Origin of the sequence: Pseudarthrobacter sp. B907, assembly GCF_040137805.1 — a bacterium.
Classification (GTDB): domain Bacteria; phylum Actinomycetota; class Actinomycetes; order Actinomycetales; family Micrococcaceae; genus Arthrobacter.
In genome coordinates this window covers 1-56028 of record NZ_JBEEQE010000017.1, presented here as the reverse complement: position 1 = coordinate 56028, position 56028 = coordinate 1, and the positions used below count along the sequence as shown (strand labels likewise).

General features: G+C 67.0%; 55 protein-coding genes. 37 read left to right on the top strand and 18 right to left on the bottom strand.

Annotated features, from left to right (window positions below):
• Window positions 1–115: 115 nt before the first annotated feature.
• Window positions 116–469 (top strand): Rv2175c family DNA-binding protein, encoded by a 354-nt coding sequence (locus ABLI39_RS14160; RefSeq protein WP_349414084.1) that lies wholly within the window; start codon window positions 116–118, stop codon window positions 467–469.
• 72 nt (window positions 470–541) lie between these two features.
• Here ABLI39_RS14160 and ABLI39_RS14155 read toward each other — a convergent pair whose 3' ends face one another.
• Together ABLI39_RS14155 and ABLI39_RS14150 are read right to left on the bottom strand one after the other, a co-directional pair.
• The gene (locus ABLI39_RS14155) at window positions 542–1636 is read right to left on the bottom strand and encodes a polyprenyl synthetase family protein (protein WP_349414083.1); all 1095 of its coding nucleotides are present in this window, start codon (window positions 1634–1636) and stop codon (window positions 542–544) included.
• On the bottom strand, window positions 1633–2163 hold the full coding sequence (locus tag ABLI39_RS14150; RefSeq protein WP_349414082.1) for a hypothetical protein: 531 nt from the start codon (window positions 2161–2163) through the stop codon (window positions 1633–1635). The genes ABLI39_RS14155 and ABLI39_RS14150 overlap by 4 nt, the downstream gene beginning before the upstream one ends.
• Window positions 2164–2275: 112 nt before the next feature.
• Between ABLI39_RS14150 and dinB the strand changes: the two genes are divergently transcribed.
• From dinB to dnaE, 23 genes are all read left to right on the top strand, one after another.
• Window positions 2276–3487 carry a DNA polymerase IV gene (gene dinB, locus ABLI39_RS14145; RefSeq protein ID WP_349414081.1) on the top strand — a complete coding sequence of 404 codons (1212 nt, stop codon included), beginning with the start codon at window positions 2276–2278 and terminating at the stop codon, window positions 3485–3487.
• A 247-nt stretch (window positions 3488–3734) separates the two neighbouring features.
• Window positions 3735–4103 carry an SCO2097 family morphological protein gene (locus ABLI39_RS14140; RefSeq protein WP_349414080.1) on the top strand — a complete coding sequence of 123 codons (369 nt, stop codon included), beginning with the start codon at window positions 3735–3737 and terminating at the stop codon, window positions 4101–4103.
• Between the two features lie 441 nt (window positions 4104–4544).
• Window positions 4545–4973, top strand: coding sequence for a division/cell wall cluster transcriptional repressor MraZ (gene mraZ, locus ABLI39_RS14135; protein ID WP_138769645.1), 429 nt, complete (start codon window positions 4545–4547; stop codon window positions 4971–4973).
• 178 nt (window positions 4974–5151) lie between these two features.
• Window positions 5152–6153, top strand: a complete 1002-nt coding sequence (rsmH, locus tag ABLI39_RS14130; protein ID WP_349414079.1) for a 16S rRNA (cytosine(1402)-N(4))-methyltransferase RsmH — start codon at window positions 5152–5154, stop codon at window positions 6151–6153.
• Window positions 6150–6845, top strand: a complete 696-nt coding sequence (gene ftsL, locus ABLI39_RS14125; RefSeq protein ID WP_349414078.1) for a cell division protein FtsL — start codon at window positions 6150–6152, stop codon at window positions 6843–6845. Before rsmH ends, ftsL begins: the two co-directional genes overlap by 4 nt.
• A gap of 44 nt (window positions 6846–6889) precedes the next feature.
• Entirely contained in the window at window positions 6890–8692 is a 1803-nt protein-coding gene (locus tag ABLI39_RS14120) for a peptidoglycan D,D-transpeptidase FtsI family protein (protein ID WP_349414077.1), read from the top strand.
• Window positions 8693–8802: 110 nt separating this feature from the next.
• Window positions 8803–10464: a UDP-N-acetylmuramoyl-L-alanyl-D-glutamate--2,6-diaminopimelate ligase gene (locus ABLI39_RS14115; RefSeq protein WP_349414076.1), complete on the top strand. Its 1662-nt coding sequence runs from the start codon at window positions 8803–8805 to the stop codon at window positions 10462–10464.
• A gap of 6 nt (window positions 10465–10470) precedes the next feature.
• The gene (locus ABLI39_RS14110; RefSeq protein ID WP_349414075.1) at window positions 10471–11934 is read left to right on the top strand and encodes a UDP-N-acetylmuramoyl-tripeptide--D-alanyl-D-alanine ligase; all 1464 of its coding nucleotides are present in this window, start codon (window positions 10471–10473) and stop codon (window positions 11932–11934) included.
• Window positions 11931–13040 (top strand): phospho-N-acetylmuramoyl-pentapeptide-transferase, encoded by a 1110-nt coding sequence (gene mraY / locus ABLI39_RS14105; RefSeq protein WP_349414074.1) that lies wholly within the window; start codon window positions 11931–11933, stop codon window positions 13038–13040. The genes ABLI39_RS14110 and mraY overlap by 4 nt, the downstream gene beginning before the upstream one ends.
• Window positions 13022–14623: a UDP-N-acetylmuramoyl-L-alanine--D-glutamate ligase gene (murD, locus tag ABLI39_RS14100; RefSeq protein WP_349414073.1), complete on the top strand. Its 1602-nt coding sequence runs from the start codon at window positions 13022–13024 to the stop codon at window positions 14621–14623. The genes mraY and murD overlap by 19 nt, the downstream gene beginning before the upstream one ends.
• Before the next feature lie 2 nt (window positions 14624–14625).
• Window positions 14626–16170, top strand: coding sequence for a putative lipid II flippase FtsW (gene ftsW / locus ABLI39_RS14095; RefSeq protein ID WP_349414072.1), 1545 nt, complete (start codon window positions 14626–14628; stop codon window positions 16168–16170).
• 4 nt (window positions 16171–16174) lie between these two features.
• Window positions 16175–17308: an undecaprenyldiphospho-muramoylpentapeptide beta-N-acetylglucosaminyltransferase gene (murG, locus tag ABLI39_RS14090; protein WP_349414071.1), complete on the top strand. Its 1134-nt coding sequence runs from the start codon at window positions 16175–16177 to the stop codon at window positions 17306–17308.
• Window positions 17309–17371: 63 nt separating this feature from the next.
• On the top strand, window positions 17372–18784 hold the full coding sequence (murC, locus tag ABLI39_RS14085) for a UDP-N-acetylmuramate--L-alanine ligase (RefSeq protein WP_349414120.1): 1413 nt from the start codon (window positions 17372–17374) through the stop codon (window positions 18782–18784).
• Complete coding sequence (locus ABLI39_RS14080) at window positions 18777–19643, top strand: cell division protein FtsQ/DivIB (RefSeq protein ID WP_349414070.1); 867 nt, start codon at window positions 18777–18779, stop codon at window positions 19641–19643. The genes murC and ABLI39_RS14080 overlap by 8 nt, the downstream gene beginning before the upstream one ends.
• 286 nt (window positions 19644–19929) lie before the next feature.
• Entirely contained in the window at window positions 19930–21150 is a 1221-nt protein-coding gene (ftsZ, locus tag ABLI39_RS14075) for a cell division protein FtsZ (protein ID WP_349414069.1), read from the top strand.
• A gap of 129 nt (window positions 21151–21279) precedes the next feature.
• On the top strand, window positions 21280–22011 hold the full coding sequence (locus ABLI39_RS14070) for a purine nucleoside phosphorylase YfiH/LACC1 family protein (protein ID WP_349414068.1): 732 nt from the start codon (window positions 21280–21282) through the stop codon (window positions 22009–22011).
• Window positions 22008–22754: a YggS family pyridoxal phosphate-dependent enzyme gene (locus tag ABLI39_RS14065; protein WP_349414067.1), complete on the top strand. Its 747-nt coding sequence runs from the start codon at window positions 22008–22010 to the stop codon at window positions 22752–22754. Before ABLI39_RS14070 ends, ABLI39_RS14065 begins: the two co-directional genes overlap by 4 nt.
• 117 nt (window positions 22755–22871) lie before the next feature.
• The gene (locus ABLI39_RS14060) at window positions 22872–23402 is read left to right on the top strand and encodes a cell division protein SepF (protein WP_349414066.1); all 531 of its coding nucleotides are present in this window, start codon (window positions 22872–22874) and stop codon (window positions 23400–23402) included.
• Window positions 23403–23552: 150 nt separating this feature from the next.
• The gene (locus tag ABLI39_RS14055) at window positions 23553–23861 is read left to right on the top strand and encodes a YggT family protein (protein ID WP_146337845.1); all 309 of its coding nucleotides are present in this window, start codon (window positions 23553–23555) and stop codon (window positions 23859–23861) included.
• Between the two features lie 150 nt (window positions 23862–24011).
• The gene (locus ABLI39_RS14050; RefSeq protein WP_349414065.1) at window positions 24012–24689 is read left to right on the top strand and encodes a DivIVA domain-containing protein; all 678 of its coding nucleotides are present in this window, start codon (window positions 24012–24014) and stop codon (window positions 24687–24689) included.
• A gap of 95 nt (window positions 24690–24784) precedes the next feature.
• Window positions 24785–25483, top strand: a complete 699-nt coding sequence (gene lspA / locus ABLI39_RS14045) for a signal peptidase II (RefSeq protein WP_349414064.1) — start codon at window positions 24785–24787, stop codon at window positions 25481–25483.
• Complete coding sequence (locus ABLI39_RS14040; RefSeq protein ID WP_349414063.1) at window positions 25476–26438, top strand: RluA family pseudouridine synthase; 963 nt, start codon at window positions 25476–25478, stop codon at window positions 26436–26438. Before lspA ends, ABLI39_RS14040 begins: the two co-directional genes overlap by 8 nt.
• 63 nt (window positions 26439–26501) lie before the next feature.
• Window positions 26502–30059, top strand: a complete 3558-nt coding sequence (gene dnaE / locus ABLI39_RS14035; protein ID WP_349414062.1) for a DNA polymerase III subunit alpha — start codon at window positions 26502–26504, stop codon at window positions 30057–30059.
• A 2-nt stretch (window positions 30060–30061) separates the two neighbouring features.
• Here the strand turns inward: dnaE and ABLI39_RS14030 are convergent, their stop codons facing one another.
• On the bottom strand, window positions 30062–30520 hold the full coding sequence (locus tag ABLI39_RS14030; protein ID WP_349414119.1) for a flavin reductase family protein: 459 nt from the start codon (window positions 30518–30520) through the stop codon (window positions 30062–30064).
• A gap of 204 nt (window positions 30521–30724) precedes the next feature.
• On the opposite strand from ABLI39_RS14030, the gene ABLI39_RS14025 reads away from it, so the two are divergent.
• The 3 genes from ABLI39_RS14025 to nrdR all read left to right on the top strand — a co-directional run bounded on the left by ABLI39_RS14025 (window position 30725) and on the right by nrdR (window position 33442).
• A complete protein-coding gene (locus ABLI39_RS14025; protein ID WP_349414061.1) occupies window positions 30725–31348 on the top strand; it encodes a hypothetical protein in 624 nt (207 codons plus the stop codon).
• 59 nt (window positions 31349–31407) lie between these two features.
• Window positions 31408–32802: a histidinol dehydrogenase gene (hisD, locus tag ABLI39_RS14020; protein ID WP_349414060.1), complete on the top strand. Its 1395-nt coding sequence runs from the start codon at window positions 31408–31410 to the stop codon at window positions 32800–32802.
• Between the two features lie 148 nt (window positions 32803–32950).
• The gene (gene nrdR, locus ABLI39_RS14015) at window positions 32951–33442 is read left to right on the top strand and encodes a transcriptional regulator NrdR (RefSeq protein WP_138769622.1); all 492 of its coding nucleotides are present in this window, start codon (window positions 32951–32953) and stop codon (window positions 33440–33442) included.
• Between the two features lie 140 nt (window positions 33443–33582).
• Here nrdR and ppgK read toward each other — a convergent pair whose 3' ends face one another.
• A complete protein-coding gene (ppgK, locus tag ABLI39_RS14010) occupies window positions 33583–34386 on the bottom strand; it encodes a polyphosphate--glucose phosphotransferase (protein WP_349414059.1) in 804 nt (267 codons plus the stop codon).
• Between the two features lie 49 nt (window positions 34387–34435).
• Window positions 34436–35314 carry a type I methionyl aminopeptidase gene (gene map, locus ABLI39_RS14005; RefSeq protein WP_349414058.1) on the bottom strand — a complete coding sequence of 293 codons (879 nt, stop codon included), beginning with the start codon at window positions 35312–35314 and terminating at the stop codon, window positions 34436–34438.
• A 55-nt stretch (window positions 35315–35369) separates the two neighbouring features.
• Here map and ABLI39_RS14000 point away from each other — a divergent pair, with 55 nt between their 5' ends.
• Window positions 35370–35534, top strand: a complete 165-nt coding sequence (locus ABLI39_RS14000) for an SPOR domain-containing protein (RefSeq protein WP_349414057.1) — start codon at window positions 35370–35372, stop codon at window positions 35532–35534.
• Between the two features lie 87 nt (window positions 35535–35621).
• Window positions 35622–36191 (top strand): YceI family protein, encoded by a 570-nt coding sequence (locus ABLI39_RS13995; protein WP_349414055.1) that lies wholly within the window; start codon window positions 35622–35624, stop codon window positions 36189–36191.
• 35 nt (window positions 36192–36226) lie between these two features.
• Here the strand turns inward: ABLI39_RS13995 and panB are convergent, their stop codons facing one another.
• Window positions 36227–37162 carry a 3-methyl-2-oxobutanoate hydroxymethyltransferase gene (gene panB / locus ABLI39_RS13990; RefSeq protein ID WP_349414054.1) on the bottom strand — a complete coding sequence of 312 codons (936 nt, stop codon included), beginning with the start codon at window positions 37160–37162 and terminating at the stop codon, window positions 36227–36229.
• Window positions 37163–37448: 286 nt separating this feature from the next.
• Between panB and glnA (ABLI39_RS13985) the strand changes: the two genes are divergently transcribed.
• The 4 genes from glnA (ABLI39_RS13985) (at window position 37449) to ABLI39_RS13970 (ending at window position 42882) form a co-directional block, all read left to right on the top strand.
• A complete protein-coding gene (gene glnA / locus ABLI39_RS13985; RefSeq protein ID WP_138769615.1) occupies window positions 37449–38789 on the top strand; it encodes a type I glutamate--ammonia ligase in 1341 nt (446 codons plus the stop codon).
• 9 nt (window positions 38790–38798) lie between these two features.
• Window positions 38799–41810, top strand: coding sequence for a bifunctional [glutamine synthetase] adenylyltransferase/[glutamine synthetase]-adenylyl-L-tyrosine phosphorylase (locus tag ABLI39_RS13980; RefSeq protein ID WP_349414052.1), 3012 nt, complete (start codon window positions 38799–38801; stop codon window positions 41808–41810).
• Window positions 41811–41911: 101 nt separating this feature from the next.
• Entirely contained in the window at window positions 41912–42328 is a 417-nt protein-coding gene (locus ABLI39_RS13975) for a VOC family protein (RefSeq protein WP_349414051.1), read from the top strand.
• 38 nt (window positions 42329–42366) lie between these two features.
• Window positions 42367–42882, top strand: a complete 516-nt coding sequence (locus tag ABLI39_RS13970) for a GNAT family N-acetyltransferase (protein ID WP_349414049.1) — start codon at window positions 42367–42369, stop codon at window positions 42880–42882.
• 685 nt (window positions 42883–43567) lie between these two features.
• Here the strand turns inward: ABLI39_RS13970 and ABLI39_RS13965 are convergent.
• A complete protein-coding gene (locus tag ABLI39_RS13965) occupies window positions 43568–43765 on the bottom strand; it encodes a hypothetical protein (protein ID WP_349414047.1) in 198 nt (65 codons plus the stop codon).
• A gap of 44 nt (window positions 43766–43809) precedes the next feature.
• Entirely contained in the window at window positions 43810–44166 is a 357-nt protein-coding gene (locus ABLI39_RS13960) for a hypothetical protein (RefSeq protein ID WP_349414046.1), read from the bottom strand.
• A gap of 309 nt (window positions 44167–44475) precedes the next feature.
• Here ABLI39_RS13960 and ABLI39_RS13955 point away from each other — a divergent pair, with 309 nt between their 5' ends.
• The gene (locus ABLI39_RS13955; RefSeq protein WP_349414044.1) at window positions 44476–44883 is read left to right on the top strand and encodes a hypothetical protein; all 408 of its coding nucleotides are present in this window, start codon (window positions 44476–44478) and stop codon (window positions 44881–44883) included.
• A 157-nt stretch (window positions 44884–45040) separates the two neighbouring features.
• On the opposite strand, the gene ABLI39_RS13950 is transcribed toward ABLI39_RS13955, so the two are convergent.
• From ABLI39_RS13950 to ABLI39_RS13925, 7 genes are all read right to left on the bottom strand, one after another.
• A complete protein-coding gene (locus ABLI39_RS13950) occupies window positions 45041–45298 on the bottom strand; it encodes a hypothetical protein (protein WP_349414043.1) in 258 nt (85 codons plus the stop codon).
• A 182-nt stretch (window positions 45299–45480) separates the two neighbouring features.
• Window positions 45481–46986, bottom strand: coding sequence for a phage major capsid protein (locus ABLI39_RS13945; RefSeq protein WP_349414041.1), 1506 nt, complete (start codon window positions 46984–46986; stop codon window positions 45481–45483).
• Window positions 46987–47775: 789 nt separating this feature from the next.
• Window positions 47776–47964 carry a DUF6907 domain-containing protein gene (locus ABLI39_RS17455; protein WP_502935232.1) on the bottom strand — a complete coding sequence of 63 codons (189 nt, stop codon included), beginning with the start codon at window positions 47962–47964 and terminating at the stop codon, window positions 47776–47778.
• Window positions 47961–48566: a hypothetical protein gene (locus ABLI39_RS13940; RefSeq protein ID WP_349414039.1), complete on the bottom strand. Its 606-nt coding sequence runs from the start codon at window positions 48564–48566 to the stop codon at window positions 47961–47963. The genes ABLI39_RS17455 and ABLI39_RS13940 overlap by 4 nt, the downstream gene beginning before the upstream one ends.
• Before the next feature lie 209 nt (window positions 48567–48775).
• The gene (locus tag ABLI39_RS13935) at window positions 48776–49315 is read right to left on the bottom strand and encodes a helix-turn-helix domain-containing protein (RefSeq protein ID WP_349414037.1); all 540 of its coding nucleotides are present in this window, start codon (window positions 49313–49315) and stop codon (window positions 48776–48778) included.
• A gap of 254 nt (window positions 49316–49569) precedes the next feature.
• The gene (locus ABLI39_RS13930) at window positions 49570–49785 is read right to left on the bottom strand and encodes a hypothetical protein (RefSeq protein ID WP_349414036.1); all 216 of its coding nucleotides are present in this window, start codon (window positions 49783–49785) and stop codon (window positions 49570–49572) included.
• 212 nt (window positions 49786–49997) lie between these two features.
• Complete coding sequence (locus ABLI39_RS13925; protein WP_349414034.1) at window positions 49998–50189, bottom strand: helix-turn-helix transcriptional regulator; 192 nt, start codon at window positions 50187–50189, stop codon at window positions 49998–50000.
• A 107-nt stretch (window positions 50190–50296) separates the two neighbouring features.
• Between ABLI39_RS13925 and ABLI39_RS13920 the strand changes: the two genes are divergently transcribed.
• Entirely contained in the window at window positions 50297–50845 is a 549-nt protein-coding gene (locus ABLI39_RS13920) for a helix-turn-helix domain-containing protein (protein ID WP_349414032.1), read from the top strand.
• A complete protein-coding gene (locus ABLI39_RS13915; RefSeq protein ID WP_349414031.1) occupies window positions 50820–51890 on the top strand; it encodes a tyrosine-type recombinase/integrase in 1071 nt (356 codons plus the stop codon). Before ABLI39_RS13920 ends, ABLI39_RS13915 begins: the two co-directional genes overlap by 26 nt.
• A gap of 120 nt (window positions 51891–52010) precedes the next feature.
• On the opposite strand, the gene glnA (ABLI39_RS13910) is transcribed toward ABLI39_RS13915, so the two are convergent.
• A complete protein-coding gene (gene glnA / locus ABLI39_RS13910; protein ID WP_138769611.1) occupies window positions 52011–53435 on the bottom strand; it encodes a type I glutamate--ammonia ligase in 1425 nt (474 codons plus the stop codon).
• Window positions 53436–53731: 296 nt separating this feature from the next.
• Between glnA (ABLI39_RS13910) and ABLI39_RS13905 the strand changes: the two genes are divergently transcribed.
• Window positions 53732–54169 carry an RDD family protein gene (locus tag ABLI39_RS13905; RefSeq protein ID WP_349414029.1) on the top strand — a complete coding sequence of 146 codons (438 nt, stop codon included), beginning with the start codon at window positions 53732–53734 and terminating at the stop codon, window positions 54167–54169.
• Window positions 54170–54584: 415 nt separating this feature from the next.
• Here ABLI39_RS13905 and ABLI39_RS13900 read toward each other — a convergent pair whose 3' ends face one another.
• Entirely contained in the window at window positions 54585–54947 is a 363-nt protein-coding gene (locus ABLI39_RS13900; protein WP_349414028.1) for a DUF3817 domain-containing protein, read from the bottom strand.
• A gap of 182 nt (window positions 54948–55129) precedes the next feature.
• Window positions 55130–55891 (bottom strand): DUF4191 domain-containing protein, encoded by a 762-nt coding sequence (locus ABLI39_RS13895; protein ID WP_349414026.1) that lies wholly within the window; start codon window positions 55889–55891, stop codon window positions 55130–55132.
• Between the last annotated feature and the right edge of the window lie 137 nt (window positions 55892–56028).

Below are 56028 nucleotides of genomic sequence, written 5' to 3'. Positions count from 1 at the left end.
TGGCGGCGGGGGAGACGGCGCCGTTGCGGGGCCCTGGGCGGGTTGCATTAAGAGGTCGGATTATTCGATCGTGGCTGACTAGGCGCAATCCGGTCCGGCATGGCAATCTTGATCCGTGAGTACTGTAGAAAGCCTTGTAGGCGAATGGCTGCCCCTGCCCGACGTAGCTAAGCTGCTGGACGTCTCCATCACCAAGGTTCATGCCTTGCTTGACGAGCGTGCCCTCGCGGCCGTGAGGATCGGCGACCGGCGGATTCGCTCCGTGCCGGCGGCGTTTATCCAGGACGGGCACGCCGTTGAGAGCCTTAAGGGCACGATTATCGTGCTCTCCGACGCAGGCTATTCGGACGAGGAACTCATCACCTGGCTCTTTACCCCGGACGACTCCCTCCGCGGCCGACCGATCGACGCCCTCCGCGAAGGACGCAAGACCGAAATCCGGCGCCGGGCCCAGACCATGGCCTGGTAGGAACCGTGCGGCCCAGGCCGTGCGCGGCGCCCCGGCGTTGTGCACGGCCTTTTGCGTGCCCTGCGGCCGGGGCTAGGCGGTGCGGCTGACCGCGGCTTCGGCGAGCTTGCGGAGCGCCGTCTTGGGCAGTTCCTCCAGCGGCAGCAGCTCCAGGGCATCGAACGCTGCCCGGCCGAATTCCTCGATCAGGACTTCGGTGGCCTGGAGTGCCCCGCAGTCGACGATGATGCGGCGGATTTCCTCCACATCGCCGGTGCTCAGGTCAGGGCTGCCGAGCTTGGCGTCGATGAAACCCGACTCGGCCGGAGCGGCCTGGTCCAGGGCAAAAGCCACGAGCACCGTGCGCTTGCCCTCACGGAGGTCATCGCCGGCCGGTTTCCCGGTGGTGACCGGGTCGCCGAAGACGCCCAGCACGTCGTCGCGGAGCTGGAACGCCTCGCCCAGCGGGAGGGCAAAGGCCGAATAGCCGCGGAGCAGCTCGTCCGGCGCCCCGGCCAGCGCCCCGCCGAGGGCCAACGGGTGCTCCGTGGAGTACTTGGCCGATTTGAACCGGATGATGGACTGGGCGCGGCTGACGGCGCCGGCGCGGTCCCGGTGCGGACCGGCCACCTCTTCAAGGATGTCCAGGTACTGGCCGGCCATCACCTCGGCACGCATCAGATTAAAGATGAGCCGGGCCCGGCTGCCGGAGGCCGCCCGGTCGCCGATCTCGGTGAAGGATTCCTCGCTGAAGGACAGGCATAGGTCACCGGTCAGGATCGCCGCGGCGTGGCCGAAGCGCTCCGCATCCAGGGCCCACCCCTGGCTCGCATGGAGCTCACTGAAGCGGCGGTGCACGCTCGGACCGCCGCGGCGGGTGTCGGAGCGGTCGATGATGTCGTCATGGATCAGTGCCGCGGCCTGGAACAGCTCGAGCGCCGAACCGGCGGTGACCACCTCCGGCGCGCCCGGATCGCCGCCAGCCCCGCGCCAGCCCCAGTAACACATCAGGGCGCGGAGCCGCTTGCCGCCCGTGACGAGGTTGGAGATCGAACCCATCAGCGGGTCGATGTCCGGGGAAATGGCGGACATCACCGTGGTGCGATCGACCAGGAAGTCCGTCAGCTTCCCGGCCACGGCAGCGACGAAATCCGCCTGCTCAACCCGCAGTTGTTCGGCCAGGCTCACTTGACGGACTCTGCGGCGACGTTGGCGCCGATCGTGAACGTGGAAACCCCCGCGGCCTCCACCACGGCGAGGTTTACGGTTTCGTTCTCGCCGCGCAGGAAGTCCTTGGACGCCACCGTCCCGACGGTTTCGCCGGGCACGGCCTTAAAGCCCTGGTTCTCCAGTTCCTTGCTGTAGAAGGCCACGACTCCGGCGGACGGCGAGGTGATCTTTCCCACCAGGGCCACCGTTGCCGGGCTTGCGGTTTTATCGAAGCTGCTTGATTCCACCTTGGCCCCGGGCATCACCGGCAGCAGCTTCTCCGGGAAGCCCGAGACCAGGGCGCCCACTGTCGCGGAGGTGCCCGGTGCGGCGGACGGGCTGGGAGGCGCCGTGGTAGTGGCCTGCGTGGTGGATGCCGCCGACGTCGACGCCGAGGGTGACGACGCGGCCGGGGCCTGGCCGGGGGTGCAGGCGGCCAGGGCCAGCAAGGCGCCGGCGGCGGCCACGGCCCCCACGGCGCGATTGAGCGCTCCAAAAACCTTCACGCGGACTTTCCTCCTGGTGTTGATGCCGGATTCAGCCTCCAGTTTAGTCAGTCCCTGCGCATAGGATTGATGTGTGGGGCCGGAGAGCGAGAATCACCTTGAAATCAACAGCGTGAAACAGTACAGCGAAGCGGGTCTTCGCGAGCTCCGGCGCAGCAGCATCCTGCACGTGGACATGGATGCTTTCTTCGTCTCCGTGGAACTGCGGAGCCGGCCGGAACTCAAGGGCCGGCCGGTGATCGTAGGCTATCCCGCGGACCGCTCGGTGGTGCTGTCGGCCTCCTACGAGGCGCGCAAGTTCGGCGTCAAATCCGCGATGCCCATGGCGGTCGCGGCCCGGATGTGCCCCTCGGCCGTCATCATCGAGCCGCGCCACAAGCTCTACTACGAGGTGTCAGGCCAGATCATGGCCATCTTCGGGTCGGTCACCGATCTGGTGGAGCCGCTGAGCGTCGACGAGGCCTTCCTCGACGTCGGCGGCGCCATCCGGCGGCTCGGGCCGCCCCGGGACATCGGCGAGCTGATCCGCCGTCGGGTGGCCGGAGAGCTGGGCATCACGGCGTCGGTAGGCATCGCGGCCAGCAAGTTCGTCGCGAAGATCGCTTCGACACGGTGCAAGCCGGACGGCCTGCTTCTGATCGGCCCGGAGGAGACCGTGCCCTACCTGCACACCCTGCCGGTCGGCGCGCTCTGGGGGGTCGGTGCCAAGACGGTCGAGGTTCTCGCCCGGATGGGGATCCGGACGGTGGCCGACGTCGCGGCGACGCCGCTGCCGTCGCTGCGGAAGATCCTGGGGGCCACGGGGGAACACGTCCACCGGCTGTCGTGGGGGATCGACCCCCGTCCGGTGACGCCCGTCCGGCTGGAAAAAAGCATCGGCGCGGAGGAGACCTTTGCGGTGGACACGGCCGACGACGCCCTGCTGCACCGCGAACTGCTGCGGCTCGCGCACCGCACGGCCGAACGGCTGCGGAGCGCCGGCATGCACGCCCGGACCGTGGCCTTGAAACTGCGCTACGCGGATTTCTCCACCATCACCCGCAGCCGCACCGTCAGCACCCCGATCGACAGTGCACAGCTGCTCTATGGCGTCGCCCTGCAATTGCTTGAATCCGTCGGCGAGAGGCCGATGACGGTCCGGCTCATCGGGATCCGGGCGGAGCAGCTCGAGGAAGCCGCCCAGGCGCCCCTGCAGCTCAGTCTGGACCGCCGGGACGACAACTGGCGCGCCGCCGAACAGGCCCTGGACCGGGTCACCCGGAAGTTCGGCAACAAGTCCGTGCTCCCGGCCCGTTTACTGGACCCCGGACCCGGCACCGACTGAGCGCGAAGCTGCCGGGTGCGTCTTTCAGAACAGGGCGCAACAAACTATCCTAGATATACGTAGATTTCGAACGACTGGATCGAACGTTCGGGCTGCCGGCCATGCCAACTGAACACCTTTCAGGGAACCGTGAATCCACATTCATCCAATGGCGGGGAATGGGAACCAGGCGGGAATCCCGAACGTTAGGGGTTTAGGGACAAGGGCCGCGTCAAGTCTGGACGTTGGCCGACTTAAGGAGGTCGTGATGCCGCTCTCGGAGCACGAACAGAAGTTGCTGGAGCAACTTGAGAAGCAGCTGCATGAGGACGATCCCAAGTTTGCCAGCTCCATGGGCTCGGATCCGGGTCGCTCCTGGTCCACCCGTCACCTGGTCATTGGGGTCCTCGGCGCCCTCGCCGGCATTCTCTTGCTGTTGTTGGGCGTCTCGATGCAACTCATCGTCGTCGGGGTGCTTGGATTCGTGGTGATGGGTGCCGGCGTGTACTTCGCGACCATGCGCAACTCCGGCGGCAGGCCCACCGCCGCCGGCGGCCGCAAATCGGGCAAGCCGCGCAGTTCCTTTATGAGCAACCTTGAGGAGCGGTGGGAGGAACGGCACCGCGGGGACTCCTGACCGGGTTTCCCTTTGGCCGTCCTACCGGCCCTCCATTTCGCACCACCCAGGCCTCCACCAGGCAACTCAAGACCCGCTTCGGCGGGTCTTTTGCCGTTTAACCGGCATCGAATGCTCCGTTGGTGCCGTTTTGGAGCGCCGAAAGGGCAATTACGGAGCAACCGCTGCGGAGCCGGCCCGACGCCGGCCCGACGCCGGCGCGCGTGGGCGCCTTGGAGGCTGCCCGACCGGCGCCGGGAGGTGGAATTCCCTCCACTGCGAACCACTTTTAGTGCTTGCCTTTATTCGCAAGGAACTTTTGCGTCAAAAACGCCCCAAATTTGCTCAAAAATATGCCGAATGTCGTTGACGGGGGAGCGAAGTGGAGTAATGTGGAGGACGTAAGAGGGTAGTGGCAGCACAGGGGACGTTGGACTTCCTACAACAGACAGGCGGTGGGCCGTGTTTCTCGGCACTCATTCGCCGCGTCTGGACGAAAAGGGTCGAATCATCCTCCCAGCGAAGTTCCGCGAGGAACTTGCCAGCGGACTGGTTCTCACAAGGGGCCAGGAACGTTGCATCTACGTCTTCAGTGAGGCGGAATTCGGCCGGGTTCACGAACAGATGCGGGAGGCACCAATCTCCTCCAAGCAGGCTCGTGACTACATCCGCGTTTTCCTCTCTGGAGCCTCCGACGAGGTACCTGACAAGCAGGGGCGCGTGACGATTCCGCCGGCGCTCCGGGAATACGCAGGTCTCGGCAGGGAGCTGGCCGTCATTGGCGCCGGCACCCGGGCGGAGATCTGGGACGCCCAGGCCTGGAACGAGTACCTGGCCGAAAAGGAAACCGCCTTCTCGGAAACCGACGACGCCATCCCGGGGATCCTCTGAAACCCGCCGGCATCCCAGCACCAACCGTTTCTTGATCAAGATCTCCAGCCGCCCATCCGGCAGTTCACCTGGCTCACTTCCCCGGAGCCAGGCGGGCCGCAGGGTAGGCGCGGATGGGGATCTGGACCAAGAAGCACAGCACCCCGACAGTCACTCCACCCCACGAAAGGACGCAGGCATGAGCGAAGACTCCAACCAGGCGAAGCCTACGTCCGAACGCCATGTACCGGTCCTCAAGGACCGGTGCATCAATTTGTTGGCACCGGGTTTCGAGGAAGCCCGACGCCGGGGGCAGACGCCGGTGGTCGTCGATGCGACGCTTGGCATGGGCGGACACTCCGAAGCCATGCTGCAGCGGTTCCCGGACCTGCACCTGATCGGCATCGACCGCGACGAGGAAGCCCTCGCCCTGGCGGGGGAGCGGCTGAAGCCGTTCGCCTCCCGGATCGACCTGGTCCACGCGGTGTACGACGAAATCCCCGAGGTCCTCGAGGACCTGGGCTTCACCGAGGTCCACGGCATCCTGATGGACCTGGGCGTCTCCTCGCTGCAGCTGGACGAGCGCGAACGCGGTTTCGCCTACTCGTTCGACGCACCCCTCGACATGCGCATGGACACCAGCCGGGGCCAGACCGCCGCCGACGTCGTGAACAACTACAGCGAAGAGAACCTCGTCCGGATCATCCGCAAATGGGGCGAAGAGAAGTTCGCCGGCCGGATCGCCAACCGGATCGTCGCGGACCGGGCCGAGAAGCCCTTCGCCACCACCGGAGAACTGGTCGAGACCATCCGCGCCGTGGTCCCCGCCGGCGCCGCCAAGACCGGCGGACATCCGGCCAAACGGACCTTCCAGGCACTCCGGATCGAGGTCAACGAGGAACTCGACGTGCTGGAGCGCGCAATCCCGGCAGCAGTGGCCTCCATCGCCGTCGGCGGCCGGGTCGTCGTGATGTCCTACCACTCGCTCGAGGACAAAATCGTCAAGGCCGTTTTCCAGGCTGGATCCAAATCCTCGGCCCCGCTCGGCTTCCCGGTGGAGCTCGAGGAACACAAAGCCGAACTCAAGACCTTGACCAAGGGCACCGAGGTGCCCACCGCCGAAGAAATCGCAGAAAACCCACGGGCCGCCTCCGCCAGGCTCCGCGCCGTGGAACGCATCAAAGCCAGGAGAGTCGCATGAGCACCGCCGCCGTCAACAGGTTCCCCGTTGCCACCGCCGCCACCGCCCGTGCCTTTCCGGAGCTGCAGCCGGGTGCGCCGGCCCGCAAGACCCGCACCCCGCTCTCCATCGTCCGCAGCGCCCCGCGTAAACGCCGGGCGCCGTTCGTGGTGATGTGCTTCGGGATCCTGGCGCTGGCGCTGATGGCGGTGCTGGTCCTGAACATCTCCGTGTCCTCCGCGCAGTACCAGCTGGTGGAACTGCGGGCCAAGCAGTCTTCCCTGACCAAGCAAAACCAGGACCTCACCCAGCAGGTCCAGAACTTCGACGCCCCGCAGAACCTGGCCGCGAAAGCCACGGAGCTGGGCATGGTGGCCTCCACGAGCAAGGGCCAGATCGACCTGTCCACCCTGACAGTGACCGGCAAGGCCAAGCCTGCGGTCAAGGGTGACGCCCCCGGCGCGGTCATCGCCGCCCCGGCGGTAGCGGGCCAGGTCAACGTGGTCCCGTCCGCCTCGGGGAAGGAACCGCTCGCCAACCGCAAACCGGCCGAGGGCATTCCGGCCGCTGCGGCGCCGGCCGTCCCCGCTCCCGCGGCAGCTGCACCGGCCGGCCAGGCCCCTGCTGTGCCCGCGCCCCCGGCCCCCGCGCCGGCCGTGGACCTGCACGGCGGGTCCATCCCGGCCCCCGCGCAGAAGGCCCCCGGAAAATAACCGACGGGACCCAGAACCAGCCAGGCAAGCAGCAAGGAAACATCGTGGCGCAGAACACCGGCAAGGCACGCGCTGGCAAGACGCCCAGCGCCACGCGGCGGTTGCGGCTGGGGCTGGGCATCATGCTCTCGCTCCTGCTGGTCGTCGGTGGAAAGTTGTTCCTGGTCCAGGGCCTCGACGCCGGCGGCATGGCCGAGGCGGCACTCCAGAACCGGCTCAAACCCATGGAGCTTCCCGCGGAGCGGGGCAGCATCCTCGACGCCCACGGTGCCGTCCTGGCCAGCAGCGTGATCCGTTACAACGTCGTTGTGGACCAGACCGTCAACACCAAGACCGACTCCTTCCCGCGGCTCGAACAGGTCGACGGCAAGGACACGGTCGTCAAGATCCCCCGGGACCAGGGCATCGAAGAGCTCGCGAATGTCCTCGGCATGAAAAAGGACGACCTCAAAGCAGCCTTGACCGGCAAGCAGCGCTACTACATCGTGGCGAAAGACATCCGGCCGGACGTCGAGGACCGCATCTCCAAACTCCAGATCCCCGGCATTGTCACCGAGGGCACCAGCAAGCGGGTCTACCCCAACGGTTCGGTGGCCGGCGGAATCGTCGGTTTCCTCAAGGACGGCACCACCGGCCAGTCCGGGCTCGAACAAACCCAGGACGAGGTGCTCAAGGGCACATCCGGCAAACGGCTCTTCGAAATCGGTGCCGACGGGCTGCGGATCCCGGTGGGCGTGGACCAGTTCACACCTGCAGTTAACGGCAAGGACATCAAGCTCACCCTGAACTCCGACCTGCAGTACTTCGCCCAGCAGGCCATCCAGAGCCAGGCCAGCAAGCTCAGCGCCGAATGGGGCGTCATCATCGTCTCCGACGCCAAGACCGGCAATATCATCGCCATGGCGGATACCAACGCCCCGGATCCCAACGACCCCGGCAAGGTCGCCGCCAAGGACCGGGGCGTCCGCGCGGTGACGGCGGCCTACGAGCCGGGTTCGGTGGAGAAGATGATCACGGCCGCCGCTCTCATCGAGGAAGGCAAGTCCAGCCCGCTGGACAAGTTCACCATCCCGCCGTCGTACACCGTGGACGGCCAGAATTTCACCGACTCTTTTGAGCATGGCACCGAGGAACGGACCCTGGCCGGCATCCTGGGGTACTCCATGAATACCGGCACCGTCATGGCGGGCCAGCGGTTGAGCAAGGACCAGCGGCACGGCTGGCTGCAGAAGTTTGGGATCGGCGAGGCCCCGGACATCGGCCTGCCCGCCGAGGCCGCGGGCATCCTGACGCCCGCAGACCAGTGGGACGGCCGGCAGGAATACACGGTGCTCTTTGGCCAGGGTGTTGCCCAGTCGACGCTGCAGACGGTCCGCGCCTACCAGAGCATCGCCAACGACGGCGTGATGCTCCAGCCCCGCCTGATCGACAGCTACATCAACGCCGACGGCAGCGAAGAAAAGGTGCCCGCCAAAGACAGCCGGCAGGTCGTCTCCAAGGACACCGCCAAGCAGGTGCGCGACATCCTGGAAAGTGCCGTCACCGAGGGCGAGATCAAGGAAGCGGCCATCGACGGCTATCGGGTCGGGGCTAAAACGGGAACGTCCCAGTCGCCGTGTGATGACGGGAAGTCCGGGTTCTGCGGCTTCACCGCCTCGATGGTGGGGATGGCGCCGATGGACGATCCGCGGTTTATTGTTGAAGTGGTCCTGCAACGGCCCAAAGGCAATATCTACGGCATCACCAACGGACCGGTGTTCCGCTCGGTGATGAGCCAGACGCTGCGCACCTACAACGTCCAGCCGTCCACGGGGGAGCCGGCCAGGCTGCCACAGTACGCCAAGTAGCACCCAACACCACGAGTCAGCAGCACCAACAGTTTCACGCGGCCGGGCCGCGTGCGGGCCATGCTCCGCGCGCCGCGTCCGCCGCCCCGGCACCACACGACGGAGACCTCTTGTCAGACTTCAATGCCCAGGCTGCGGCCGCCGCGCCGTCCGGCCAGGAATCCAGCGCGGCATTCCGGCCCGCAAAGGTCACCGCGGTACCGCTGGAAACCATCGGCGGGTGGATCGGCGTCGTCGTTCCCGGCGCCTCCGCGGCTGTCCCCGTTACCGGGATCTCGCTGAACTCCCGCGCCGTCCTGCCCGGGGACCTGTACGTCGCACTTCCCGGCGCGACCCGGCACGGCGCCGACTTCGTCTCCCAGGCCGTCGACGCCGGCGCCGTCGCGGTGCTGACCGACGACGCCGGCGCCCGCCTGCTGGCCCTCTCCAACGACATCTCCGTCCCGGTACTGCTGGCCGACGAGCCGCGCAGCCTGGTCGGCCGCCTTGCCGCGCAGATTTACCGGAGCCGCCCGGACGACGCAGCCGCCCCGGCGCTGTTCGGTGTCACCGGGACCAACGGGAAGACCACCACCACCTACTTCATCAACTCCCTGCTGCAGGCCCTCGGCCGCACGACCGGGCTGATCGGCACCATCGAGATCCTGGCCGGCGGCGACCCGATCCCGAGCCTGCTCACAACGCCCGAATCGACGGACGTGCACGCCCTGCTGGCGCTGATGCGCGAACGCCGCCTCGACGCCGCCTCGATGGAGGTGTCCTCGCACGCCATTTCGTTCCACCGGGTCGACGGCGTGGTGTTCGACGTCGCCGGCTTCACCAACCTGACCCAGGACCACCTGGACCTGCACGGGAGCATGGAAGAGTACTTCGAGACCAAGGCCCGGCTCTTCACCCCCGGGCGTGCCCGGACCGCCGTGGTGACCGTGGACGACGAATGGGGCCAGAAGCTCGCCGCCGCCGCCGACATCCCGGTCAGCACCCTCACGACCGGCACACCCGGTCCGGACGTCGTTGCCGGCCGGACTGCCGCCGACTGGACTGTCGTCAATCCCCGTCCGCGCGGCCTCGGCACCGAGTTCGGGCTCCGGCACCGGGACGGCACGGAACTGCGGGTGCACACCGGGCTGCCCGGCAGCTTCAACGTCGCCAACGCCGCCCTGGCCACCGTCATGGTCCTCGCCGGAGGCACGGCCGCGGCCGAGGTGCAGGCCGCACTGGACAGCGCGGATCCGTTCACCGTGGCCGTGCCCGGGCGGATGCAGCTTGTCGCGACGGCTCCTGCCGCCGTCGTCGACTTCGCCCACAACCCGGACGCCCTCGAACGCGCGCTGGAAGCCGTGCGCTCCCCGGAACCGGGATCCAAAGTCATCATCGTCTTCGGCGCCACCGGCCAGCGGGACCAAAGCAAACGGCCCGCGATGGGAGCCATCGCCGCCCGGCTCGCGGACATCGTGATCGTCAGCGACGACGACCCGCACGACGAGGACGCCGCTGCCATCCGCGCCGATGTGATGGCGGGTGCCCGGCAGGCCAAGGAACACGACGGACTGGGCTGCACCATCCTCGAGGTCTTTCCCCGCGACGCCGCCATCCGCAAAGCGGTGGAGCTCTCGGGTCCGCAGGACACCATCCTGGTGGCCGGCCGCGGCCACGAGGTCTGGCAGGAGGTCAAAGGCGTCAACCTGGCGCTCGATGACCGGGTGGAGCTGCGGTCAGCCTTGACAGCACGAGGATTCACCATTCTCGATGAGCAGCGGATAGAGTCCTAAACCGAGATGATTGCATTTACCGCGGCGGAAATCGCCGAAATAACCCATGGCCGGCTGGCCGCCGATCCGGGCCTCACGCCCGGCTCCGTGGTGACCGACTCCCGCGAAGCCACGGCGGGTTCCCTTTACGTGGCCAAACCCGGGGAAGCCGCCGACGGGCACGATTTCGTCGCCGCCGCGTTCGAGCGCGGAGCCGTGCTGGCCCTGGTGCAGCGCGACGTTGCCGACGCCGCCGGCCACGCCTTCCCGGCAGTCGTCGTCGAGGACTCTGTCCTGGCCATGGGCGCGCTGGCCGCCGAAGCGGTCCGCCGGATCCGTGCCCGCCGGGCCGCCGCCGGCCAGGCCTTTACCGTGATCGGCATCACCGGATCCGCAGGAAAGACCACCACCAAGGACCTGCTGGCCGGGATCCTCGCCGGCCACGGCGAAACAGTGGCTCCGCAGGGCTCCTACAACGGTGAAGTGGGCGTCCCGCTGACCGTCTTCAAGGCCGGCTTTGACACCCGCTACCTCGTGATCGAAATGGGCGCCACCGGCGTCGGCCACATCAACTACCTCGCGGACATGGTCCGCCCCGAAATCGGCGTCGTGCTGGGCGTCGGCACGGCCCACGCCGGTGAATTCGGCGGCGTCGAGAACATCGCGCGGGCCAAGGGCGAACTGGTTGAGGCGCTGCCCGCCGACGGCACGGCCGTGCTGAACCTGGACGACGCCCGCGTGGCCGCCATGGCCGCCCGCACCAAGGCAACGGTCCTCGGGTTCTCTGCCGGGCCGGCCAGGGATGGCGAGCAGGCAGTCGTCCGGGCAGAGGGCGTCGAGCTGAACGCTGCAGGCAACCCCGAATTCGACCTCATCCTGCCGGGCGGGAGCGCCCGGCACCACGTCAGCGCCAAGCTGATCGGGGAGCACCACGTGGGCAACCTGCTGGCCGCCGCGGGCGCGGCCCACGCCGCCGGAATCTCCGGTGAACAGATCGCCGCCTCACTGAGTACCCAGACGGCCGCCAGCCGCTGGCGGATGGAACGCACCGAGCGGCCCGACGGCGTGACCATCATCAACGACGCCTACAACGCCAACCCTGAGTCCATGCGGGCTGCCCTGCGGACCCTTGCGGACCTGGGCCGCGGCCGACGGACCTGGGCCGTGCTCGGCGCCATGCTCGAACTCGGCGAGGACTCCATCCGGGAGCACACCGCCGTCGGCACCCAGGTGGTCCGGCTCAACATCTCCCGGCTGCTGGTGATCGGACGCGAGGCCCGCGCCCTGTACGTCTCCGCCGTCAACGAGGGCTCCTGGGGCGACGAATGCCTTTTCGCCGAGACCATTGACGAGGCCTACGCGATCCTCCGCTCCGAACTTGCACCCGGGGACCTGGTCCTCTTCAAGTCATCCAACAGCATCGGCCTGCGCCATCTGGGGGATCGGATAGCATTACCCGAAACCACCACTGAGGGGAGCCCGCTGCCGTGATCGCACTGCTGATGGGCGCCGGACTGGCCCTGCTGCTTTCCTTCCTGGGCACCCCGCTCTTCATTCGTTTCCTGGTCCGCAAGAGCTACGGCCAGTTCATCCGGGACGACGGGCCCACCTCGCACCACACCAAGCGCGGCACGCCCACCATGGGCGGCACCGTCGTCGTCTTCGCGGTGCTGGCCAGCTACGGCATCACCCACCTGATCATGTGGATGGTGAACCCGCTCTCGCCGGGTCCGTCCGCCTCGGCCCTGCTGCTGCTCTTCCTGATGGTCGGCATGGGGCTGGTGGGGTTCCTGGACGACTTCATCAAGATCTCCGCGCAGCGCAGCCTGGGGCTCAACGCGAAGGCCAAGCTCATCCTGCAGGCCGCCGTCGGGATCATCTTCGCAGTCCTCGCGCTCCAGTTCCCGGACGAGAACTATGTCACGCCGGCGTCGTACCAGATCTCCCTGGTCCGCGACATACCGTGGCTGAACCTCGCGTTCGGCGGCACCGTGGTTGGCGCCATCCTGTTCGTGCTCTGGTCCAACCTCATTGTCACCGCCGCCACCAACGGGGTGAACCTCACCGACGGGCTGGACGGCCTCGCCGCCGGCGCCTCCGTGATGGTCTTCGGGGCGTACACCCTCATCGGCATCTGGCAAAGCAACCAGTCCTGCGGCTCACCGCGCCAAGCGGGTGCGGGCTGCTACACCGTTCGGGACCCGCTGGACCTCGCGCTCCTTGCCGCCATCCTCAGCGCAGCGCTGGTCGGCTTCCTCTGGTGGAACACCTCGCCGGCCAAAATCTTTATGGGCGACACCGGCTCGCTGGCCATCGGCGGCGCCGTCGCCGGCTTCGCGATCCTGTCCCGGACCGAGCTGCTGCTCGCCTTCATCGGCGGCCTCTTCGTCCTGATCACACTCTCCGTCATCATCCAGGTGGGCTACTTCAAGATCACCAAGGGCAAACGCTTCTTCAAGATGGCGCCGCTGCAGCACCACTTTGAACTCAAGGGCTGGGCCGAAGTGACCGTGGTGGTCCGGTTCTGGATCCTCTGCGGGCTCTTTGTCGCCGCCGGCCTGGGCATCTTCTACGCCGAATGGGTGGTGCTGCTGTGAGCGGGACCATTCCCGAACCGCTGGCCAGCTCGCCCCGGCTTGAGAACCTCACCAGCTGGGACTCGGACTGGTCCGGGCTGCGCGTCGTCGTGACCGGCATCGGCATCTCCGGCTTCGCCGCCGCGGACACCCTGATCGAACTCGGCGCCCGCGTGGTCGTGGTCGACGCCGCGGACAGCGCCAAGGCCCGGGCCCAGGCGGACACGCTCCGGATCGTCGGCGCCGCCGACGTGCTGCTGGGCGACGACGCCGCCACCACGGTGCCGAGGGTCGACGGCGAAAAGCCCGAGCTCATTGTCACCTCGCCCGGCTGGCGCCCCGACCAGGCCCTGCTCGCCGCCGCCGCCCGGGCCCACATCCCGGTGTGGGGCGACGTCGAACTGGCCTGGCGCGTGCGCGAACGCCAGGGCCGCAAGACCGCTGACTGGCTCGCCATCACCGGCACCAACGGCAAGACCACCACTGTCGGCCTGACCGAATCCATGCTGCAGGCCGCCGGGCTCAAGGCGATCGCCGTCGGCAACGTCGGCACCCCCATCCTGGACGCCCTCCGCGACCCGGTCGACTACGACGTCTTCGCCGTGGAGCTCTCCAGCTTCCAGCTGCACTGGAGCCACTCCGTCTCGCCGGTCGCCAGCGTGTGCCTCAACGTTGCCGAGGACCACGTCGACTGGCACGGCTCCTACGACTCGTACCTGGCGGACAAGGCCAAGGTGTACGAACGGACCCAGAAGGCGTGCATCTACAACGCCGAGCAGATCGAAACCGAGCGCATGGTGGAGGACGCCGACGTCGTCGAGGGCTGCCGCGCGGTAGCCTTCACGACACTCACCCCGGCCATCAGCATGCTCGGCGTGGTCGAGGGCCTGCTCGTGGACCGGGCCTTCATCCCCGAGCGGAAGGACAGCGCCGCCGAACTGGCCGCGATCGCAGACCTCGGTCCGGTGGCACCGCGGCATATGGTGGCCAACGCCCTCGCCGCGGCCGCCCTCGTGCGCGCCTACGGCGTCGAGCCCGCCGCCGTCCGCCAGGGCCTGCAAAACTACCTGCCGGGGGACCACCGCATCCAGCCGGTCGCCCGCCATGAGGGCGTCCTCTGGATCAACGATTCGAAGGCCACCAACCCGCACGCCGCCTCGGCCTCGCTGTCCGCGTTCCAAAATGTGGTGTGGATCGCCGGCGGCCTTTCCAAGGGCGTGAATTACGACGCACTGGTCCGGGACAACGCCCCGCGGCTTAAGGCCGTGGTGCTGATCGGGGCGGACTCCTCCGAGCTGCTCGCCTCGTTGCAGCGACACGCTCCCGATGTCCCCGTGATCGGCCACGCGAAGGGCGACACTGAAGAGGTGCAGACTGCCGGAACTGCCCACGCCGACGCAGGCCCCTCGCCGATTTTCGGCGAGACTGTGATGGCGCGGGCCGTCGCGTCGGCGGCACAGCTGGCCACCTCCGGGGACACTGTGCTCCTGGCCCCGGCAGCTGCGTCCATGGATCAGTTCTCTTCCTACGCTCACCGTGGCGACGCCTTTATCGAAGCTGTCCGCGAGCTCGTGGAAGGGCAGGCTCAGACCACCGAGGAGTAGCAATGGTCAGCACGCCCACCCGTCCCACGGCGGCACGGACCCCTGCCTCAGGGGCACCTTCAGGCAGAACCGCAGGCAGCAAGGCAGGAACCGCCGCCGCCGGGAACACCGGAGCGGCACAACCCGCCGCCCGGGTCCGCCCGGCCGCCCGGGTCAGAGGCTGGTACCGCGGCTTCTGGTCCGCCCTGGAGGGGACCGGCAAGTCTCGCAATGGCTCCACCTACTACCTCATCCTGGGCTCCACCCTCGCGCTGACGGCGATCGGCATCATGATGGTGCTCTCCGCCTCCAGCGTGGAGGCGATCGCCGCGGGGGAGTCGCCCTACTCCGCCGCGCTCAAGCAGGGCGGCTTCGCCGCGCTCGGCGTCTTTGCGATGTTTGTCCTCTCGCGCGTCAACGTCGGCTGGCTCAGGCGTCTTGCCTGGCCCCTGATGTTCCTGGCCGTCGGGCTGCTGGGACTGGTCCTCGTGGTCGGGCGCAGCGCCCTGGGCAACCAGAACTGGATCGACGTCGGTCCGTTCACCTTCCAGCCCTCCGAGGCCGCCAAGCTTGCCCTCGCCGTCTGGATGGCGACGGTGCTCGACCGCAAGGCAAAGCTCCTGCGCGAATGGCGGCATGCCCTTGTTCCCGTTGTGATTCCGGGAGCAGCCGCGGTGCTGGGCCTGATCCTGGCCGGAAACGACCTGGGCACAGCGATGATCGTGATGGTCATCATTGCCGCCGGGCTTTTCTTTGCCGGCGTCCGGATTGCCTTCTTCGCGATTGCCGGCGCGGCCCTGGCCCTCGGTGCCGGCGTCCTCGCCGTCACCAGCCCGAACCGGATGTGCCGGATCCTGTCCTGGACCGGGCAGACCTGTGCCGACGGGTCCGACTTGAATTACCAGTCCACCAACGGCCTGTACGGGCTCGCGTCCGGAGGCTGGTTCGGGGTGGGCCTGGGACAGAGCCGGCAGAAGTACAGCTGGATCCCGGAAGCGCACAACGACTTCATTTTCGCCATCATCGGCGAGGAACTCGGGCTGGTCGGGACGCTCGTCGTCCTGGTCTTGTTCGCCATCCTCGGCACCGCCATCTACCGCGTCGTTGCCGCGCAGCACGATGTCTTCCACCGCGTCCTGGCCGGCTCCATCATGGTGTGGCTGTTGGGCCAGGCCAGCGTCAACATGGCAGTGGTCACCGGGCTGGCCCCGGTGGTCGGCGTACCGCTGCCCTTCATTTCCTACGGCGGTTCGGCCCTGCTGATGTCGCTGTGCGCCATTGGCGTAGCGTTGTCCCTGGCGCGGGCCCAGATGGACCCGGGCATGCAGCCGAAGAAGATTCTCAAGTTCGGCCCGGCAGCCTTCGCGAACTCGGTGCGTCGCGCCCGTGCAGCCCGGGCCGCCGGCAAGGCATCCAGCCCGTCGGCCCGGGCTGCCGTGAATGGCGCCCGGGCAGCCGGCGCGAAGAGCGAGGGTGGCCCGGCCAGGAACACAGCCAGGCAAACCGCGCCACCGGGTCCTGCACCCAGGAAACCCGCCCCCAAGAACCCCGCACGAAAGCGCAGCTAGCCCCATGAAGACCGAGTCGTCCCTGTCCGTAGTCCTCGCCGGCGGCGGCACCGCCGGGCACATCAGCCCGCTGCTGGCCATCGCCAACGCCATCCTCGAGGTCCGGCCCGAGGCGCAGCTGCTGGCCGTCGGCACTCCGGGCGGGATGGAAGCCCGGCTGGTGCCGGCCGCCGGGCTGGAGCTGGCCACGGTCAGCCGCGTGCCGTTCCCGCGCAAGCCCTCGGTGGAGCTGCTTCGGCTCCCCGGCAAGCTCGCCGCTGCCGTGCGGCAGGCAGGCACCATCCTGGACGAGGCCCGCGCGGACGTGCTCGTGGGCGTCGGCGGCTACGTCTGCACGCCGATGTACCTGGCCGCGTGGCGCCGCAAGATCCCGATCGTGGTGCACGAGGCCAACACCCGGGCCGGGCTCGCGAACCGCGTCGGCGCCCGGCTGAGCCGGCACGTCGCCGTCGCGTTCGCGCAGACCAGGATCCGCGGCGCACGCCACGTCGGCATGCCGATGCGGCGCGAAATTTCCGGCCTGGACCGCACGGCCGCCCGGGCGGCCGCCCGCACCACGCTCGGGCTGGAGCAGCACAAGCCCACCCTGATCGTCACCGGCGGCTCGTCCGGTGCGCAAAGCATCAACCGCGCCATCGCCGCCTCCGTGGGCGCGCTGGCCGACGCCGGAATCCAGACCCTGCACATCACCGGACGAGGCAAGACCGTGCACGACGCGCAGGGCAAGCTGCTGGCCGCTCCCGGCTACCGCCAGGTCGAGTACGTGGACGGCATGGAGCTGGCCTACGCCGCCGCCGACCTGCTGCTGGCGCGATCCGGCGCCGCGACCGTGTGCGAGGTGGCCGCCGTCGGCGTTCCGGCCGTTTTTGTTCCCCTGCCGATCGGCAACGGGGAACAGGCGCTGAATGCGGCCGGCCTGGTGAACGCCGGCGCCGCGCTCCTGGTCGACGACGCGGCGTTCGACGCCGGCTGGGTCAGCGAGAACCTCATCCCGCTGCTGGGCGACGCCGCCCGGCTGGACCGGATGGCCGCCGACGCCGAACAGCTCGGAATCCGGGACGCCGACCGGCGGATGGCCGCCCTGGTCCTCGAGGCCGCCCAGGCCGGGCCCGGGGGCAGTAATGGCGAGCAGCAGTGATTTTCAACGCCAGTGACAGTGAACAGCAGCAACAGTGAACAGCAAGCAGGAAGCGGTATGGCAATGACCCAGGCCCAGAACGGCACCCCGCCGGCGGCGCGCACGCAGGACTCGCTGGGGCGCGTGCACTTCATCGGCATCGGCGGAGTCGGGATGTCCGCCGTCGCCCGCATCATGGTGGCCCGGGGCCTGCCGGTGAGCGGCTCGGACGCCAAGGACCTTCCGGTCATGGCCGAGCTGGCCGCGGCCGGGGCCCGGATCGCCGTGGGCTACGACGCGGCGAACCTGGCCGACGCTCAGACCGTCGTCGCCGGTTCGGCCATCCGCCCGGACAACCCCGAACTGGCCGCGGCCCGCGCCGCCGGCCTGCCCGTGCTGCACCGCTCCGAGGCCCTGGCCGCGACGATGGCCCAGGACACCGCCATCACGGTCGCCGGCACACACGGTAAATCCACCACGACGTCGATGATCACGGTGCTCCTGCAGGGCGCCGGGCTGGATCCGTCCTTCGCCATCGGCGCCAACGTGCCCGCCCTGGGCGTCAACGCCGCCTCCGGGACCTCCCCGGTCTTCGTCGCGGAAGCCGACGAATCGGATGGCTCATTCCTGAACTACCGCCCGCAAATCGCCGTCGTCACCAACGTCGAACCCGACCACCTGGACCACTACGGCACCGCCGAAGCGGTGTACGCCTCCTTCGACCGCTTCACTGCCCTGCTCCCGGCCGACGGCCTGCTGGTGGCCTGCGCCGACGACGACGGCGCCCGCGCCCTGGCGCTGCGCACCCGCGAGCGGGCCACCACCCGGGTGGTCCTCTACGGGACGGCCGGGGACGCCGAAGTGAAGCTGCACGACGGCGGCCCGGGCGACGTCTGGATCACGACGCCGGCGGGCCGCTTCGCCCTGGACCTCCAGGTGCCGGGCCGGCACAACGCCCTCAACGCCGCCGCTGCCTTCGCGGTGGCGCTGGAGCTCGGCATCGCCCCGGAGGCAGCGGCCGGCGCATTGGCAAACTTCTCCGGCGCCGCACGCCGCTTTGAATTCAAGGGCGAGGTCGGGGGCGTGCGGGTGTACGACGACTACGCCCACCACCCCACCGAAGTACGCGCCGCCCTTGCCGCGGCCCGTTCGGTGGCCGGCGACCGCCGGGTGCACGTGCTCTTCCAGCCGCACCTGTTCTCCCGCACCCGCGAATTCGCGCAGGAGTTCGCGGAGGCCCTGAACGCCGCGGACACGGCCCTGGTGCTGGACATCTACCCGGCCCGCGAAGACCCCATCCCCGGCGTCACCAGCCAGCTGATCGCCGACCACCTCGGCTCCCGCGGCCGGCTCGTTGGCGCCGGCCAGGAAGCCGTCCAGGCAGTCCTCGACGCCGCCGCGCCGGGGGACATCGTGCTCACGGCCGGCGCCGGCGATGTCACCGCCTACGGGCCGCTCATCGTCGAGGCGCTGAAAGCCGAGGCGCCGGGTGGCTAACTCACGCCGGCCCGGCTATCCCTCGCGGGGACTGCCGGACGTCATCTCCGCCTCGAAAACGGACCCCGCGACGCCGGCGTCTAGAGCACAGCCGTCCGCCGGCCCGGCCGGCGCCGCCACGCCCGAGCCCCGGCCCGGCAAGGTGCTCTCCTTCCCGGAGCCGAAAGCCAAGCGGCGCCGCCGGATCGTGCTCAGCACGGCGGGGGTGATCGCGGTGCTGCTTGCCGCAATCGTTGCGGCAGCCTTCTACTCGCCCTGGCTGGCCGTCCGGACTGTCACGGTAGAGGGGACCCGGATGCTCACGCCGGAGCAGGTCAAAGCCGCCCTGGCGCCCCTGCAGGGCAAGCCGCTGCCGCAGATCAGCGACGAGCAGGTCACCGGGCTGCTGCAGCCCCTGGTCCAGGTCAAGGCGGTCACCACCCAGGCGCGGCCGCCGTCCACCCTGCAGGTGAAAATTACCGAACGTGTCCCGGTTGCGCTGCTGAAACAAGGCGAAGCCTTCCAACTGGTGGACGTCGACGGCGTCCAGCTCGGCACCACAACGGACCCCGCCTCGGTCCAACTGCCGGTGATCGACGGCGGCGGCGGCGCCCTGCCTAAGGAGCTCTTCCACGCCGTCACAGCAGTTCTGGGGGCGCTCCCGGCGGACGTGCTCGCCAGGCTCTCCGACGCCTCGGCCAAGTCCGTGGACGCGGTGGAACTCAAGCTCGTGGACGGCCAGACGATCGTCTGGGGCAACGCGGGGGAGAAGGAACTCAAGGCGAAGGTCCTCGCCGCCCTCCTGAAGGCGCCGGCTGACCCGAAGAATCCGGTCCGCGTCTACGACGTCAGTGTGCCGCGGCACCCGGTCACCCGATAGCCGTGAATCACTTACATCGGCATGGAACCGGGCGATAGTGGAACCGGTGCTTCCGCCGGGATCCGGCGCGGCGCCAAAGCGCCCGGAAAGGCAGAAACGGACGGCATTTCCCCGGTATTACCGCGACACGCGGAGCCGGTAATTGAATGTCCCCGGCATAGGAAATAGCGTCACAGACATGAGTTACTTGACATAACTATAACCTTCAAGTCGAAGGTTAAGGTTCGAAGCTTCAAGCTCGACTCCATCAGTTTTCGCAACAGAACACGAACAAGGGACACGTAACGTGGCAGCTCCGCAGAATTACTTGGCCGTCATCAAGGTCGTCGGCATCGGCGGCGGTGGCGTGAACGCAGTCAACCGCATGATCGAAGTCGGTCTCCGCGGCGTCGAATTCATCGCCATCAACACCGACGCGCAGGCGCTGTTGATGTCCGACGCCGACGTCAAGCTCGACGTCGGACGCGAGCTGACCCGCGGCCTGGGCGCCGGTGCGAACCCTGAGGTCGGCCGGCAGGCTGCGGAGGACCACGCGGACGAAATCGAAGAGGTCATCCGCGGCGCAGACATGGTCTTCGTCACCGCCGGCGAAGGCGGCGGCACCGGTACCGGCGGCGCTCCCGTCGTGGCCCGCATCGCCCGGTCCCTGGGCGCGCTGACCATCGGCGTCGTTACCCGCCCGTTCACCTTCGAGGGCCGCCGCCGCGCCGGCTCCGCCGAAGCCGGCATCGACGCCCTCCGCGACGAGGTCGACACCCTGATCGTCATCCCGAACGACCGGCTGCTCTCGATCAGCGACCGGAACGTCTCGGTGCTGGACGCGTTCCGCTCTGCCGACCAGGTCCTGCTCTCCGGTGTCCAGGGCATCACCGACCTGATCACCACCCCGGGCCTGATCAACCTTGACTTCGCAGACGTCAAGTCCGTGATGCAGGGTGCAGGCTCCGCGCTGATGGGCATCGGCTCGGCCCGCGGCGAAGACCGCGCCGTCAAGGCCGCCGAACTTGCGATCGCCTCGCCGCTGCTGGAAGCGTCCATCGACGGTGCGCACGGTGTGCTGCTGTCCATCCAGGGCGGTTCAGACCTCGGCCTGTTCGAAATCAACGAGGCCGCCCGCCTGGTGCAGGAAGTGGCACACCCGGAGGCCAACATCATCTTCGGTGCCGTGATCGACGACGCCCTCGGCGACGAGGCCCGCGTGACCGTGATCGCCGCCGGGTTCGACGACGTCAAGGCCACCTCGCCTTCGATGGACCAGTCCCAGCCCGCTCCGGCGCGCCAGGCTGCACCCGCACCCGCACCTGCTCCGGCCCAGGCTCCGGCTTCCGCGCCGGTCCAGCCGCTGCACGCCGGCGTCGGCGCCTCGGGGCTCAGCAACTGGGGCCAGCAGCGTCCCTCGGCCGTGCCGGCCGACTCGGGTTTCGACGTAGACCTGCCCTCCGTGGTCGAGCCTGACCTCTCCGGCCGCCACTCGGACGACCTGGACGTGCCCGACTTCCTGAAGTAGGCCGGCGGTCCACCAGCCGCAATCAGCACCATGGCACTGCCCCCGGGCGGTGCCATGGTGCTTTTGCGGGTTACGGTGTTGGGTATGAAGATTTCAACAGTGCAGGTTCCTGACGTGGCGGTGGGCTGAGTGTTTTCCTGGCGAGCAGAGGTGCGGCCCGGCGTCTGGGCGGCCTTTACGAACGTTGCGGCCGGCAACCTGGCGCTCCACGTCGGCGATGATCCGGACGCGGTGCGCACGCGCCGCGAAGCCCTCGAGCAGGCGGCCGGCCTGGGGTCCCTGCATTTCCGGTTTATGAACCAGGTCCATGGCAACGACGTGGCCGTCTTTGCCGGCCCCGCAGGCCCGGAGGCCGGACCTGCCCCGACGGCCGATGCCTTGGTGTCCGCCGGTGAGCCGCTGGCCGTCATGGTGGCCGACTGCGTGCCGGTTGTGCTGGTGGGGGAGAACTCCGGGGGAGCGTCGGCAGCCCCCGTGCTGGGGGTCGTCCACGCCGGCCGGCCAGGCCTGGCTGCCGGGGTGGTACCCGCCGCCGTGGAGCGCATGCGCGCCCTCGGCGCCACCGGCATCGGCGCGTGGATCGGGCCGTCCATCTGCGGGAAATGCTACGAGGTCCCGGAGGGCATGCGCGCGGACGTTGCGGCACTCGTTCCGGCCACCTGGTGCACCACCTCCCAGGGGACGCCGGGGCTGGACCTGCCCGCCGGGGTCCGCAGCCAGCTGGAGGCGGCCGGCGTCGTGGTCGAATATTCCGGCGGCTGCACCCGGGAGGACACCGAACTGTTCTCCTACCGCCGCAACAACCACACGGGCCGGTTCGCCGGCCTCGTCTGGACCGACCATGACCGGGCGGGCGCGTGAGCGCCCCGGCGGCCGGGCCCGCAGGTTACGACCCGCGGCTCGCCGAGCTGCGCGGAGCACTCGCGGCCGTCCGGCAGCGGATCGACGCCGCAGTGGCGGGAGCCGGGCGCCAGGCCGAGCCGCCGCAACTCATTGTGGTCACCAAGTTCCACCCCGCCGAGGACGTGGCGCGGCTGGCCGCCCTGGGCATCACCGACGTCGGCGAGAACCGGGACCAGGAAGCGGCGGACAAGGCCGCCCGGCTCGCAGAGCTGCAGCTGCGCTGGCACTTCATCGGCCAGCTCCAAAGCAACAAGGCCAAATCCGTGGTGCGGTACGCTCATGCCGTGCACTCCGTGGACCGGCTCCCGCTGGTCACCGCGCTGGCCAAAGCGGTTCGCACCGAGCAGGAGCGCGCCTTTCGTGCCGACCTTGAGTGCTTCATCCAGGTCAGCCTGGACAACGACGCCGACGGCCGCCGCGGCGGCGCCCTGCCCGCCGACGTGCCCGCCCTGGCCGCGGAGCTCGCCGGGTCCCCGGGCCTGAAGCTGGCCGGCGTTATGGCCGTGGCTCCCCTCGGGTCCGCACCGGAGGCGGCGTTCGAAAAACTGGCGGAAATCTCCGCCCGGCTCCGCGGCGAATATCCGCAGGCCGCCGCCATTTCAGCCGGCATGAGCCAGGACCTTGAAGCGGCCGTCCGTTTCGGGGCGACACACCTACGAATTGGCTCCGATATTCTCGGTCCGCGCCCGGCACTACGGTAGGTTCGACGTATTGGAAGGTAATGGCGGGGATTCCAATGCAATGTTTAGAAGACAGCGACTCCAACACAGTCAAGTCACAAAAGCGGCCCGCCTAACGGACACGATTAGGAGTCGACCATGGCTGGCGCTCTGCGCAAGACAATGATCTATCTTGGGCTCGCTGACGGCGACGAACACTACGAGTCCGAGCATCACACCCCGCACAAGGATGAGGACGATTCCATGGAGCACGACCGCGAGGAGCGCCGCGCGCCGGCCCCTGTCCGCGAGGCCCCCCGGGAAGAGCCCTACGCCGCTGAAGAGGAATACCGCGCACCCGTGACACCCATTAAGCGAGCGGCTGCCAGCCGCGACGAAACCACCGGCCTCCGGCAGATCACCACGATCCACCCGCGGTCCTACAACGACGCCAAACTGATCGGCGAAAGCTTCCGTGATGGCATCCCCGTCATCATGAACGTCACCGACATGGGCGAAGCGGACGCCAAGCGGCTCGTGGACTTCTCCGCCGGCCTCGTGTTCGGCCTGCGCGGAAGCATCGAACGGGTGACCAACAAGGTGTTCCTGCTCTCGCCGTCGTACGTCGAAGTGATCGGCGACGACAAGAAGGTAAGCGAGACCCAGGCCAGCTTCTTCAACCAGAGCTAGTCCAGGATCCGGGCGCGGATGCCGGGCGGGGAAACCTGCCCGGCATCCGTGCCCGACTTTCCGTGCTGGAAGAGACGTGCTGGAATGGATGCGCAACCACTGTCGGGCTACTGCGGTATCCGGAATGATCATGGAGATATGAGCTAACGCATGGGAATTGTTTTCGGACTCGTCTATATCGCGCTGCTGCTCTTTTTCGTCGCCCTGATCATCCGCCTGATCTTCGACTGGGTGCAGATGTTCGCCCGCAGCTGGCGTCCGCGCGGCGTGGCCCTCGTCACCGCCCATGCCGTGTACTCCGTCACGGACAGGCCCCTCAAACTGCTCGGCCGGGTTCTCCCGCCGTTGCGGCTCGGCGGAATCTCGCTGGACCTGGCGTTCCTGGTGCTCTTCCTGGCCGTTTCGGTGGCCATGGGCATCGCCAGGTACTTCACGTACGCCCAGCCGATCGCCACCTAACCCCGGCGGCGGACCGGCTCCGCCCGCCAAAAGATAAAAAACTCCGGTTTGACACTGCGGTGTTGAATTAGAGTAACCAGACCATATTTAGGTACCGTAGTTTTGACGGCCGGAAGGCCTCCTGACTAACTAGACCAACGAGGTGACCAGATGGCTTTGACGCCAGAAGACGTTGTCAACAAGCGCTTTCAGCCGACCAAGTTCCGCGAAGGCTACGACCAGGACGAAGTTGATGACTTCCTGGACGAGATCGTCGTCGAACTGCGACGCCTGAACCAGGAGAACGACGAGCTGCGCAAGAAGCTCTCCGAAGCAGGTTCCGGCACGGCCGCCAGCTCCGCTGCTGCAGCCCCCGTCGTGGAAAAGGTGCCGACACCCGTCAAGGCCGAAAAGGACGACCGCGCCAAGGCAGAAGCCGAGGCCAAGGCCGCCGAAGCCGCCAAGAAGAAGGAAGCCGAAAAGGCTCCCGCCCCGGTGGCCGCCCCGGTCCCCGCCGCCGCCAGCGCCTCGGCAGAGTCCGCCGCCGGCCTGCTGGCCATGGCGCAGCAGATGCACGACAAGCACGTCGCCGACGGCGAACAGCAGCGCGACAAGATCATCGCCGAGGCGCAGATCGAAGCCAGCAGCCTCGTCAACGACGCGCAGGAAAAGTCCCGCAAGATCCTCGGCGCCCTCGAACAGCAGCGCTCGGTGCTGGAGCGCAAGGTCGAGCAGCTGCGCGGCTTCGAGCGCGACTACCGCTCCCGCCTCAAGGCCTACATCGAAGGCCAGCTGCGTGACCTGGACGCCCGTGGTTCGGTAGCGGCCCCCGAGGTCGAAGCCAACTAGGACGTTTAGCAAGTATTCTGAAAGCCGGTGGCTGAGGACTCCTCGGCCACCGGCTTTTGGCATTAACCGCCCCTCGGCACCGGAACGAAAGCACTATGACTGACGCACCAACCCCAGACGCCGCCCAGCCTGCGGACGCCGCTCGGCCCGCCGATACCGAACAGTCCGCCGATGCCGAACAGTCCGCCGCCGCGCAGTCCGCCGCCGCGAAGGCCCCGGCACGCCGGCCGCGGCGCGCACTGCTGTTGTCCCTGTTCGCCGGATTTGCGGTGTTCGCCTACGTGTTCGACCAGCTGACCAAACTCTGGGTCACCGGCACCATGACCGAGGGGGAGCGGATCCCGGTGCTGCCGCCGCTGCTGCACTGGTACTACATCCGGAACTCGGGCGCCGCGTTCTCCATCGGCGAGAACGTCACCTGGGTCTTCACCATCATCATGGCGGCCGTGTCCGTCGCGATCCTGTTGCAGCTGCGCAAGCTCGGTTCGGCCTGGTGGGCGCTGGCGCTGGGCCTGCTGCTGGGCGGCGCGCTGGGCAACCTGACAGACCGGCTGTTCCGCGAGCCCTCGTTCGCAATGGGCCACGTGGTGGACTTCATCCAGCTGCCCAACTTCGCGATCTTCAACATCGCCGACTCGGCCGTGGTCTCCTCGGTGGTGCTGATCTGCCTGCTCACGCTGCGCGGCATCGGGCTGGACGGCTCACACCACAACCAGGGCAAAAACCCGGCCGAGGACAAGGCGGCAGCCCGGCCGGCAGTGCTGGAAGAGAACGGGCGGGAACACAATGTCTGAGACCGGCGCTGGGACCGGACCGGTAGCCACGCCCCGGCACTTCACCGTCCCCGAGGAGCTCGCCGGCACCCGGGTGGATGCCGGACTGGCGAAACTCATGGACATCTCCCGTTCGCAGGCGGCCACGCTGATCGCCGAGGGCAATGTCAGCAGCCACGGCAAGGCCGTGGGGAAGTCCCTCAAACTCAGCGCCGGCGGGCGGCTCGACGTCGTCGTGCCGGAACGCCGGGACCCCCTGGAAGTCGTGGAGGAAGTTGTGGAAGGCCTGAAAATCCTGCTCGACGACGACGAATTCGTCGTCGTCGACAAACCCGTCGGCGTCGCGGCGCACCCGTCGCCCGGCTGGGTGGGCCCCACCGTGGTCGGCGGCCTCGCCGGCGCCGGCTACCGGATTTCCACCTCGGGTTCACCGGAACGCGCCGGGATCGTGCACCGGCTCGACGTCGGCACCTCTGGCGTGATGGTGGTGGCCAAGACCGAGAACGCGTACACGGCGCTCAAGCGGGCGTTCAAGGAGCGCACCGTGGACAAGGTCTACCACGCGGTGGTCCAGGGCCTGCCGGACCCGCTGGCCGGAACCATTGACGCCCCGATCGGCCGCCACCCCGGCCACGACTGGCGCTTTGCCGTGATCGAGGACGGCCGCGACTCGGTGACCCACTACGAGGTGCTGGAAGCCTTCGGCAAGGCTTCGCTGGTGGAGGTGCACCTGGAAACCGGCCGCACCCACCAGATCCGGGTGCATTTCGCCGCACTGCGCCACCCCTGCGCCGGTGACCTCACCTACGGAGCGGACCCTCGGCTCGCCGCGACCCTGGGGCTGACCCGGCAGTGGCTGCACGCCCGGCAGCTGTCCTTCGACCACCCGCGGACGGGGGAGCGGGTCACCGTGACCAGCGAGTACCCGCAGGACCTCCGGTACGCCCTCGAGGTGCTGGAGTCCGGCCAGGCCTGACCAGCCAGGGGCTGGCCGCGTGCCGGGCGCGGAAGTGTCCGTGCCCGGCACTAGAATGATTCGGTGACTTCCAGCAACAACTCGTTCGTCCACCTCCACAACCACACCGAGTACTCCATGTTGGACGGTGCGGCGCGGCTCGGGGAACTCTTCGATGAAACCGAGCGGCTGGGCATGCCCGCCCTGGCCACTACGGACCACGGCTACCTCTTCGGGGCGTTCGACTTCTGGAAGCGCGCCACGGACCAGGGCATCAAGCCGATCATCGGCGTCGAAGCCTACGTCACTCCCGGAACGGCGCGCGGCGACAAGACCCGCGTCCGCTGGGGCGAGGAGAGCCAGCGCAAGGACGACATCTCCGGCGGCGGTTCCTACACCCACATGACGCTGCTCAGCTACAACAACGTGGGCATGCGGAACCTGTTCCGCGCTTCCTCGATCGCCTCGCTGGACTCGGTCTTCGGCAAATGGCCCCGGCTGGACCGCGAACTGCTGAACACCTACTCCGAGGGCCTCATCGCCACCACCGGCTGCCCCTCCGGCGAGGTCCAGACCCGGCTCCGGCTGGGCCAGTACCGCGAGGCCGTCGAGGCGGCCGCGGAGTTCCGCGACATCTTCGGCGCCGAGAACTACTTCTGCGAACTCATGGACCACGGCCTCGACATCGAGCGGCGCGTCACCGGCGACCTGCTGCGCCTGGCCAGGGAACTGAACCTGCCGCTGGTGGCCACCAACGACCTGCACTACACGCACGAGCACGATGCCAAGGCGCACGAGGCCCTGCTGGCTATCCAGTCCGGGTCCACCCTGCTGGAGCCCACGTACGACAACGGCGGCTCCCGGTTCGCGTTCTCCGGCAGCGGCTACTACCTGAAGTCCCCGCAGGAAATGCGGGAACTCTTCCGCGACCATCCGGACGCCTGCGACAACACGCTGCTGATCGCCGAACGCTGCGACGTCTCGTTCAACACCGGCGCCAACTACATGCCCCGCTTCCCCTGCCCGGAAGGCGAGGACGAGACCTCCTGGCTGGTCAAGGAAGTGGACAAGGGCCTGCGTTACCGCTACCCGGCGGGCATCCCGGACAAGGTCCGCACCCAGGCCGACTACGAACTCGGCGTCATCAATTCCATGGGCTTCCCGGGCTACTTCCTGGTGGTGGCAGACTTCATCAACTGGGCCAAGAACAACGGCATCCGGGTTGGCCCGGGCCGTGGTTCCGGCGCCGGCTCCATGGTGGCGTACGCCATGCGCATCACCGACCTTGACCCGCTGCACCACGGCCTGATCTTCGAGCGCTTCCTCAACCCGGACCGCGTCTCCATGCCCGACTTCGACGTCGACTTCGATGACCGGCGCCGCTCCGAAGTGATCGACTACGTGACGCGCAAGTACGGCGACGAGCGCGTGGCCATGATCGTCACCTACGGCACCATCAAGACCAAGCAGGCGCTCAAGGACTCCTCCCGAGTGCTGGGCTACCCGTTCAGCATGGGCGAGACGCTGACCAAGGCGCTGCCGCCGGCCGTGATGGCAAAAGACATCCCGCTGGCCGACATCCAGAACCCCGAAGCCAAGCGCTACGGCGAGGCCGGGGATTTCCGGCAGCTGATCAGCACCGACCCGGAAGCCGCGAAGGTCTTTGAGACCGCCCTGGGCATTGAAGGCCTGAAGCGGCAGTGGGGCGTGCACGCCGCCGGCGTCATCATGTCCTCGGACCCCATCATCGACGTCATCCCGATCATGCGCCGCTTCCAGGACGGCCAGGTCATCACGCAGTTCGACTACCCGACCTCCGAGGGCCTCGGCCTGATCAAGATGGACTTCCTCGGCCTGCGGAACCTGACGATCATTTCCGACGCCCTGGAAAACATCAAGATGAACCGCGGGGTGGACCTGGACCTCGAGGCGCTGGCCCTGGACGACGCCGCCTCCTATGAGCTGCTGGCCCGCGGCGACACCCTTGGCGTCTTCCAGCTCGACGGCGGCCCGATGCGGTCGCTGCTGAAGCTGATGAAGCCTGACAACTTCGAAGACATCTCCGCCGTCCTGGCGCTGTACCGCCCGGGACCCATGGGCGCCAACGCGCACACCGACTACGCGCTGCGCAAGAACAAGATCCAGGAAGTCATCCCGATCCACCCCGAGCTCGAGGAGCCGCTCGCGGAGATCCTCGGCGGCACCTACGGCCTGATCGTGTACCAGGAGCAGGTGATGGCCGTCGCGCAGAAGCTGGCCGGGTACACCCTCGGCCAGGCCGACATCCTGCGCCGGGCCATGGGCAAAAAGAAGAAGTCCGAGCTGGACAAACAGTTCGCCGGCTTCTCCCAGGGCATGCAGGACAACGGCTACTCGATGGCCGCCGTCAAGACCCTCTGGGACATCCTGCTGCCCTTCTCCGACTACGCCTTCAACAAGGCGCACTCGGCCGCGTACGGCGTGATCTCCTACTGGACCGCTTACCTGAAGGCGCACTACGCGCCGGAATACATGGCCGCCCTGCTGACTTCCGTGGGCGATGACAAGGACAAGTCGGCGATCTACCTGAACGAATGCCGGCGCATGGGCATCACGGTGCTGCCGCCGGACGTCAACGAGTCCGCGCTCAACTTCACCCCGGTGGGCAACGACATCCGCTTCGGTATGGGCGCCATCCGCAACGTCGGCGCCAACGCCGTCGACGCGATGGTGGCCGCACGCGAACGCGAAGGCGCCTACACCTCCTTCAAGGACTACCTGATGAAGGTGCCGGCGGTCGTCTGCAACAAGCGCACCATCGAATCGCTGATCAAGGCCGGCGCCTTCGACTCACTCGGCCACCACCGCCGGGCCCTGGCCATGATCCACGAAGAGGCCATCGACTCGGTCATCACGCTCAAGCGCAACGAGGCGATCGGGCAGTTCGATCTGTTCGCCGGCTTCGAGGACACCGAGTCGGAGTCCTCGCTCAGCATCGACATCCCGGACCTGCCCGAGTGGGAAAAGAAGGACAAGCTCTCCTTCGAACGCGACATGCTTGGGCTCTACGTCTCGGACCATCCGCTGCAGGGCCTCGAGGGGCTGCTGAGCCAGCACGCGGACCAGTCCATCACCTCGATCATCGCCGAGGACGGACCGCACGACGGCGCCATCATCACCATCGCCGGCATGATCACCTCACTGAGTCGGCGGATCGCCAAGGCCAGCGGCAACGCCTACGCCCGCGCCGAAATTGAAGACCTCGGCGGCTCGGTGGAAGTGATGTTCTTCGGCCAGGTCTACGGCCCGATCGCCTCGGTACTGGCCGAGGACCTGATCGTCGTCGTCAAGGGCCGGCTGCAGCGCCGCGACGACGGGGCCGTGGCCCTGAACTGCATGGAACTCTCGGTCCCGGACCTCAGCGAGGGCCTGGACGGGCCGTTGGTGATCACCATGCCGACGCACAAGGCCACCGAGGCCGTGGTGAACGAACTCGGCGAGGTGCTCAGGACCCACCGCGGCAAGTCGGAGGTCCGGCTGCATCTGCACGGCGACTCCCGGGTGGAGGTGATGGGGCTGCCCGTGCATATGCGCGTTAACCCCAGCCCGTCGCTGTTCGGCGACCTGAAGGTGCTGCTCGGCCCGACCTGCCTGGACAGCTAGGCCTAGATCTCGTAGTCGAGCGGCACCGGCTGGCTGTAGCTGCCGCCGTGGTAGAGCAGCGGCGCGCCGTGCTCACCGACCTCGCCGGCGACGACCTCAACGACTACCACGGCGTTGTTCTCGAAGGAGAGCCGCATTTGGATCTTGCCGATCAGCCAGCCGGACACATCGTTGAGGATCGGCACGTCGTGCGGGCCGAGCTTCCAGTGGTCGCCCTCAAACCGGTTGCGGCCGCGGGCGAAGCGGTCGGCGAGCTCCTGGTTCTCCAGGCCGAGCATGTGCACCCCGATGTAGGCGGAGTTGGCCACCGCGGGCCACGAGCTGGAGGTGCGGGCCATGTTGAAGGTGAAGCGCGGCGGCTTTGCCGAGAGCGAGGCCACCGAGGTGGCGGTGAAACCATAGGGGACGCCGTTGTAGTTCGCCGTGATGATCGCGACGCCGGCCGCATGACGGCGGAACATCTCCTTGAACGTTCCCTCGAAGGCTTCTTCGGCTGAGGCCACTGTGCTTCATCTCCCTGCGATTGTCACCGGTACTTCCTGCCAGCGTATTCCGCCGGGCGGCCCGTGCGGTATTCGCGGCCCGGCATCGGTTCCGCGGCGCGTCACGTGGCATGCGGCGGCGTAATGTCCGGCCCCACCGAATCCCTTGTTAAGATTTGTGGCATGACACAACCCGCGGTGCACCTGCCCGTTGACCACCACGACGGCGGCCCCGGCCCCGGCGGCCCCCGCCGGCCCCGCCGCGCGGTCCCCTGGCGGGGTTTGCCCTGGCGGGACGTGCAGTGGAACGGAGTGCCCTGGAAGGGGCTCATCGCGATGGCGGCGGCCGGGCTTCCGGTGGGCGTGCTCTGGTGGCTGCTGGCGCCGACCGGCCTCAACCTGATCACCCGCGACCCGGCACTCGCCACCGGCAGCAACCCCGAGGCCTGGCTGCCCCGCGACCTGGTGCTGGCGGCGCTGTTCCTGCTGGCCGGCTGCCTGGCCGGCGTCCTCGTCGCCGGCAACCGGCCCGCTCGACTCGGCACCGCGACGGTGGTCCTGGCCGTCGCCGCCGGGGCCGCGGGCGCCCTCCTGGCATGGGGGACGGGTGTGCTCGCCGGCAGCTGGTGGGGCGCCGCGGAGGACACCTCGGCCAGCGCCAGCATCGCCTTTTCGCTGCGTGCCTACGCCCTGCTGCTGATCTGGCCCGCCGCCACAGCCCTGGCCATCTTCTTCGCCACGGTGTTCGGCCACACCGAACCCGAGCATGAGCCGGCCCCCGGAGCGGACGCCCGCCCGGGCGCCTGATGCCGCGGTCAGGGCGCGGCCGGTCAGGGGCCGGACCCGGCGGCACGTAAAATGGTCGGGTGACCCCAACTGCTGACAGCCCCGCATCCACCGACACTGACCGCATCGTGACTTTCCGCACCGTGGACGTCCGCGGCCAGCGGTTGTCCCTCGCGGGGCTCCGCGCCGCCGTCCCGCGGGCACAACACGGTACCGTGGCCGACGCAGAGCAAAAGGTCCAGGACATCATTTCGGCCGTCCGTTCCCGTGGCTTCGAGGCCCTGCGCGAACTGGCCCTGACCTTCGACGGCGTCGAACAGTCCCACCCGCGCGTTCCCGCAGAGGCGCTCACGGCCGCCCTGGCCGGGCTGGAGCCGGCGGTGCGCGCCGCCCTCGAGGAGTCCATCCGCCGGGCACGGCGCTTCGCCGACGCGCAGCGCCCGGCCGACACCGACGTCGAACTCGGCGAGGGCGCCGTTGTCAGCCAGAACTGGGTCCCGGTGGCCCGCGTGGGGCTCTACGTCCCCGGCGGCCTGGCCGTCTACCCCTCCTCGGTCATCATGAACGTCGTCCCGGCGCTGGCCGCCGGCGTCGAATCCATCGCCCTGGCCTCGCCGCCGCAAAAGGACTTTGGCGGCTTGCCGCACCCCACGATCCTGGCGGCCGCGTGCCTGCTGGGCATCGACGAGGTCTACGCGATCGGCGGCGCCCAGGCCATCGCCGCCTTCGCCTACGGCATCCCCGCCGGGACCGGCACCAGGAATGAACCCGACGCCGGCATTGACGCTGTCGATGTCGTCACCGGGCCCGGAAACATCTTCGTCGCCACCGCCAAGCGGCTCGTCAAGGGCGTCGTGGGGATTGACTCGGAGGCCGGCACTACAGAAATCGCCATCCTGGCCGACGCGACGGCGCGGCCGGCCCTGGTCGCGGCCGATCTCATCAGCCAGGCCGAGCACGATCCGCAGGCCGCCTCCGTGCTGATCACGGATTCGGACGAGCTCGCCGCCGCCGTCCGCCACGAACTCGATATCCAGGCAGCCGCGACCAAGCACAGCGCCCGGGTCCGGCAGGCCCTGTCCGGTCCGCAGTCCGGCGTTGTCCTGGTCGAGGACCTGGCGCAGGGCATCGCCGCCTGCGACGCGTACGCCGCCGAACACCTCGAAATCATGACCGCCGATGCCGCCGCCGTCGCCGGCCGGATCCGCAACGCCGGCGCCATCTTTGTGGGGGACTACAGCCCGGTCAGCCTGGGCGACTACTGCGCCGGATCCAACCACGTGCTGCCCACTAGCGGAACCGCGGCGTTCTCCTCCGGGCTGAACGTGACCACGTTCCTGCGCGCCATCCAGGTGATCAACTACAGCAAGGGCGCTCTGGCGGAAGTCAGCGGGCACATCGTCAGCCTCTCCGGCGCCGAGGACCTGCCCGCCCACGGCGAGGCCGTTACCGCCCGGTTCGCCGCCGGCAGCTAGGGTGCCGCGGGGCGCACCCAACCACAACATGTAGTAATTACAGGCTTGTTATTCAGCAACATCTAGTCGTAAACTGATTTCGGATGCACCGCCACGGTGCTGCGGCACCCGCCGGGGTGTGCAGGCTTGCGACAGGGGAGGAACCGACGTGTATTGCCCGTTCTGCCGGAACCCTGACTCGCGGGTGGTCGACAGCCGCATTGCGGACGACGGCTCAGCGATCCGCCGCCGCCGCCAGTGCCCCGAATGCGGGCGCCGCTTCACCACCGTGGAAACCACCAGCCTGACCGTGATCAAGCGCTCCGGCGTCGGCGAACCGTTCAGCCGCAGCAAGGTCATCAACGGGGTCCGGAAGGCCTGCCAGGGCCGGCCCGTCACCGAGGACGACCTCGCCATGCTTGCCCAGGAGGTCGAGGAGACCATCCGGGCCTCCGGCGCCGCCGAAATCGACGCCCACGAGGTTGGCCTCGCGATCCTCAACCCCTTGCAGCGCCTCGACGAGGTGGCCTACCTGCGCTTCGCGAGCGTATATCAGGCCTTTGAATCGCTGGAAGACTTCGAGTCCGCCATCGCCCTGCTCCGCCACGAGGCCGAGTCCAAGGGGCTGGAAGGCAAGAACTCGCAGAAGAGCCCGCTCTAGGCTCGCCCAAGTTCCGGTGGTGGCAGCGGAGGGGAAGCCGTGGCCACCACCGGCTCCAATCCAACTGACTCGCAGTTGTTGTCGCTTTGAGTGCTCAAAACGACAACTGGTGCGAGTCAGTTGGGTTTTCTGTGTTGGGGCTACTTGGCCAGCTTGTGCGTCAGGGCGACCTCGATCGCCGCGCCCACAATACCGGCGTCGTTCTTCAGTTCGGCCGGGACGATCGGCGTGCGCAGCGACATGCGCGGGAGGTACTCGTCGGCCCGCTTGGAGATGCCGCCGCCGACGATGAAGAGTTCGGGGGAGAAGAGGAATTCGACGTGGGAGAAGTAGCGCTGCAGCAGCACGCTGTACTCGGCCCAGCTCAGGCCGTCGCGTTCACGGGCGACGGCGGAGGCCTTGCTTTCGGCGTCGTAGCCGTCGATTTCCAGGTGGCCCAGCTCGGCGTTGGGAACCAGCTTGCCGTTGAAGATGAAGGCCGAGCCGATTCCGGTGCCGAGGGTGATCACGAGGACGGTGCCCGCGACGCCTTCGCCGGCGCCATAGCGCGCCTCGGCGAGGCCCGCGGCGTCGGCGTCGTTGATGACCTCGACGGGCCGGCCGAGGCGGGCGGTGAGCAGCGCGTCGATGTCAAGGTTCAGCCACGAGTGGTCGACGTTGGCCGTGGAGTGGACGACGCCGTGCTGGATGATACCCGGGAAGGTCACGCCGACCGGGGAATCCGCGGCCGGGGCGTCCGGGCGCTTGGACAGTTCCGCCACAACCTGGGCGACGACCTCCGCGACGGCTTCGGGGGTTGACGGCTGCGGGGTGGGCACGCGCAGGCGGTCGCCCACCAGCTTGCCCTTCTTCAGGTCAACAATTCCGCCCTTGATGCCGGTGCCGCCGATGTCGATGCCGATCAGCGGGGCGTTCTTATTCGACTTCTCGTCCTTCTTGGCCAATGGGCTTCCGTTCGTGGCAGGGGCGGGGTGGGTCTTCGGTGGTGCGGGATCAGGGGAGGGTGAGGACCTCGGCGCCGGACTCCGTGACCAGCAGGGTGTGCTCGAACTGTGCGGTCCGCTTGCGGTCGCGGGTCACGACGGTCCAGTCGTCGGCCCACATGTCCCAGTCGACCGTGCCCAGCGTGAGCATCGGTTCGATCGTGAAGATCATGCCGGCCTCCATCACGGTGTTGTAGGCGGGTGCGGCGTCGTAGTGCGGGATGATCAGCCCGGTGTGGAACGCCTCGCCGACGCCGTGCCCGGTGAAGTCCCGGACGACGCCGTAGCCGAAACGCTTGGCGTAGGACTCGATGGTCCGGCCGATCACGTTGATCTCGCGGCCCGGCGCCACCGCACGGATGGCGCGGCGCAGCGACTCTTCCGTGCGTTCGACCAGCAGCCGTGATTCCTCGTCGACGTCGCCGACGAGGAAGGTGTAGTTGGTGTCGCCGTGCACGCCGCCGATAAAGGCCGTGATGTCGATGTTGAGGATGTCGCCGTCCTGCACCACCGTGCTGTCCGGGATGCCGTGGCAGATCACCTCGTTGAGCGAGGAGCAGAGGGACTTGGGGAAGCCCCGGTAGCCGAGGGTGGACGGGTACGCCTGGTGGTCGAGGAGGAATTCGTGCCCCACCCGGTCCAGCTGGTCCGTGGTGACACCGGGCGCGATGTGCTTTCCGACCTCCACGATCGCCTGGGCGGCAAGGCGCGAAGCGATCCGGATCTTCTCGATGGTCTCGGCGGACTTGACCTCGGACCCCATGAACTTGGCCGGAGCCGGCTTGCCGACGTACTCGGGGCGCGGAATGGACGCCGGCACGTCGAGTTGGGGGCTGACTGCTCCCGGGACGAGGGTGCCGATGGGTGCAGTCGAGGTCAGAGAAGGCATAGATTGATTCTATAAGTAGTGACCCAAGGCGGAAAAACAGGCCAAAGGAGCCCCGATGACCGAATACTGGTATAACGTCAACACCCACGAAATTGAAGAAGACGCCATGTCCGACTGGAGCCAGTTGATCGGCCCGTACAAGACCCGCGACGAAGCTGAACATGCCCTCGAAAAGGTCAAGGCCCGCAACGAAGCCTGGGACAAGGGCGAAGACGACTAAGATAGCGACACCCAGTCGGACTTCCGTTCGCAACCATCTCTACCCACATCCGGGGCCGGCGTGGCCGGTCCCGCAAGGAGGCATATCATGGCCGAACTCAGGCCCGAATACGCGGGTCAGTGGCGATTCGACCCCACCCATACGCGCATCGGCTTTTCCACCCGGCACGCAATGGTCACGAAGGTTCGCGGAGCCTTCAATGACTTCGACGGCCTGATCACCGTCGACCCGGAGAACCTGGAACGGTCCACGGTTGAGCTGAGGGTTAAGGTCGCGAGCATCGACACCCGCAACGCCGACCGGGATCAGCACCTGCGGACCAACGATTTCTTTGACGCCCCGCAGTTTCCGGAGATCACTTTTGTGAGCAGCCGGGTGGATCAGGTCGACGAGGGACACTACATCGTCAGCGGTGACGTCACGATCCGCGGCGTCACCAAGGAGATCTCGATCCCGATCGACTTCATCGGCGTCGAACGGGACCCGATGGGCAACCTGCGCGCTGGGTTCGAGGGCTCACGGCGGATCGACCGCCAGGACTTCGGGCTCAAGTGGAACACGGCCCTGGACTCCGGCGGCGTGCTGGTCTCGGACAAGATCACCCTGGAGTTCGAGGTCTCGGCGATCAAGAGCGACGGCAGCTCCGCCAACGGCTAAAGCCGCGGGCCTGCTCCCGGCCCGGGGACTCGATGCTAGAACGAGTGCTCCGGGCCGGGGAACTGGCCTGAACGGACGTCGTCGCCGTAGGCTTTCGCGGCGTCGCTCAGCGTGGTCCGCAGGTCCGCGTACTGCTTGACGAACTTGGCCATTTTCCCGCCCCGCAGCCCGGCCATGTCCTGCCACACCAGCACCTGGCCGGTGGTCGCGTTGCCGGCGCCGATCCCGATCGTGGGGACCTCGACGGCGGCGTCCACGGCAGCCGCCGCCGGCGCCGGAACCATCTCCATCAGCACGCAGAACGCCCCGGCGTCGGCCAGGGCGACGGCGTCGTCGATCAGCCGCTGCGCGTCGTCGCCCCGGCCCTGGACCCGGTAGCCGCCGAGGGCGTGCTCGCTCTGCGGCGTGAAACCGATGTGCGCCATCACCGGGATGCCGGCCTGGACCATGGCCCGGACCGTCTCGGCGTAGAACTTCCCGCCCTCGATCTTGACTGCGTGGGCGAGTCCTTCCTTGAGGAAGCGCACGCCGGTCGCCACCGCCTGCTGGGCGGAGACCTCGTAGCTGCCGAACGGGAGGTCGGCCACCACCAGGGCCCGCCGGGCGGAGCGCGCGACGGCCCGGCACAGCGGGATCAGCTCATCCACCGTGACCGGCAGGCTGGTCTCATTGCCGAAGACATTGTTGGAGGCCGAGTCGCCCACCAGGAGCACCTCGATGCCGGCTTGGTCGAAAATCTCGGCGGTGTACTGGTCGTACGCGGTCAGCATCGCGAAGTGCTCGCCGTTGAGCTTCGCCTGGCGCAGGTGGTGGGTGCGGATCCGGGCGACGGGCTTGGGGGCGGCGTCTCTCGGGGCACTGTCTTGGGGGGCTGCGGCGTTGACTGCAGTGCCTTGGGGGGCGGGGCCGTTGCCGTAGGGGGCGGGGAGCTCGGCGGACATGCTGGATTCGGGGCTGTTGCTGGGGGCCATGCCACGAGCGTAGTGCGATACCGGGGGTCCTAGCTACATGGCGGTTCCGGCGGCCCGGTGAAACCCGTCACAAAGACGGCGTGCGGGCACGGCCGCCGTGGTGCCGGGACGCCGTCCGGGATGCGGGTGTGTTTGCCGGTGTGTTAACGGTGTGTTACGCCGGGGCGCTACTCCAGCAATCGCCGGGAATGCTTAGTAGAGTGATTCGTGAGCAGCCACGGGCGCCACCGACGACGAGTAGTCGGGGCGGTCCGGGGGCATGGACTTAAACCCGGAAAGAGGCACCATGGACCGCCAGCAAGAGTTTGTCCTGCGGACGATCGAAGAGCGCGATGTGCGCTTCGTGCGCCTCTGGTTCACCGACGTCGTGGGATCGCTGAAGTCGGTGGCGCTGGCACCGGCCGAAGTGGAAGGCGCCTTCGAGGAGGGCCTGGGCTTCGACGGCTCCTCGATCGAGGGCCTGGCCCGCGTCTTCGAATCCGACATGCTGGCCCAGCCGGACCCCTCCACCTTCCAGATCCTGCCGTGGCGCGGCGAGACGGAAGCGACCTCGCGGATGTTCTGCGACATCCTGACCCCCGACGGCGAGCCGTCCGCAGCGGACCCGCGCAACGTGCTCAAGCGCAACCTGGCCAAGGCCGCGGACATGGGCTTCACCTGCTACACCCACCCCGAAATCGAGTTCTACCTGCTCAAGTCCCAGCAGCCCGGCCCGGACGGCGCGCCGGTCCCGGTGGACGAGGGCGGCTACTTCGACCACGTCCCCGGCGGCGTCGCCCAGGACTTCCGCCGCACCGCCGTGACCATGCTCGAGTCCGTCGGCATCTCGGTGGAGTTCAGCCACCACGAGGCCGGGCCCGGCCAGAACGAGATCGACCTGCGCTACGCGGACGCCCTGCAGACCGCGGACAACATCATGACGTTCCGCACCGTGATCAAGGAGGTCGCGCTGCAGCAGGGCACCTACGCCACCTTTATGCCCAAGCCGTTCACCGCGCACCCCGGCTCCGGAATGCACACCCACTTTTCCCTGTTTGAGGGTGACACCAACGCCTTCTACGAGGCCGGCGCGGAATTCCAGCTCTCCGAGACCGCCCGCCAGTTCATCGCCGGCATCCTCAAGCACGCCCCCGAGTTCACCGCCGTGACCAACCAGTTCGTGAACTCCTACAAGCGGCTCTGGGGCGGGGGCGAGGCCCCGAGCTACCTGAGCTGGGGCCACAACAACCGCTCCGCCCTGGTTCGCGTTCCGCTGTACAAGCCCGGCAAGGGCCAGTCCGCCCGGATCGAATACCGCGGCATCGACTCCGCCGCCAACCCCTACCTCGCCTACGCGGTGCTGCTGGGCGCCGGGCTCAAGGGCATCGAGGAGGGCTACCAGCTGCCCGCCGCCGCCGAGGACGACATCTGGTCGCTGAGCTCGGCCGAGCGCCGCGCGATGGGCCACGACCCGCTGCCGGCCAGCCTGCACGACGCCATCCGCACCATGGAGGATTCCGAGCTGATGCCGCAGATCCTGGGCGAGCAGGTCTTCGAGCACTTCCTGCGCAACAAGCGCGCCGAGTGGCAGGACTACCGCCTGCAGGTGACGCCCTACGAGCTGCAGCGCAACCTGGCCATCCTCTAGGCGGCCGCGGTGAGTCTGGCACGGCGCCTCATCGCCGCGGGGTTCAACGACCTCGAGAAGGGCGAGCGGTTCCTGTCCGCCCCGGAGCTGGACGGCCTGGACCAGGATGCGCTGTTCGCCGGGCTGGCCCTGGCCGCCAACCCGGACACGGCGCTGCTGTCGCTGGTGCGTTTGATCGAGAAGCATCCGGACCTGCGTGAACTGGCCGCGGCCGAGCCGGACCGCAGCGAGCCGCTCTACCGGGTGCTCGGCGCGTCCGAGGCCCTCGGCGAGTTCCTCATCCGGCACCCCGAGCACCTCGACGCCTTCCACACAAGGTCCAGTCCCGAGCCGGCCCCCGCCGACGCCGCCGCGCTGCGCACCCGCCTCCTGCAGTCCGTCCGCGCCGACCCCAAGGCGGCCCGACCGGTCGCGGGCCTGGCCGGGCAGGAAGCGTACGCGGCGCTCCGCACGGCTTACCGGCGCGGACTCGTCGAACTGGCGGTCAAGGACCTGTGCGCCGCCGACCCGCTGGACTACCTGCCCGCCGTCGGCGCCGAACTCGCGGACCTGGCCGGCGCCGCGATCGAGGCTGCCCTGGCCGTGTCCCGTGCCGAAGCAGCGGAACAGTTCAGCGCCGCGGAGGTGGCCGACGTCGGCCTCGCCGTGATCGGGATGGGCAAGTGCGGCGCCCGCGAATTGAACTACATTTCCGACGTCGACGTCATCTACGTGATCGACGCCGGCACGCTGGAGGACCCGCGGGCGAACACCATCGGCACCGCCCTGGCCTCGGGGATTTCGCGGGCCATCATGTCCACGAGCCGGGAACCCGGGCTCTGGGAAGTCGACGCCAACCTTCGGCCGGAGGGCAAGTCGGGGCCGCTGGTGCGCACCCTCGCCTCGCACGAGAGCTACTACGCGCGCTGGGCCGAGAGCTGGGAGTTCCAGGCGCTGCTCAAGGCCCGGACCATAGCCGGTGACGCCGCCCTCGGTGCCCGTTACGAGGCGGCCGTCGCGCCGCTGATCTGGGCCTCCGCGGGCCGCGAAGGATTTGTCGAGTCGGTCCGGTCGATGCGCCGGCGGGTCACCGAACACATCCCGGCCGAGGAAGAGCAGCGGCAGATCAAGCTCGGCCGCGGCGGGCTGCGCGACGTCGAATTCACCGTCCAGCTGCTCCAGCTGGTGCACGGTAAGTCGGACGAGACCCTGCGCTGCCGGGACACCACCTCGGCCATCGCCGCGCTCTCCGCCGGTGGCTACATCGGGCGCTCGGACGCCAAGGAATTCGACCGCGACTACCGCTACCTCCGGCTGCTCGAACACCGGATCCAGCTCTTCCAGCTGCGCCGCACCCACCTCATGCCGGTCAAGGAGGCCTCGCTGCGGTCCCTCGCGAAGGCCGTGCTGGGCCCGTTCTCCAACGAACGCCCGCACCCGGACGCGCTGCTCGCAGCGTGGCGGAAGACCAAGCGCTCCGTCCGCGAACTGCACGAACGCATCTTCTACCGGCCGCTGCTGAACACCGCCGCCGCGCTCAGCAGCGAGGAAGCCCGGCTCACCCCCGAGGCCGCACAGGGCCGGCTCGCCGCGCTCGGCTACCTCGACCCGCCCGGCGCCATGCGGCACATCGAAGCCCTTACCGGCGGGGTCAGCCGCCGCGCCGCGCTGCAGCGCCAGCTGCTGCCCATCCTGCTCGGCTGGCTCGCCGAGGGGGTGGACCCCGACGGCGGGCTGCTGGCCTTTCGCCGGGTCAGCGAGGCGCTCGGCACCACCCACTGGTACCTCGGCCTGCTCAGGGACTCGACGGCGGCGGCCGAGCGGCTCTGCCACGTGCTCTCCAACTCCCGGCTGATCTCCGACCTGCTGGAGGTCTCGCCCGAGTCGGTGGCCTGGCTCGGCTCGGACAAGGACCTGGTCCCGCTCAGCTACGAGGCGCAGTGGCTGGAGATCACCTCCAAGATGTCCCGGCACGCCGACCCGGAAAGCGCCATGCGCCTGATCCGCCTGATCCGGCGCCGCGAAATCCTCAGGATTGCCATCGCCGACAGCGCCGGGATGCTGGACCAGGACCAGGTGGGCGCGGCGCTGGCCGACACGGACCGAGCCGCGGTGCTGGGCGCGCTCCGGGTGGCCGAGACGGTCGTTGCGGCCGGCGGGCCGCCTAAGACCCGCGTGCTGGTGGTGGCGATGGGGCGCCAGGGCGGCCGGGAGATCGGCTACGGCTCCGACGCCGACGTCATGTACGTGCACCGCGGGCTGCCCGGAGTCCCGGAGGACGAGGCGCAGCAGCAGGCGGCCCTGATTGTCGGCAAGCTGTCCAGCCTGCTGACCCAGCCGCTCAAGCCCGCCATCCTGGCCGAACGCGTGCTGATGGTGGATGCGGACCTGCGCCCGGAAGGCAAGGCCGGGCCGATGGTGCGGTCGCTGGAGTCCTACGCCGAGTATTACCGGCGCTGGTCCCTCATCTGGGAGGCCCAGGCGCTGCTGCGGGCCCGGCCGATGGCCGGCGACGACGACCTCGCCGCCGACTTCGTGGCGCTGATCGATCCGATCCGGTACCCGGAAACGATTACCGACCAGGATGTCCGTGAGGTCAGGCGGGTCAAGGCGCGCGTCGAGTCCGAGCGGCTGCCCCGCGGCGCGGATCCGGCCCGGCACCTCAAGCTGGGCCGCGGCGGCCTGAGCGACGTCGAATGGCTCGCCCAGCTGCTGCAGCTGCGGCACGCCGGCCGGCACCCGGAGCTGCGGACCACCTCCACGGTGCAGGCCCTGGAGGCCGCCGCCGGGCTGGAACTGCTGGAGGCCGGGGAAGTGGTGCTGCTGCTGCGGGCCTGGCGGCTCGCGAGCCGGATCCGCTCGGCCAACGTGATCTGGACCGGCCGTGCCTCCGACCTGCTGCCCTCCTCGCGGCGCGACCTGGAGGCGGTGGCCCGCTGGTGCGGCTACGGCCAGGGGAACGCCGCCGCGTTCGAGGAGGACTACCTGCGGCTCAGCCGGCGGGCGCGTGCCGTCTTCGAGCGGGTCTTCTACGGCCAGTAGGCACGCCGGTGGCTGCCGGGCCCGCAACGGCGCCGGCGGCCGGCTGCTGACGTGCGGGCGGCTGCTGACGTACGGGCGGCCACGGTGCTACCTTGGGGCGCATGACCAGGCAACTGTTTATAAACCTTCCCGTAAAAGACCTCGCGAAGACGGTGGAGTTCTTCACCGCGCTGGGGTTTTCCTTCAACCCCGACTTCACCGACGAGAACGCAAGCTGCATGATCGTCAACGACGATGCGTACGTGATGCTGCTGGTGGAGAGCTACTTCAAGACCTTCACGTCCAAGGCCGTCGCCGACGCCCGCAGCACCAGCGAGGCGATTATGTCCTTCTCGCTGGAGAGCCGCGAGGCCGTGGACCAGCTGGTCAGGACCGCCCTGACCTCCGGCGGGACACCGTCGGAGGAAGCCCAGGACTACGGCTTTATGTACACCCACAGCTTCCAGGACCCGGACGGCCACCTCTGGGAAGTGTTCTGGATGGACCCGGCCGGGCCACCCAAGGACGCCGCCCTGTAGCGTTCGAAGCACGCCGCCGGCATGGGTAGGCTTCAAACATGTCTGGACACGTGTGGCTTCTGCCGCTGAAGGACCTCGACGACGACGCGCGCGCCGTCAAGCTGGGGGAGGTCGCCGAGCTTGAACTCGGCGAGGGGCAGCGCCGCTTTGTGGGGGACCCGCTGCGGATGATGCTGCTGGGCCTCGAGGAGGACGCCCGGCACCCCTTTGTCATCGACGTCGACGGATCCGCCGTCGGGGTCCTGACGCTGCAGACCGGCGCGGCGACCCTGGCCGGCTGGGCGGACGACACATCGGTCTGGCTGCTGCGCGGCTTCCTGATCGACCTCCGGCAGCAGGGCAGGGGCCTGGGCCCGCTCGCGGCCGAGGCCGCCGTGCGGGCGGCGGCGAAACTGACCGCAGCCCTCGGCGGCGGGCAGGCCGGCGTCGTCCTCTCCGTAAACGAAGAGAATCCTGCCGGGCAGGCCGCCTACCGCAAGGCCGGCTTCGAGGACCGCGGGCAGTACCTGGGCGGCGGCGCGGGCCCGCAGCGGACCATGTACCGGGCGTTCTAGGACGCTGCCCTGCGCGCCTTAAACCGATCGGAAGCCCCCGGTCATCGCGTCGTTGCGCGGGGCGTGTTCCATGACCGCTGTACGCTGGCGGAGTAAATCTTACTTATTGGGGGAAATGTGGAGTTCAAGCGTTCAGCCGGGATCTTCGTGTCCGGTATTTCATTCTTTCTCGGGGGCCCGCTCCTGAGCGGGGTCGCGGCGCTGTTCTTGCCGTGGGCTGCTTCGCGGGGCGATGGCGGACTCGTTGCCGTGTTTATGGGTCTATCGGTTCTCGGAGGAGTACTCGGCCTAGTCGGTATTGTGATGTTGATCGTTGCCACCCACCGGGCCTTGGTCAAGATTGATGGGCTTCCAGTCCGTGCCCAGCCTGCGTCCAGGGACGACTGGTACGCAGCCTCCCGCTGAGCGCCTGCGGCACATAGGGCGCAACACGCAAGAGTCCGCCCGGGCTGCCATGACTGGCGGCCCGGGCGGACTCCTGCGCGGCCGTCAGGCCAGCTGGCGACTACACGCCGTAGTAGAGCTCGAACTAAACAGATCTGATTGAACAAGATTGAATGGCGTTGAAAACCCCTAGATTCCGGGTTTTTCGACGTTGTTATTGATTGCCTGAATTGCGTCTGTTTGGAACGTCTTGCGGACTTTCTGCGGACTGGTGCAGGATTCCGGCGCGGCCCGAAGGCGCCTAGATGCTTTTCGAAGGATCCACGTACTGGTTCCAGAACGAAGCCCAGTCCCACGGGCTGAAGGAGGCCACATCGGGTGTGGCCAGCGGCCAATTTGGGTCCGCCTGAGTTCCCAAGTAATCCCCGGCCCGGTTGGCTACCTTCAGCCAGTAGTCGCGTTGAGCAAGGGCCACACGTTCTAGAAGTTCTTGTTCCATCCTTCAATTGTCTCAGACAGCCAAATCGGTGGTCTGAACCGCACTTATGCGGGCAGGAATCCTGGCATACGGTTCCCCCAACGGATGCTGCGGAGGTTCTCGGGGCAGCGGCGGTACTCCTCGATGTCCCAGTCCGAATCGCTGACGCGCTCCACGTTGCCGGATGGAATCCACGCCCAGTGTGCGTGCCTGCCGTCGTCCGCCCAGCTCACAAGGATGTGCGAGGGGTTCCATCGTTCAGCGACGGCATACACAGTAACCGTGCCGCCGTCAGCGAGGGGCACGGTGGCTAGCACCTTCGGATACTTGCCATAGGTCCAGGACTTGGCGTCTTCTGGCTGGTGTTCGGGGTCCGGTTTCAGGTACTCGAAAGTTTGGCCGTCGAGTGTGAAGCTTGCCATGCCGTAATGGTAACGGGGCCGATGCAGTAGCAGCCTACGCACCGCGTCCACATCTATCTTCACCACCTGGCAGACAGTACGGCCCGGGTACGACAACACTCCAGAAGAGTAAAATTGGATTGGCCTTTAGAAAGCGTGTCAAACTCCGCAGTTGACGTTAGCCATGTCCCGATACGGGCCCGCTAGGCAATACCATTTGGCGGGATTTTCTCGCTACCCAGGAATCGAATGCGCTTGACACACTAACTATTCTGGAATCGGTGCATCCACTGCACTGTTACTTGCCTCAACGGAAAAGGATTGAAAATTGTGAGCGACCTAGATTTTGGGTTCCCGCCGGAATACGACCGCAGTATCCCGCTGAAGGCTGTGCGGGTGAGCCCCCCGTCTCCCACAGTCATACACTCGCAGAGCGAGTACACGGTTTTCATCGAACTGAATAGGAGCGCTTCCCGGTTCGAGCAGGCCGTAGTCAGGAAGTTCTTTCCCCAGGGCAGAATAGTTGACAACACGCTCGAGCTTGGCCAGGTGACAATCGAAAGGATCGCGGAAAATCCTTCGAGTATCTCAGACGGACTCCAACGCGTTGAGCGAGAGGGAAGGATCGCGGAGGATGCCGCTCTGGAAGAAAAGCGCCAGCGCGACGAGGAAGCTGCGGCAGAGGCGGCTCGCTACGAGAATCTTAAGCACGTAGCCGAGCAGGTCAGGTTCCCCTAGAGTCGACGAGGGTGAGCCCGGCGGAACATTTACTTCGACGGCGCTTGTCAATGCCCTCAAGGGTCGCCGAGGGCTGGGATATGACAATTTCCAAGCAACGAGCTTGTCCCTGACTCTGCCGTGTAGTCATTTACACACACAGCATTTTTTTCCACGCCTAGGCGGAGCGTAGGGCTCTCATTTCTGCCAGCTTGCCGGGTTTCGTGGTGCGCGCCGTTGATTCAGCGACCGCCCGTCGAAGATCCTTCAGAGCCGACAGATAGGCCGCTGTAAGCCGTGTGGACGGCTCTGAGCCTGCTTCATCCATCTGCGCCGCCAGGGTGCGGCACAACTCCATCAGGGGCTTGTCCGTGGCCTTCAGCCGTAAGCCGGCGCCGCGGAATGCTGCTTCGAGCGCGGTTACATGCTTGCCCATGGGGGTTCCGTTCGTCGTTTTGCTTGGGTGAAAAATTCGGGAGGGAGGTAGGCCACTACACGGCGAACTAGACCGGGCGTCGCGGCTTTCAAGATCTGACACTCCCACCCGTCCTGTAGCCCGTCGTGCGCGGTCTGCCGTCCCGTCCGTGTTGGATAGGACGGCAGACCGGCTTGGTGGGCTTAGAGGCCCGTCAGGACGTTCAGAGCGGTGGGACGTGAGACGCCCAGCATGAGGCGTTCGCTGGTGCGGATCTTGACCTTGCCGCTGGTGAAGTCGGCGTCTGCGGAGTTGGTCATTGCCAGGGTGATGCCTTCGCGGATGAATGCCTGGGTGGCGAGCTCGAGGTTTCCGAGGATCGCAACGCCGGGGGTGATCTGGGTCGTCTGAAGAATCGGGATTCCCCAGACGTCGGAAACGGTGGACTGTCCCGGATCGCCGAGGATGTAGTTCCCCTGACTGTTCTTGTTGCGCCGGATCGTGCTCCAGGTGGACGGGTGGATGATGAGGGCGTCAGGTTCGCAGAAGCTGGGGCCGTTGCGGAGGTCGGTGATGCCCATCTCGATAACGTCCAGTGCAGTGTCAGAGGCGCCCTTCATGCGGGAGAGGGTGCCGCTGACGTTGAGCAGTCCGAGGAGGTTGTTTCCCGTGCCGTCTCCGTTGATGAGCTGCCAGTTCTCCGCGTCGGTGATCTGGCGGGTGAGCTCGACGTCGATGTACTGACCGAAGGTGGGGAAGTCTGCCAGCAGCTCATCCACCACAGTGGTGAAGATGCCGATCTTTTTTGCCGCCAGGATCGTTGCGACGGTCGTCAGGGACGTTTCCGGGTACTGCCCGCCCGGGGCGATGGTTGCCGCGCTGGCGGTCCGGTCTACGGTGGGGACGCTGGCGTTGGTGCCTGCCAGTCCGGTGTCCGTGTACGTGACGGTTGCGCCGGAAGTGATGACCTTGACGAGGACGTTTTCTGCGCCGGCCGCGGTTCCGCGGTAGAGGCGGTAGCCGTTGGCTCCGGTGATCTGGGTCCAGTTGATCGGCTGCTGCTGGTTGGCGGTCAGGGTAGCGGTCAGCTCGTTGGAACCGACTGTTTCGCCAGCGGAGTTGGTCGCGGTCAGCTTCCAGTAGTACGTGCCGGCCGCGAAGCTGCCACCTGCTGCGGCCGTCCCCAGGGTGATGACGGGGGTTCCGAGTGCAACGGTGTTGGCCGTGTGGGTGATGAACTCAACGGACGGTGCGCTGGTCGCGGTCGACGGGAGGTGATCGAGGATTCGGGTGGGCTCGAATTTCCGGTCTACCAGTCCGACGTAGTTGGCTGGGAGCTGGGTGCGGGTGGTGTCCGAAGAAGCGGCGTCTTTGAGTTCCACGCGGAGGTTCTGACCGGACTTTGCGGCCTGGTAGAAGCCCCGCTTCATTTCCTCGCTGAGTGCCAGGGACGGGGTAGCAAGCCCCTTCATGGCGCGTCCGCTGGCGAGAGCGGCGCTGCGCTGGCCTTCGCCGGATTCGCCGCCGGCCATGAGCAGCCCGGCCTTCCGTCCGAGTTCGAGGCTGTCCAGGTGCTGCTTCGCTTTGGCCTGGAGCTTGTCGAGCTGGATCTTCTTTGCTGCGTTGGTGAGGGTGGAATCTTTGACGACGTTCTGGGCTTTGTTGCCAAGCTCGAAGAGAGCGCGCTTGGCTTCGATTTCGTAGGACATAGTTGTCTCCTGGTGAGGGTGCGCCAATGTTTGGGCGCTGAAGGGGTATGCCGGGCGCGGTGCGTCTACGGCTGGTGGATACGCGCTGTTTGGCCTATAGCGCGGGTAAAGACTTTGGAACGAGTTTGCAGGGATGTCCCGCGTCTACGCCGAAATGGGGGCTTTCGCGCCGAAATGGGGGTAGATCACGTCAACCGTGCCTAACTTCTAATTCCATTCTATCGAACGAATTTACTAATTGGAAGAGGGCGGGTAGAACAAGCGTTCCACCCGCCCTCACCTGTTTACGGAAGCCAGTCGGGGCAGTCCGTCTCGTGGGTCACGCCGAGGGCCCTTGGAAGGGTGCCGGCGCCGCCCAATGCTTCTAGGGTTGCCGTGCAGTGCGGACACTGCCAGTGCGCCAGGTGCGCGGCGGCTTCGATGCGGTGAAGCTCATGTTCGACGGGCTTCACGATTGGCGGGAATCGGTAGTTTGCGTCGGGAAGGGTCATTGGGTTTGCCTCTCGAGTTCTTCAGGTAGGTGCGTGTGGTGTCGGCTTGGCAGTTCCCACACGTGGCGCCTGGTGCGGGCTTGCTACATCGCGGGCAGGGTGGCGGCGTCGGAGCTAGGAGCCGCTCGATGAAGTCATTCACCGCCCAGCCCCGTCCTAACGGACTTGGGGCGCGGGGGGAGCTGCTTCGGCGGCGGGAACGATGGACCGGTCATGGTCCGTTTTTGTTCGGCGGCGCGGCGGGCGATGTACTGGACTTGGATTGTCCGGGCGAGCGGGCGCACGGCGCCTTTGTTACTCATGCGGCGCCGTCTATCTGGTCCGCCAGGTCATGGAGCCTGTCAGCGAGGTTTCGTGCCTCATCCGGTGTCAGATGGGCCGTGAGGCGTCCGCTGCCGGTCCGCAGTCCGATACCGGGGGTTTCGTTTCGGGCCATATCTCGCCAGGTCCAAAGGCGGGCCGTCAGCGCTGGTCGGTGGGCGTTCATCGGAGGAACACCGTCATCACGTCGAGGTTCACGAAATTATTGGAGTTGACCGCCCAAGCACTGTTCGCGGATGAGCCGGCCGCGGCGACGTAGAACGTTGCGCCGAGCCCGGTGAGCAGCATCGTTCCAGTTGCCGGGATGCAAATGTCTGCGCTCGGAACTGCCGTGCACTGGCTTGAGGCACCAACCTGCGTGCCATTGATTTTTGCCACAAGGTAGGCATCGTCGTTCACGCCATTGTTGTTCCAGGCGTGCAGTGTTGCCGTGGCGAACACTAGCGCTTGCGTGTAGCCGGCAGGCACGTTGATTGTTGCCCGTACAAGCTCGACGTTCGGGCCGGTGTTGAGGCCGAAGTTATTTGTCCCGACGTGCGTTGCGAGTGGTGACACCGGGGCTTGTAGGGCGGCATTGCTGATGGACCCGTTGGGGACGCTCAGGTTTCCGCTGAACTCGACGCCCCCGGGTACGGGTTTCATCCCCATGGGTGCGAAGGGGTTGGCTGCGGAGAGTTCCCTCATGGACCGTTCAATGTCCTGGATGCGCCGGATGAGGGCGTCCTCTGAGGGGAACTGTGAGCCGGGAAGCCCGGGCTGGAAAGCCATGTTAGTTGTCCTTCGTGTTGGTGGGTGGTTCGGTGATCTATGCGCGCGCGGGGAGCGTGTCGCTTGCTACTCGCCTTCAGGCTCGTAGATAGCTAGGCGCGCCTCAGCTTCGATGGCCCTTGCTTGCCAGTGCCTGAATCGTTCGTGTTCCTCTAGGGCCTTGGCTTTGAATATTTCGCAGAGGTTTGCGAGGTCATCTCGTGACAGCTTCATTCGGGCACCTTTCCGAAGTTCTTCCATTGGGAGCCCCATCCGCCGCCGCTTTTGAGGCCAGGGGTATGCCAGGGGTCATCGTCAATCGGAGGTTCGTCAGCCCAAGAGCGCGGCTGGTGGAGAGGATTTGGTGGAAAGGATCTGTTGGTGGGTAGCCTGGATGACCCACGGTCGGGGGTCATTTGACCCTCGGTCGCGTCATTTTGACCCTCGGTAGGGTCTGATCGTGGGTCATCTGGACTACCCGCGATTGTGGAAAACCCGAGCGCGTAGGTGTCGGCGTACTTCCGCATGCCTGCCGCGTTCGAAGACTTGGTCTTCACGATCCATCCGGCGTCTCGAAGCTCCTTCAGGTATCGCTTGACGGTGGCGGGGCTGAAGCCCAGGTCGTTCGATAGGCGCTGGTAGCCGGGGTGGGCACCAAAGCCTTTCGCGTCCGTGTAGTTGAAAATCTGCACACCAACGAGCTTTGCTTTGTCGGGAAGCGGGGAGACCATGAGCGCTTTCAGCCAAGAGAACTTCCTACTGACCGTCATCGCCGGCCTCCAGGTCCTCTAGCATCTGGACGAGCAACGGGTCTGTGATGGCTCCGCTTGCATCAGTGCTTGCAGCGACCCACTCGGCTATCTGCTTCGTCTCGGGCTGGAGCGTGGACTTGCGGACTGCTCGGAGCCATCTGCGGCGCTGTGAGCGGTTCGAGTTGAGCGGTAGGGGGTGCATTGCGTTCCTCAACGTTGGGATGGTGGTGGGGGTGTGCCGGGGCGGTTGCTCAGGCCGCCCCGGCAGGGGACTAGTTGTCCCGGTTCCGCAACGGGTCCGTGCCGGGGAAGGGGATTTCCTCGAATGGCTTGTCAGACGCGGCCGCGTTGATGAATGCGATGGCAACTCCGCGGGCGTCAAGCGGGCTGTAGAGGGCAGTGATCTGCATCTGCCGCAGTACGGCGGTCCGGTCCCAGGTGGGCTGGAACGTTTGGACAAGCTGCGCGAGGATCTGCGCCTGTGCCATTGAGAGGCGAGTTGGGCTGTCGGTGAGGCTTGCGAAACTAACTGAAGCTTCGGGCGTGACAATTTCAGTAGATTTCGTTACAGTTGACAGAGACATATTGTTGAGACCTATCTTCGTGGTTGTTGGTAGTTCTTGGTGCGGTCCTGATTATGGCATTCCAGGTGCCATATCAGGGCCTTTTGTCGTGCTGTTGTTTCGACGCGTCGTTATTGTCAGGCAGCGTCGGCGAATGCCTGGTTGATGTAGTCCTCGATATCGGACTCCCTGAATACGCGCCGGCCACCGATCTTGGCTGACCGGGGTGCGGTGCCGCTGTGAATCATCCAGCGGAGCTGAGCCTCTGACTTTCGCAGCCGTTCGGCAGCTTCAGGCAGTGTCAGCAACTTTGCGACTGCTAAGGCCATGACATCTCCTATTCTTGGTGAGACTGTAAGGAGTAGTCCTCCTATGAATATTGTGGGTCACCATTGGGCGGGTTGTCAACCCCCTTGAGACCACGTATCGTATTCGCATGGAGAATATTCAGTCGATCGGAGATCTAAGCCGGCGGGCCGAGCAGGACTTCGGGCAGCGCGTCCGGTCATTGCGAGCCGCTGCCGGCATGACCCAAGCGGAGCTGGCGGATAAGGTTTCGCACGCTGGAATGAACATGACGCAAGGCATGATTGCCAAGCTGGAACGCGGCGCCAGACCAACATCGGTCGGCGAACTTGCCGTGTTAGGCCAAGTCTTCGGAGTGTCATCGGCCCAACTCCTAGAAGCCGGGCAGATGTCGCCAGAGTCTGCACGATTAGCCGAGTTGCGGCTTCGACTCACCGCGGCAGAGGCGGGCGTCATCGAGTTGGCCGCTAGGTGGGAGCAGGCAAATACCGCCCTTGAAGTGGGACGGGAAAAACTCCGAGGCGCAATGCGGGCCTTCCAGGATGGCATCGAAGGGATCATTCGGTCAGGTGAGGGGGAGCCTGACTGGGCCGGTACTGACGCTTATTACGTGCCCATGGACTTAGAGGCGTATGTAGATGAGGTGACCGACCGTGGCAAGCGTTCGCAAAAGGGATAACGGTTCCTGGCGTGCCCGCTACCGCGACGACGCGGGCAAGGAGCATGCCAGGCACTTTCCACGCAAGATAGATGCTCAGCGGTGGCTTGATGAGGTCACCGCTTCGGTAGTCTCCGGGACATACGTGGATCCAAAGACGGCTCTCACCACTGTGCACGAGTGGTCCGCGATCTGGCTGAAAGGCTACGAGAACAACCGGCCGTCCACGGTGCGCCAGGCGAAGACTCACCTGAAGCGGATCAATGAGGCGTTCGGACACCGTGCTCTGAAGAGCGTTCGGCCCTCTGAGGTCAAGGCGTGGACGGCGAAACTCAGCGATGAGGGCCTAGCGGAATCCACTATCTACGCGCTGCACTCGCGCATGGGCCAGCTCTTCAGTGACGCCGTGCACGACGGCCTTTTGCCCAAGTCCCCACTAAGCCGGCGGACTGCGCCGAAGGCAGGGGAGCAGCGGCCCTACGTCGCTACGACGGCACAAGTCTGGGCGCTGCATGACGCTATGCCGGAAGGTCTAAAGCCGGCCGTACTGCTGGCGGCGTTCGCTGGGCTGCGAGTGGCTGAAGCAGTGGCCCTGCGTGTCACGGACGTGGACTTCATGCGCGGCATAGTCGCGCCTGCCATCCAGTATCCGGGCGTCGAGCTCAAGACCAAGGAATCCAGGACGCCGATTCCGATTCCTCAGAATCTCTGCCTAGAGCTGTCCGTCAACCACACGCGCTGGGGAAGTGAAACCCTGGTCACCAACGAATGGGGGCGCGCCCTATCGCCCCACCGGTTGGAGCACTATTTCCGGGGAGCGCGGGCCACGGTGAAAGATCTTCCTGAGGGCTTCAGGTTCCATGACCTGCGGCACTATTTCGCCTCCCTGTTGATCGCTCAGGGCCTAGACGTGAAAGTGGTGCAGAAGAGCCTCAGGCATTCGTCGGCGAAGACGACGCTGGACACGTACGGGCATATGTGGCCGGACAAGGAAGAGTCAGCGCGGGCGGCGGTGTCTCAAGTGCTGGGGGAGCGGCTGAAGGCGCGGACTGAGCGGCAAGGTTAGGCAGATCCACAGCGCGTCAAAAGGCCGGTCCCAAGTGTTGAAACTTGGGGCCGGCCTTTTCTGTAGCCTGATTCTTGCGGACTGTGTGCGGACTATGCCCGATTCAGCCGCGGATTCTAGCTAGACGCCGTAGTAGAGCTCGAACTCGTAGGGGTTCGGGCGCAGCGAGAGCGGGCGGATCTCGTTCTCGTACTTGTACTCGATCCAGGTGTCGATCAGGTCCTGGGTGAAGACGCCGCCGGCCTGCAGGAACTCGTTGTCCTCGGCCAGGGCTTCCAGGGCCTCCTCGAGCGTGCCCGGAGCCTTGGGGATGTCCTTGGCTTCCTCGGCGGGGAGCTCGTAGAGGTCCTTGTCGATCGGGGCCGGGGGTTCGATGCGGTTGCGGATGCCGTCGATGCCGGCCATCAGCTGGGCAGCGAAGGCCAGGTACGGGTTGGAGGAGGGGTCCGGGGCGCGGAACTCGATGCGCTTTGCCTTCGGGTTGGAGCCCGTGATCGGGATACGGATACCGGCCGAGCGGTTGCCCTGCGAGTAGACCATGTTGACCGGGGCCTCGAAGCCCTTGACCAGGCGGCGGTAGGAGTTCACCGTCGGATTGGTGAAGGCCAGAACGGCGGAGGAGTGCTTCAGCAGGCCGCCGATGTACCAACGGGCGGTGTCGGAGAGGCCGGCGTAGCCCTTCTCGTCGTAGAACAGCGGCTCGCCACCGTTCCACAGCGACTGGTGGCAGTGCATGCCCGAGCCGTTGTCACCGAAGACCGGCTTCGGCATGAAGGTGACCGACTTGCCCCAGGCGTCCGCGGTGTTCTTGATGACGTACTTGAACTTCTGCAGGTCATCGGCCGCGTGGGTCAGCGTGGTGAACTTGTAGTTGATTTCGGCCTGGCCGGCGGAACCGACCTCGTGGTGGCTGCGCTCGACCTCAAGGCCGGCCTCGTCCAGGGCGATGCACATGGCGTCGCGCAGGTCGGCCTGCTTGTCGGTGGGGGAGACCGGGAAGTAACCGCCCTTGACGGGGGTCTTGTAGCCGAGGTTTCCGCCCTCTTCCTCGCGGCCGGTGTTCCAGTGCGCTTCTTCGGAGTCGATCTTGTAGAAGCTGCCCTGCGGGGAGGACTGGTACTGGACGTTGTCGAAGACGAAGAACTCGGCCTCGGGAGCGAAGAACGCGGTGTCGGCAATGCCGGTGGAAGCCAGGTAGGCCTCGGCCTTCTCGGCCACGCCGCGGGGGTCGCGGTGGTACGGGTCACCCGTGCGGGGGTTCACGATGGAGAAGTTCAGCGCGAGGGTCTTCTCGATGCGGAAGGTGTCAACAAACGCCGTCGTGACGTCCGGGATGAGCTGCATGTCCGACTCGGCGATGCCCTGGAAGCCGCGGATCGACGAGCCGTCGAAGAGCTGGCCGTTGACGAAGAAGTCCGCGTCAACGCTCTTGGCGGGCACGTTGAAGTGCTGCTGGACGCCCGGGAGGTCGGTGAAGCGGATATCGACGAATTTGATGTCTTCGTCTTTGATGAACTTGAGGACTTCGTCCGCAGTCTTGAACATCTATGCTCCTTACGCATATGAAAGATCTGGCCATCGGGCCGTGTGGTCCAGCGCAGTCCGACGGCGGGGGAAACGCAGTGTTCACCCCGCTACGATGCCGCTGGCAACTGTTACCACCCTAAGGACACGGGATTTCCCCGCGGTGTCCGCTTTGTTTCAGGCAGGTTACAGAATGCGCTGACGTGTTAAAGCTAGCCGCTGTCCACAGTGTGGCCTATCCGGGTCCGCTCTGTGACCACGAAAAGTCCACATTGTGAACATCCGTCGAGCGCTGCTGGAGCCGATAGGCTTGGAGGGTGGTTGATCGTAAAGACATAGGCTCCTGGCTCAGCGGACCGGACACGTCCGGCATCTCCAAGTACCCGGGAGAGCGCCTCGGCCTGCCCGAGTCCGGCCCGGGCTCCATCGCCCGGGCGGGCCGACGGATCCTCGCCATTTGCATCGACTGGGGGATCGCCCTGCTGATCAGCAACTTCGCCTTCGCCGGGAACTCCTGGGCAACCCTGGCCGTGTTCGCCGTGGAGCAGGCGCTACTGGTGGGCACCCTGGGTTACAGCATCGGCCACCGCATCATGGGCATCCACGTCCTTCGGCTCGACGGCGGCCCCGCAGGCCCGCTTCCGGCCCTGGCCCGCAGTGTGCTGCTCTGCCTCGTAATCCCCGCGGTCATCTTCGACCCGGACCACCGTGGCCTGCACGACAAGGCCATGAACACGATTCTCGTCCGGAGGTAGCGCACCCGACGCCCAGCGGCCGGCCCCGCAATGGTGAGGACGGCGTCGGATTTCGCCGAAGGGAGCTGCCAGGACCGCCTGCTCAGCACCGAATCTGCGGCGGTTTGCCGGAGATGGCCGGTATCCCGCCCCGCAGGGCGGCCACCTGTGGCGAATGGCGTGGGTCAGCGACGTTCGAGGCGGCGAATCCCGATTCTGGCGCCGCTGGGGTCTCTGGGTTGAGCCCTTGACCAGGCTTCGCTCAGCCGGACCGGCCGATACGCGGAAGCCTCCACCGCCGGTTTGCCAGAGATGGCCGGTATCCGGCCCCGCATGGCGGCCACCTGTGGCTAATCGACGAGGGCCCGGAGGCAAACCCGTGCGTGCTGACCGGCCCAGCGAAGAATCGAACCGGATCGCCAAGCGCGGTCGGAACTTAGACCCGCACGGACTCCTGGGCACGGGTCAGATCTTCCTCGCCGTCGCGGACGGACAGGTAGCCGCGGCGGCCGGCCCAGCGTTCGAACCAGACGGTGGTGAACGGCAGGATGGCGGAGAGCCCGGCGAAGAGCGCCACCCGGAACGGCCACCGCTGCAGCCGCCACAGCGCCAGAGCCGAGATTCCGTAGCCGATGAAGAACGCCCCGTGCACCGGACCCGCGAGTTCCACACCCAGTTCGGTGGTCCGGAGCACCCACTTGAGGAACATCCCCACCAGCAGCGCCGCCCAACTGAAGGCTTCGGCGATGGCCAGCACGCGGAAAATCCTGACGACGGCGGTCTTCGAGGGGCGTTTCATGGGGCTCTCCGGATTCGGTTGGGGTGGCGGCATAAGTGGCGGCCGCAACGACGGCGGCTGCGGTGACGGCCGGCGGTGCGGCGCCGGCGTCGGGCGGGTGGGATGAGGTGGGCCAAAGCGGAACGCCCCGGCTCGCGGCGTGATGCCGGTAACCGGGGCGTTCGTAGAAAGCGTGGGCGCCCCTAGCGGCCGCGGGCCGCCTTGCGGTCCGGGCGGGCCTTGTACGGGTCGATGCCCTTGGGGATCGGCAGGCGGTTGCCGAGCGAGGAGATGCGCTTGGAGACGGTGCTGACCTCGGTCTTGGTCAGTTCGTTCTTCATCTTGCCCATCTTCTTGGCGACCTGGCTGATCGGCACCTGGCCCTCGCCCCGGCCGCTTTCGATCACATGGATGGTGACGTTGGGCAGGATGCGTGCGAGGCGCTTGCGTTCGCCGTCGAGCAGGGGCTTGACGCGGTGGCTGGGGCCTTCGCTGACCAGCACGACGCCGGGCCGGCCGATGGCGCGGAACACGGCGTCCTGGGTGCGCGGGTTTACGGCGACAGGCTGCTCTTCGGTGATCCAGCCGCGGCGGAGGGTGCCAAGTGCGGCGCCCGAGGCGCCCGGCTGGTTCTCAATCTGGGCGAACGCGGCACGCTCGGCGCGGCGGGAGAGGATCAGCGTGGCCGCGAGGATACCCAGCGGAATGCCGATGATCAGCCCGGTGATCCAGTTCTCCAGCAGGAAACCCACCAGGAAGCTGACCGCCACGACGCCGAGGAAGGCCAGCAGCATCAGCCACGGGACCATCGGATCGTGGCGCCGCGTCATCTGGAAGACTTCGCGGATCTGCTTCAGCCGGCTCGGCTTCTTGACCTTGGCTTCCTTGGGCTTGCGGGAGAAAAGGCCACGCTTCGGCGCATCGGCAGAAGAAGTGGACGTGCTGGAGTCAGGGGAATTCGCCATAGTGCCTTAATTCTACGTGATGCACGGCTCAGGGCCGGACACCGGAATACTCCGGCGCCGGCCCTGGGCGGCCATGGTGGGCGGGTTGATTCAGGAGTGCGCCGCGAGGAGTGAGCTGGCTTCCTGGCGGGTGCTGC

Excerpts from the sequence above, each read along its gene's own strand:
- ABLI39_RS14055 (WP_146337845.1), top strand. The coding sequence starts at position 23,553 with ATGGGAATTGTTTTCGGACTCGTCTATATCGCGCTGCTGCTCTTTTTC.
- ABLI39_RS13900 (WP_349414028.1), bottom strand. The coding sequence starts at position 54,947 with ATGAAACGCCCCTCGAAGACCGCCGTCGTCAGGATTTTCCGCGTGCTG.
- ABLI39_RS14000 (WP_349414057.1), top strand. The coding sequence starts at position 35,370 with ATGACCGAATACTGGTATAACGTCAACACCCACGAAATTGAAGAAGAC.
- ABLI39_RS13965 (WP_349414047.1), bottom strand. The coding sequence starts at position 43,765 with ATGGAACAAGAACTTCTAGAACGTGTGGCCCTTGCTCAACGCGACTAC.
- ABLI39_RS14040 (WP_349414063.1), top strand. The coding sequence starts at position 25,476 with ATGTCTGAGACCGGCGCTGGGACCGGACCGGTAGCCACGCCCCGGCAC.
- ABLI39_RS13940 (WP_349414039.1), bottom strand. The coding sequence starts at position 48,566 with ATGGCTTTCCAGCCCGGGCTTCCCGGCTCACAGTTCCCCTCAGAGGAC.
- ABLI39_RS13970 (WP_349414049.1), top strand. The coding sequence starts at position 42,367 with ATGTCTGGACACGTGTGGCTTCTGCCGCTGAAGGACCTCGACGACGAC.
- murD (WP_349414073.1), top strand. The coding sequence starts at position 13,022 with ATGGGTGGTGCTGCTGTGAGCGGGACCATTCCCGAACCGCTGGCCAGC.
- ABLI39_RS14110 (WP_349414075.1), top strand. The coding sequence starts at position 10,471 with ATGATTGCATTTACCGCGGCGGAAATCGCCGAAATAACCCATGGCCGG.
- glnA (WP_138769615.1), top strand. The coding sequence starts at position 37,449 with ATGGACCGCCAGCAAGAGTTTGTCCTGCGGACGATCGAAGAGCGCGAT.
- ABLI39_RS13925 (WP_349414034.1), bottom strand. The coding sequence starts at position 50,189 with ATGGCCTTAGCAGTCGCAAAGTTGCTGACACTGCCTGAAGCTGCCGAA.
- ABLI39_RS14025 (WP_349414061.1), top strand. The coding sequence starts at position 30,725 with ATGACACAACCCGCGGTGCACCTGCCCGTTGACCACCACGACGGCGGC.
- glnA (WP_138769611.1), bottom strand. The coding sequence starts at position 53,435 with ATGTTCAAGACTGCGGACGAAGTCCTCAAGTTCATCAAAGACGAAGAC.
- murC (WP_349414120.1), top strand. The coding sequence starts at position 17,372 with ATGACCCAGGCCCAGAACGGCACCCCGCCGGCGGCGCGCACGCAGGAC.
- panB (WP_349414054.1), bottom strand. The coding sequence starts at position 37,162 with ATGGCCCCCAGCAACAGCCCCGAATCCAGCATGTCCGCCGAGCTCCCC.
- ABLI39_RS14140 (WP_349414080.1), top strand. The coding sequence starts at position 3,735 with ATGCCGCTCTCGGAGCACGAACAGAAGTTGCTGGAGCAACTTGAGAAG.
- ABLI39_RS13935 (WP_349414037.1), bottom strand. The coding sequence starts at position 49,315 with ATGACGGTCAGTAGGAAGTTCTCTTGGCTGAAAGCGCTCATGGTCTCC.
- ABLI39_RS13930 (WP_349414036.1), bottom strand. The coding sequence starts at position 49,785 with ATGGCACAGGCGCAGATCCTCGCGCAGCTTGTCCAAACGTTCCAGCCC.
- ABLI39_RS13975 (WP_349414051.1), top strand. The coding sequence starts at position 41,912 with ATGACCAGGCAACTGTTTATAAACCTTCCCGTAAAAGACCTCGCGAAG.
- rsmH (WP_349414079.1), top strand. The coding sequence starts at position 5,152 with ATGAGCGAAGACTCCAACCAGGCGAAGCCTACGTCCGAACGCCATGTA.
- ftsL (WP_349414078.1), top strand. The coding sequence starts at position 6,150 with ATGAGCACCGCCGCCGTCAACAGGTTCCCCGTTGCCACCGCCGCCACC.
- ABLI39_RS13995 (WP_349414055.1), top strand. The coding sequence starts at position 35,622 with ATGGCCGAACTCAGGCCCGAATACGCGGGTCAGTGGCGATTCGACCCC.
- ftsW (WP_349414072.1), top strand. The coding sequence starts at position 14,626 with ATGGTCAGCACGCCCACCCGTCCCACGGCGGCACGGACCCCTGCCTCA.
- ABLI39_RS13960 (WP_349414046.1), bottom strand. The coding sequence starts at position 44,166 with ATGGCAAGCTTCACACTCGACGGCCAAACTTTCGAGTACCTGAAACCG.
- ABLI39_RS17455 (WP_502935232.1), bottom strand. The coding sequence starts at position 47,964 with ATGAACGCCCACCGACCAGCGCTGACGGCCCGCCTTTGGACCTGGCGA.
- ABLI39_RS13895 (WP_349414026.1), bottom strand. The coding sequence starts at position 55,891 with ATGGCGAATTCCCCTGACTCCAGCACGTCCACTTCTTCTGCCGATGCG.
- ABLI39_RS13950 (WP_349414043.1), bottom strand. The coding sequence starts at position 45,298 with ATGGGCAAGCATGTAACCGCGCTCGAAGCAGCATTCCGCGGCGCCGGC.
- lspA (WP_349414064.1), top strand. The coding sequence starts at position 24,785 with ATGACTGACGCACCAACCCCAGACGCCGCCCAGCCTGCGGACGCCGCT.
- ABLI39_RS14060 (WP_349414066.1), top strand. The coding sequence starts at position 22,872 with ATGGCTGGCGCTCTGCGCAAGACAATGATCTATCTTGGGCTCGCTGAC.
- ABLI39_RS14050 (WP_349414065.1), top strand. The coding sequence starts at position 24,012 with ATGGCTTTGACGCCAGAAGACGTTGTCAACAAGCGCTTTCAGCCGACC.
- murG (WP_349414071.1), top strand. The coding sequence starts at position 16,175 with ATGAAGACCGAGTCGTCCCTGTCCGTAGTCCTCGCCGGCGGCGGCACC.
- map (WP_349414058.1), bottom strand. The coding sequence starts at position 35,314 with ATGCCTTCTCTGACCTCGACTGCACCCATCGGCACCCTCGTCCCGGGA.
- ABLI39_RS13945 (WP_349414041.1), bottom strand. The coding sequence starts at position 46,986 with ATGTCCTACGAAATCGAAGCCAAGCGCGCTCTCTTCGAGCTTGGCAAC.
- ABLI39_RS14030 (WP_349414119.1), bottom strand. The coding sequence starts at position 30,520 with ATGTTCCGCCGTCATGCGGCCGGCGTCGCGATCATCACGGCGAACTAC.
- ABLI39_RS13920 (WP_349414032.1), top strand. The coding sequence starts at position 50,297 with ATGGAGAATATTCAGTCGATCGGAGATCTAAGCCGGCGGGCCGAGCAG.